Origin of the sequence: Streptomyces sp. NBC_00353, from assembly GCF_036108815.1 — a bacterium.
In the GTDB taxonomy this organism is placed as follows: domain Bacteria; phylum Actinomycetota; class Actinomycetes; order Streptomycetales; family Streptomycetaceae; genus Streptomyces.
In genome coordinates, this window is record NZ_CP107985.1 from 1 (window position 1) to 57671 (window position 57671).

Annotated in this window: 38 protein-coding genes and 4 pseudogenes (1 of these 42 running past the window's edge); 20 read left to right on the top strand and 22 right to left on the bottom strand. The window is 67.8% G+C overall.

What is annotated here, in order from left to right:
* Positions 1–532: 532 nt before the first annotated feature.
* Genes OHA88_RS00005 through OHA88_RS00015 form a run of 3 tightly spaced genes read left to right on the top strand, consistent with a single transcriptional unit; the run spans position 533 to position 7562 of the window.
* Entirely contained in the window at positions 533–1690 is a 1158-nt protein-coding gene (locus OHA88_RS00005; RefSeq protein ID WP_328623662.1) for a restriction endonuclease-related protein, read from the top strand.
* The gene (locus OHA88_RS00010; RefSeq protein WP_328623663.1) at positions 1687–4944 is read left to right on the top strand and encodes a hypothetical protein; all 3258 of its coding nucleotides are present in this window, start codon (positions 1687–1689) and stop codon (positions 4942–4944) included. Before OHA88_RS00005 ends, OHA88_RS00010 begins: the two co-directional genes overlap by 4 nt.
* On the top strand, positions 4938–7562 hold the full coding sequence (locus tag OHA88_RS00015; RefSeq protein WP_328623664.1) for an RNaseH domain-containing protein: 2625 nt from the start codon (positions 4938–4940) through the stop codon (positions 7560–7562). The genes OHA88_RS00010 and OHA88_RS00015 overlap by 7 nt, the downstream gene beginning before the upstream one ends.
* A 113-nt stretch (positions 7563–7675) precedes the next feature.
* Here the strand turns inward: OHA88_RS00015 and OHA88_RS00020 are convergent, their stop codons facing one another.
* The 8 genes from OHA88_RS00020 to OHA88_RS00055 form a co-directional block, all read right to left on the bottom strand.
* Positions 7676–8566: a hypothetical protein gene (locus OHA88_RS00020; RefSeq protein ID WP_328623665.1), complete on the bottom strand. Its 891-nt coding sequence runs from the start codon at positions 8564–8566 to the stop codon at positions 7676–7678.
* Positions 8567–8649: 83 nt separating this feature from the next.
* Positions 8650–9669, bottom strand: a complete 1020-nt coding sequence (locus OHA88_RS00025; protein WP_328623666.1) for a hypothetical protein — start codon at positions 9667–9669, stop codon at positions 8650–8652.
* Positions 9670–9932: 263 nt separating this feature from the next.
* Entirely contained in the window at positions 9933–10631 is a 699-nt protein-coding gene (locus tag OHA88_RS00030; RefSeq protein WP_328623667.1) for a restriction endonuclease, read from the bottom strand.
* Between the two features lie 167 nt (positions 10632–10798).
* Positions 10799–13057, bottom strand: coding sequence for a DEAD/DEAH box helicase (locus OHA88_RS00035; protein WP_328623668.1), 2259 nt, complete (start codon positions 13055–13057; stop codon positions 10799–10801).
* A 31-nt stretch (positions 13058–13088) separates the two neighbouring features.
* A complete protein-coding gene (locus tag OHA88_RS00040) occupies positions 13089–14420 on the bottom strand; it encodes an AAA domain-containing protein (RefSeq protein ID WP_328623669.1) in 1332 nt (443 codons plus the stop codon).
* Positions 14417–15931: a hypothetical protein gene (locus tag OHA88_RS00045; protein WP_328623670.1), complete on the bottom strand. Its 1515-nt coding sequence runs from the start codon at positions 15929–15931 to the stop codon at positions 14417–14419. Before OHA88_RS00045 ends, OHA88_RS00040 begins: the two co-directional genes overlap by 4 nt.
* Entirely contained in the window at positions 15928–17061 is a 1134-nt protein-coding gene (locus tag OHA88_RS00050) for a hypothetical protein (RefSeq protein WP_328623671.1), read from the bottom strand. The genes OHA88_RS00045 and OHA88_RS00050 overlap by 4 nt, the downstream gene beginning before the upstream one ends.
* 32 nt (positions 17062–17093) lie before the next feature.
* Positions 17094–17939 carry a hypothetical protein gene (locus OHA88_RS00055; RefSeq protein WP_328623672.1) on the bottom strand — a complete coding sequence of 282 codons (846 nt, stop codon included), beginning with the start codon at positions 17937–17939 and terminating at the stop codon, positions 17094–17096.
* A 134-nt stretch (positions 17940–18073) separates the two neighbouring features.
* Between OHA88_RS00055 and OHA88_RS00060 the strand changes: the two genes are divergently transcribed.
* Together OHA88_RS00060 and OHA88_RS00065 are read left to right on the top strand one after the other, a co-directional pair.
* Positions 18074–19366, top strand: a complete 1293-nt coding sequence (locus OHA88_RS00060; RefSeq protein WP_328623673.1) for an exonuclease SbcCD subunit D — start codon at positions 18074–18076, stop codon at positions 19364–19366.
* Positions 19363–22545 (top strand): SMC family ATPase, encoded by a 3183-nt coding sequence (locus OHA88_RS00065; protein WP_328623674.1) that lies wholly within the window; start codon positions 19363–19365, stop codon positions 22543–22545. The genes OHA88_RS00060 and OHA88_RS00065 overlap by 4 nt, the downstream gene beginning before the upstream one ends.
* Before the next feature lie 665 nt (positions 22546–23210).
* Here the strand turns inward: OHA88_RS00065 and OHA88_RS00070 are convergent.
* Positions 23211–23417 carry a hypothetical protein gene (locus OHA88_RS00070; protein ID WP_328623675.1) on the bottom strand — a complete coding sequence of 69 codons (207 nt, stop codon included), beginning with the start codon at positions 23415–23417 and terminating at the stop codon, positions 23211–23213.
* Positions 23418–23567: 150 nt separating this feature from the next.
* On the opposite strand from OHA88_RS00070, the gene OHA88_RS00075 reads away from it, so the two are divergent.
* Genes OHA88_RS00075 through OHA88_RS00085 form a run of 3 tightly spaced genes read left to right on the top strand, consistent with a single transcriptional unit; the run spans position 23568 to position 26474 of the window.
* Positions 23568–25793, top strand: a complete 2226-nt coding sequence (locus OHA88_RS00075) for a tetratricopeptide repeat protein (RefSeq protein ID WP_328623676.1) — start codon at positions 23568–23570, stop codon at positions 25791–25793.
* Positions 25790–26077 (top strand): tetratricopeptide repeat protein, encoded by a 288-nt coding sequence (locus OHA88_RS00080; RefSeq protein WP_328623677.1) that lies wholly within the window; start codon positions 25790–25792, stop codon positions 26075–26077. Before OHA88_RS00075 ends, OHA88_RS00080 begins: the two co-directional genes overlap by 4 nt.
* Positions 26078–26135: 58 nt before the next feature.
* Positions 26136–26474 carry a SpoIIE family protein phosphatase gene (locus OHA88_RS00085; protein WP_328623678.1) on the top strand — a complete coding sequence of 113 codons (339 nt, stop codon included), beginning with the start codon at positions 26136–26138 and terminating at the stop codon, positions 26472–26474.
* A gap of 170 nt (positions 26475–26644) precedes the next feature.
* Here OHA88_RS00085 and OHA88_RS00090 read toward each other — a convergent pair whose 3' ends face one another.
* Positions 26645–26983 (bottom strand): MerR family transcriptional regulator, encoded by a 339-nt coding sequence (locus OHA88_RS00090; RefSeq protein ID WP_328623679.1) that lies wholly within the window; start codon positions 26981–26983, stop codon positions 26645–26647.
* A gap of 886 nt (positions 26984–27869) precedes the next feature.
* Between OHA88_RS00090 and OHA88_RS00095 the strand changes: the two genes are divergently transcribed.
* The gene (locus OHA88_RS00095) at positions 27870–28259 is read left to right on the top strand and encodes an ATP-binding protein (RefSeq protein WP_328623680.1); all 390 of its coding nucleotides are present in this window, start codon (positions 27870–27872) and stop codon (positions 28257–28259) included.
* 379 nt (positions 28260–28638) lie between these two features.
* Here OHA88_RS00095 and OHA88_RS00100 read toward each other — a convergent pair whose 3' ends face one another.
* The 4 genes and pseudogenes from OHA88_RS00100 to OHA88_RS44340 all read right to left on the bottom strand — a co-directional run.
* Positions 28639–28902, bottom strand: a complete 264-nt coding sequence (locus OHA88_RS00100) for a hypothetical protein (RefSeq protein ID WP_328623681.1) — start codon at positions 28900–28902, stop codon at positions 28639–28641.
* Positions 28903–29042: 140 nt separating this feature from the next.
* Positions 29043–29327, bottom strand: a pseudogene (locus OHA88_RS44330) (hypothetical protein); the annotation flags it as partial.
* Positions 29328–29383: 56 nt separating this feature from the next.
* A pseudogene (locus OHA88_RS44335) lies at positions 29384–29506 on the bottom strand (IS3-like element ISCARN46 family transposase); the annotation flags it as partial.
* A 174-nt stretch (positions 29507–29680) separates the two neighbouring features.
* Positions 29681–29851, bottom strand: a pseudogene (locus OHA88_RS44340) (PAS domain-containing protein); the annotation flags it as partial.
* 663 nt (positions 29852–30514) lie between these two features.
* Here OHA88_RS44340 and OHA88_RS00110 point away from each other — a divergent pair.
* The 3 genes and pseudogenes from OHA88_RS00110 to OHA88_RS00120 all read left to right on the top strand — a co-directional run bounded on the left by OHA88_RS00110 (position 30515) and on the right by OHA88_RS00120 (position 34228).
* On the top strand, positions 30515–31684 hold the full coding sequence (locus OHA88_RS00110; RefSeq protein WP_328623683.1) for a PP2C family protein-serine/threonine phosphatase: 1170 nt from the start codon (positions 30515–30517) through the stop codon (positions 31682–31684).
* Positions 31685–31793: 109 nt separating this feature from the next.
* A pseudogene (locus OHA88_RS00115) lies at positions 31794–32707 on the top strand (transposase family protein).
* A 252-nt stretch (positions 32708–32959) separates the two neighbouring features.
* Positions 32960–34228 (top strand): IS256 family transposase, encoded by a 1269-nt coding sequence (locus OHA88_RS00120; RefSeq protein WP_267008273.1) that lies wholly within the window; start codon positions 32960–32962, stop codon positions 34226–34228.
* A gap of 219 nt (positions 34229–34447) precedes the next feature.
* On the opposite strand, the gene OHA88_RS00125 is transcribed toward OHA88_RS00120, so the two are convergent.
* Positions 34448–35851: an FtsW/RodA/SpoVE family cell cycle protein gene (locus tag OHA88_RS00125; RefSeq protein WP_328623684.1), complete on the bottom strand. Its 1404-nt coding sequence runs from the start codon at positions 35849–35851 to the stop codon at positions 34448–34450.
* A 2095-nt stretch (positions 35852–37946) separates the two neighbouring features.
* Here OHA88_RS00125 and OHA88_RS00130 point away from each other — a divergent pair.
* A complete protein-coding gene (locus tag OHA88_RS00130) occupies positions 37947–41681 on the top strand; it encodes a S8 family serine peptidase (protein ID WP_328623685.1) in 3735 nt (1244 codons plus the stop codon).
* A 526-nt stretch (positions 41682–42207) separates the two neighbouring features.
* Entirely contained in the window at positions 42208–42528 is a 321-nt protein-coding gene (locus OHA88_RS00135) for an Rrf2 family transcriptional regulator (RefSeq protein ID WP_328623686.1), read from the top strand.
* 92 nt (positions 42529–42620) lie between these two features.
* Here OHA88_RS00135 and OHA88_RS00140 read toward each other — a convergent pair whose 3' ends face one another.
* Complete coding sequence (locus OHA88_RS00140) at positions 42621–43247, bottom strand: TetR/AcrR family transcriptional regulator (RefSeq protein ID WP_328623687.1); 627 nt, start codon at positions 43245–43247, stop codon at positions 42621–42623.
* A gap of 73 nt (positions 43248–43320) precedes the next feature.
* Between OHA88_RS00140 and OHA88_RS00145 the strand changes: the two genes are divergently transcribed.
* The 5 genes from OHA88_RS00145 (at position 43321) to OHA88_RS44345 (ending at position 47984) form a co-directional block, all read left to right on the top strand.
* Positions 43321–43977 (top strand): hemerythrin domain-containing protein, encoded by a 657-nt coding sequence (locus OHA88_RS00145; RefSeq protein ID WP_313934974.1) that lies wholly within the window; start codon positions 43321–43323, stop codon positions 43975–43977.
* The gene (locus OHA88_RS00150) at positions 43974–44951 is read left to right on the top strand and encodes a hypothetical protein (RefSeq protein WP_313934975.1); all 978 of its coding nucleotides are present in this window, start codon (positions 43974–43976) and stop codon (positions 44949–44951) included. The genes OHA88_RS00145 and OHA88_RS00150 overlap by 4 nt, the downstream gene beginning before the upstream one ends.
* A gap of 1370 nt (positions 44952–46321) precedes the next feature.
* Positions 46322–46720, top strand: a complete 399-nt coding sequence (locus OHA88_RS00155) for a nuclear transport factor 2 family protein (RefSeq protein WP_313934976.1) — start codon at positions 46322–46324, stop codon at positions 46718–46720.
* A 269-nt stretch (positions 46721–46989) separates the two neighbouring features.
* Entirely contained in the window at positions 46990–47394 is a 405-nt protein-coding gene (locus OHA88_RS00160; protein WP_328623688.1) for a COG4315 family predicted lipoprotein, read from the top strand.
* Between the two features lie 92 nt (positions 47395–47486).
* Positions 47487–47984, top strand: a complete 498-nt coding sequence (locus tag OHA88_RS44345) for a helix-turn-helix domain-containing protein (protein ID WP_406340139.1) — start codon at positions 47487–47489, stop codon at positions 47982–47984.
* On the opposite strand, the gene OHA88_RS00165 is transcribed toward OHA88_RS44345, so the two are convergent.
* Positions 47938–49698 (bottom strand): MOSC and FAD-binding oxidoreductase domain-containing protein, encoded by a 1761-nt coding sequence (locus tag OHA88_RS00165; RefSeq protein WP_313934978.1) that lies wholly within the window; start codon positions 49696–49698, stop codon positions 47938–47940. The genes OHA88_RS44345 and OHA88_RS00165 overlap by 47 nt on opposite strands.
* 169 nt (positions 49699–49867) lie before the next feature.
* Complete coding sequence (locus OHA88_RS00170; RefSeq protein WP_328623689.1) at positions 49868–50734, bottom strand: alpha/beta fold hydrolase; 867 nt, start codon at positions 50732–50734, stop codon at positions 49868–49870.
* A gap of 530 nt (positions 50735–51264) precedes the next feature.
* On the opposite strand from OHA88_RS00170, the gene OHA88_RS00175 reads away from it, so the two are divergent.
* A complete protein-coding gene (locus OHA88_RS00175) occupies positions 51265–52167 on the top strand; it encodes a pyridoxamine 5'-phosphate oxidase family protein (RefSeq protein WP_313934980.1) in 903 nt (300 codons plus the stop codon).
* Between the two features lie 100 nt (positions 52168–52267).
* Here OHA88_RS00175 and OHA88_RS00180 read toward each other — a convergent pair whose 3' ends face one another.
* The 4 genes from OHA88_RS00180 to OHA88_RS00195 form a co-directional block, all read right to left on the bottom strand.
* Positions 52268–53764, bottom strand: coding sequence for a dihydrolipoyl dehydrogenase family protein (locus OHA88_RS00180; RefSeq protein ID WP_313934981.1), 1497 nt, complete (start codon positions 53762–53764; stop codon positions 52268–52270).
* Positions 53765–55211: 1447 nt separating this feature from the next.
* The gene (locus OHA88_RS00185) at positions 55212–55736 is read right to left on the bottom strand and encodes a hypothetical protein (RefSeq protein WP_328623690.1); all 525 of its coding nucleotides are present in this window, start codon (positions 55734–55736) and stop codon (positions 55212–55214) included.
* 280 nt (positions 55737–56016) lie between these two features.
* Positions 56017–56541 (bottom strand): RNA polymerase sigma factor, encoded by a 525-nt coding sequence (locus OHA88_RS00190; protein WP_313934983.1) that lies wholly within the window; start codon positions 56539–56541, stop codon positions 56017–56019.
* 918 nt (positions 56542–57459) lie between these two features.
* Positions 57460–57671 carry the 3' end of a S8 family peptidase gene (locus OHA88_RS00195; RefSeq protein WP_328623691.1) on the bottom strand. It continues 3481 nt past the right edge of the window, so the window shows 212 of its 3693 coding nt (coding positions 3482–3693); the start codon falls outside the window, past its right edge; the stop codon is at positions 57460–57462.

The window sequence follows — 57671 nt, forward strand, 5'->3', positions numbered from 1 at the left end:
TGTCGGCTCTTCAGTTGGGCCTGGCGGCCTAACCACGGGCCTGACGGCCCGAGGTGACGCGTCGTCATGCCTGGCGGCATGACTGTGAGTTGGCTGGGTTGGCCCTGACGGGCCAACAGAGGAAGAACCGGGCCTGGCGGCCCCGCTGTCGCATGCTCAGGTGTCATGCCTGACGGCATGACAGTGGGGTGTCGGGTGGGTTCGGGTTCCCTGCCCTGCCGGGCAGGGGTTCGGTGCATCTCGGCGCCTACGGCGCCGTGATGTCGTAAGGGTTTTTTAGACAGTTATCCGGTTCCTCTCCCCCTCTGGCGTACCTGGGCGGGTGCGCTTTGGCCCTGACGGGCCAACAGAACGGAGCACGCGGGGCACGTCTGCCGGCATGTCCGGTTCTTGTAGTGCCCCGCTGCCGCGGGGCACGTCTTCGCCGGTTTTGGAGTGCGTTGTCAGACCCGGCCTGTATGTTCCGGAAGTTGTTGGCCCGTCTGGAATGAGCCCCGAATACCACTGGTGGGGCGTGGAGGGGTGGTGAGCTGTGCCTGTCAGTCAGCATGTTGCCGCTCGGAGGATCATTAGCGCTGCTCTGCGGGCCGGTGCGGCGTGGATCAACCGGGTTGAGGAGCCTCGTGCGTGGCGGGAGCTGTCTCGTATGCATGGAGTGCTCTTGTCCAGTCTGCCCGTGAGGGCAGGCCCTTCGACGCCTGCCGAGATGATCGACTTGCTGCCGGTTCGCTTGCGGGAGTGGGTGCCGTTGGCGTGGGATGAACTGCCTTCGGAAATGGGGGATTTGGTTGTCCTGACGGACAACGGTGAGCTGACCGAGGAGGCCTTCGAGGCGGGGATGAACTATCTGGAGGCCCTGTACGGGGACGACGGATACTTCGATCTCGGCGGGACGTGGCTTCCGGCGTGGGTTCGGCAGACGGCTGAGCAGACGGAGCGGGCTGCCTTTCGGCACATCCGCTCCGGCGGGCAGGCCGGCTATGTGGCGGCGCGAACCATGCTGACCGAGGTGCCGTACGGCACGCAGCGGGCATTGGTCGAGGAGTACTCGCGGCGTGGCACGGCACGGATGGACGTGTACCGGCCTGTTCCCTCGGACCGGGTCTGGGTAGGGGCGTCGTCGTGGTTGTGGCCGTGTCCGCAGTGCCGGTATCCGATGGTGCTGCGGGGTGGGCAGTTGCGGTGTGAGTACCCGCCGCATCAGAGCCGGTTCGGTCTGGTCGCGGGCACTGGCAAACGGGGTGGGCCGCCTGCACTGACCGGTGGGCGGGACCGGTTGGCGACGGCTGCGGAGCCGGCGGAGGGCGTGTTGTGCCTGGACTGGGGGGTGTGGCGGTACATCACCTGTCCCGGGCTGAGTGAGGTGGGCCTGATGCAGTGGCTGGAGAAGCAGGAGGGGGTGCGGGTCGAGCGCTGGGAGAACCTGGATGAGTGGGATATCGGCGTCTACCTGGCGGACGGGCAGCGCTGGCGAGTGGACGTCAAAGACCACCAGGACGCGCAGACGATCATCGACCGGCCACCTGCCGGGGAGACGGTGGTCGTGCCCAACTACCGGCGCAGCCAAGTCAATCAGCTGCAGTCCGGGCTCGACGCGCTCGGGACTGCTGACGGGCAACGCTACAGCGTGTTCACGGTCAGCCGTTTCAAGGCGGCCGTGACCCGGCGGTTGAAGGGGATGGACGCATGACGTCGCTGAAGAACGCGAGGTACTCCGTCAGCGTGCCGCTGACGCTGCGGGCGGCGATCCTGCTGGCCGCACGGGTGTTCCCCAACCGGGCGCTGGAGGAGCAGGCAGCGTGGCGGCGTGTGGTGGATCTTGCTGATGCGCATTTCCTGGCCACGGGGCAGATGCATCTGTGGGACGGCTGGCCTGCTCTGGCTCTGCCCGATCAGGTACGGATCACGCGGATGCTGCGGCAGCGGCCGGCTGTCCTTGCCTCCCATTCGGTGTTTGTCACGGAGACGGCAGCGGTCCTGGGCAGCGGTGAGGCGGTCGAGTTCGCCCCGGCCGACGGGGAGGAGCAGGTGCTGATCCTCCCCGTGGGCGACGAGGAAGCCGTCATCGATGCCTTGCTGAACGAGCTCGAGGACAACGCGGCCAAGGGGCAGTTGGTGCCCAAGCCTGCGCCACCCGGCTCCTACGTCAGCGACCTGCGGATTAGGGATGCGCTCAGCCCCTCCGGCCGGGTGGTGGACGTCTTCTACGACCTCGACTACCAAGGGCCCCCTGCTCCCAGCGTGGTGCAGGAGCTGGGCGACGCCCCGGTCGCGGACGAGGTGGTGATCCCCTTCGCCGACCTGGACAAGATCGCGGGCCGGCTCGATGAACTGCGCGGGCAGGACTACCGGCGCAAGGCGGTCGCGGACATCAGGCGGCACGCCCGCGGCCGCGACGGCACGGACGTGGGCGACCTCCTGCGCGTCCAGGCCGGGCCGCTGCGGGTCTTCCACGCCCCCACCGGCATGGGCAAGAACGTCCTGAGTGAACTCGTCGCGGTGTGGTGCGCCCAGCAGGGCCGGGTGATCTCGCTGGTCGTTCCGCAGAGCGCGCAGGTCCTGGCCACTGTGTATCGGCTGCGGCAGGATCTGGCCGACCTGGAGGTCTCCGCGCAGGTCACGCCGGTCGTCTCTCCCGCATCCATGATGGATCTGGCCGAGCAGACGGCCGGCAACCCGCAGGACGATGAGGACTTCAGGACCTGGGTGTACCGGGAGATGTCTTACAGCTGCCCCCTGACCGGGCACGCCACCACCTCCTCCGAAGCAGTGGACGCCTGGACGCCAGGCCAGGAGCCGTGCGACCAGCTCAAGCCCAACGGGCCGAAAGCGGACAAGACCCTGGCCTGCCCGTGGCGCGGCGGCTGCGGGAAGTTCCGCCACCACCGGGCTGCGGCGTCGGCGGACATCCTCGTCACCAACCATGCGAACTTCCTCACCGGGCACATCCACGCGCCGGTGGCGGGCCGGCCTGCCCCGGGACAGCGCATGACCACCGAGCAGCTCCTGCTGCACCGCAGTCATCTGGTCATCATCGACGAGGCCGATGCACTGCAGGCGCAGGCTTTCGACCAAGCGGCCCGTCAGGTGCTGCTGGCCCAGGACGGTGCGGAGCGCACCCCGGTACGCGAGCTCGACAGCCAGTTCCGGCGGCACTGCCACCGGCTGCCGATGAGCCTTGAGCAGTACCTGCGGCCGCTGATCAACCACCTGGTGTGGCTGGCCGAGTCCTACGTGTCCCACCTCGTTGGCGGGGTCATCCATCCCGACCGGGAACGGCGCAGCATGGTGGTGCCGCGCCGCTGGGATGGGATGTTCGCCTCCCGGATCTTCAGGCTGGAGGCTGGGGAGCGGCCCACTGAGCAGCAAATGCAGGCGGTCAACCAGCTCTACAAGCGGGAGGGGCCGCTGGAGTTCGCCGATGAGATCGAGGGGCTGGCCGAGCTGAGGGAACTGCTGTCCTCGGTCACGGATCTGGCCGGCGGGTCGGATCGGCTCACTCACGCCACCTTGAAGCGCGTTGGAGAAGCGTTTTCGGCGATCACCGGTGAGACGGACGAGAAGCGGCTGTCCTCGCTGGCTCTGCTGGCGGCCCGGCGGGCGTATCTGGAAGAGATGCGCAGCATCCTGCACCGCATCGTCGGTGTCGCTGCACCGTTGCAGGGGGCGGGGATCTCTGCCGGCAACGGCCTGGTGGACGCGCTGGCCTCGCACGTGCCGTGGCGGGCTGCCCCCTACGGTCCTTTGGGCCGTGCGCTGTTCGCGTTCTCCGAGACGTTCGATCCTGGCGACCGGCACCAGACGGCGCTGCGGCTGAAGTCCTATGTCGGGGATCCGCACGCCCACCTGGCCTACTTGGGCGAGGTGACCGCGCTCGCCCATACCGGCACCCGCCGGGCGGTGATCGGGATGTCCGCCACAGCCTTCATGCCATACGCGCCGCGTCATCACCTCCTGCCGGAGCCGGCCTGGTACGTGCCGGACGACGTCAACGGAAGCCTCACCGTCGAGCTACAGGCTGGCCAGGACAACGGGGCGGGCATCGTGGTGTCCGGCACCGACGGAGTAAACCGGGAGCGCGCTTACACGGCCATGGGGCGCAGCGTCGGCCAGGACCTTCCCGCGCAGCTCGACGCGGTGGCCGCCGATGCGGCCACGGCGCACCGTGCGTATGCACTGCTTGCGCCGACCGCCTACGACGCCGGCCCTGCGCTCGCCCGCGGCATGATCGACGTGGGGGTCGCGGCATCGGAGATCTGCGTGGCAGTGCGGCCGCAGGAGATGGCCTCGCTGGAGCGGATGCCGCCGGGCTGGGTGCCCATCCCCAGCAACCGGCTCGAGCAGTTCCCCCACGCCGTGGGTCACGGCCGGTGCCGGTACCTGATCGCCCCCATGGCACAGGTCGAGCGTGGCCTGAACATCGTCGACCGTGACGGGCGCTCCCTGCTGCATGTGGCCTGCCTGGTCAACCGGCCCATTCCGGTGATGGAAGACCCCCCGGTCCTGCTGTCCCTGGTCAACTCTCTCGCCTACCGACAGCGGCGGCCCGGTCCGGAGCCCGCGGCAGAGCTGGAGCGGCTACGGATCGCGGCGGGCCAGATCTTCGATGACATCCGCAGCGGGCAGGGCTACTTCAAGTCACTGGGCAAGGACGTCAAACTCGCCGTGGTCGCGGAGATCCTGACCCGGCTGATCCAGCTGGGCGGGCGCACCCGCCGCGGCGGGGATCACGGGCGGCTGCGGCTGCTGGACGCCGCCTTCACCCATACCGCCGCCGATTCCACGCTGCCCGCCCTCCTTGAACAGTTGCGCAGGAAATGGCAGGACGAGGACCACATGCCGCTGATCGACGCCGTCTACCGCACCACCATGACCGACGCCCTGCTGGGGCTGACTGAACACTCCCCCACCGGATATGAGGAAGAGGAGATGGGCGAATGGTGAGTGACGACCGCGGCCACCTGTTCACCCTGTCCTTCACGCTGGATGACCGGCTGCTGGGCACGGTGCACGTCTATCCGCAGGACGAGGCGTTCGCGCCGGCCTGGCGGCGGCTGCCGAGGCCGCGGGGCAAGGACGCCGTTCAGCCGATCGCGTCCCTACAGACGGCGGCGCGCGCCGTGACCGGAGAACGGCTGGTGTTCACCAACCCCGACCGGCCCGCCCGGACGGGCCGGTGGGCCGGGCGGAGCGTGATCGTCACGCCCGGGCCACTGGACGGGACCGTGGTGCGCACTCTGATGCGGGAGTGGGAGACGCGGCTGGACGGGCATGACGGCCGTGACACCCTCGCCGCCCTGCTGCAGCTGTCCGACGACGGGCCCCAGCCGCTCAGTTCGCTGCTGCACCGCGACTCCATGGGGCGGATCACCGGTCCCCGCTGGGCGTTCCGGGTGGCCGGGTGGCGGCTGGCGAGCATGCTGGCCGCCCAGCCGCTCCCGCTCGACGAGTCGCTGCCTGCGCTGCGGTTCCACCTCGACAGTGAGGGCGACCTGCTGGCGTGGCAGGCCCCGCTGGTCCACGAGCGGACGTGGATCGACGAGGAGAGCGGCAAACGCCGGCGCATCGCTGGCTACGCCATGGAGCGCATCCACATCGAGGTCGAACCCGCCCCCGGCGGCAAGAGGCTCATCGCGCATCTGTCGGCGCGTATCTCGCGCGTCGCCACCCATTACAAGGGCATCCGCAACGTTCTGCTGTGCCATCCCGTCAATCCGGACATCATCCTCAAGGCCCCGATCACCACCCGGTGGGAGAAGGGTCCGGACGGATTCATGCAGCCCGCGGCCGTCCGCTACCGCGGGGCGACGGCACAGATCGTCGAGGCCTGCGGCGTCGGCCGCCTGCCCCAGCCGCCCCTGACGGGGCTGGACGAGCTGGCAGAGGTGCGCGGAGTGCACCGCACGGGCAAGCACCCGATCGACAAGGGCGCCGGGGCGATGTTCCACGCCCGGCTCGAGGAACACGCCGGCCACGTCCTCGGCCAGGAGCCCGTCGTCTACTCCGGGACATCTATCAAGATCAGTAAGCCGGGCGGGAGCCTGCCGCCCTACGTGCCCGCCGGCAAGATGGCCGACGCCATGGCAAGCGCCCGCCTCGATACGGTGCGCACCGTCGTGCTGTACGAGTCGGTCCAGTGGCACACGCGGGTGATGGGGCAGTTGGCCCGCGATTACGCGCGGCCCGAACTGGCCGATCTGCCCGACGAGCAGCCGGTGGTCCTGGCGCCCGGGTATGAGCTCGTGGCGGTGCGGCTGCCCGAACTGGTCCGCCACGGCGGCCACGACCGCAGCCTGATCCTGAACACGCTGCCCTGGTTCAAGCCGGGTGCCGGGCGGGCGCTGGTCGCGGCCTTGTGTGAGACGCGCTATCCCAGCGAGCAGGAGAAGGAAGCGGGGGTGGCGGACGCCAAGCACGCGCTCAAAGGGCTTTTCGCCGAGCGCGGCATCCCCTCGCAGTTCATCACCATGGACTCCGATCCCGGCGATCCCTACCGGCTGAACACGCCCGAGAAGGTCGCGCGGGCCAGGGCCCGCAACGAGGGTCTGCCGGAGCCGGACGTCGCCTACAAGGACGACCATGCGGTGCAGATCGCGCTCGGCAGCCTGCACTCCGACTCCGGCATCATCGACAACCGTCTGGCCGCCACCGCCTTCCACCGCAACGCCAAGGACACCGCCCTGGACCGGGAGGCCGTGGCGGTGGGGCTGTGGACCCGCTACCACCGCTTCGACGAACGTCCCGGCCGTCCCCGCAAACCGGCCGTGCTGGCCATCACGCTGGTCGCCATGCGGATCCCGCTGGGCGAGGACGCCTACTGGCCCACCCTCATGTACAGCGACCAGGGCTGGCTCCCCCTGGCCCAGGCCCGGGCCCTGCATCATGCCGGTCCCATCGGCAAGAGAGGGCACCATCTGCGGGAGGACCATGGGGGCCCGGAGAACGTGCGCACCTATGTGGACCGGGCGCTGACCGCGCTCAGCAACAGGCTTCCGATCATCCTCTTCGCCGAGGAGCGTGAGCGGATCTGGCCCGGGCTGTGCAACGACCGGCTCGGGGACGGCGCTGTTCCCGGGCAGAGCCTGATCGCCCAGGGGTGGGATGTGGCGATCGTCAGAGTGGGCAACGGGCAGGGCACACCCCAGCCGTCACGGCGCACCGGTGGCGGGGGCAAGCTGCCGGGCAACCCGTTGCAGCCGGTCATGCCGGAGAAGATCCTCTACCGTCACGATCACGGGGACGTGGTGTCCTGGCTGTTTTCCGGGCAGTCCCGTCAGCACGCCGGCGGTCAGCGCACCGGTACCCAGTACACGCGCCGCACTCTGCCCGGCGGTCAGCTGGCCCAGATGGGCGCTCCCTTCCACGCCATGACCCGCACCGAATACGTGGTCGCCCACTGTGGTGGCTGGCGAGAGGAGCAGCTGGTCGGTCTTGCCGCGCGGGTCTCGGAGCAGGCGGCGATGTGGGATGGGCGCACCAACCTTCCTGCGCCCCTGCATCTGGCCAAGAGCGCTGATGAGAAGCATCCCGGCTTCGTCGATCAGGAAGGGTTCGGCGGGTAGCGCGTATAGCGTGGGTGTCGCGGGCTGCTGTCCGGAGCACCTCGCGGCGGTGCGGGGCTGGCTCGCCGTCGCCAGGGGCCCGCGGACCGCGGACCGCGGCCTGACGCCATTCGCTACCGCTCGGCTTCCGCAAGCGCGAGCAGCCGCCCGACGGAGACTCGCGCCGCGTCAAACGTCTCCTTGTAGCCGCCGATCGGCATCTGTGCGTCGCTGAGGACTACCGGGTGCCCCTCAGCCCTGAGCAGCTTGATCACCCTCTGCTCCACGCGGTAGGCATCCGCGCCCGTGGCGAACTGGATCTGAGCGAACGGCACCCAGCCGTGGCTCTGGAACCGAACGACGCGGTCCTCGCGGGTCCGCAGTCCAGTGATCCCGATCTTCACGGCGCCGTACTCGGCGTGGGAGAGGACGTACAGGCGGGCCGGGGCGCCCGGGTCCAGCCCGTAACTCGCGCAGTGCTGGCAGCACTCGCCCCTGTTCCGGACGTTGTTCAGCCTGGGGGCTGAGATCTTCTGGCACCGCTCGCATAGCGAGAGCCAGGGCGAGGCGATGTTCTTGAACGGCTCCAGCGGACGGAAGCCGACGGCCCGCATGTCGGCAACCGCCTCGTGCGGGTCTCCGGGCCCGTACCGCTTGCAGAACCGGCAGCCGCCGTCGCGGCCGGTGACGTTGTCGTACCGGGGGGCCACGATGTGCCCGGCCGCGACGCACTGCGACAGCCACGGCTTACCGGTCCCGAGGAAGTCCACCAGCACGATGAAGCCGTGTTCCAGCATCGCCGCCGCAGCCTCTTCCGGGTTCTTCGGGGCGTTCGGCGCGCACCAGATGCAGGCCCCCTGCCCGTTCATCACGTTGTTGCGGTTCGGATAGATGACCTGCTTGCACGGGATGTGACGGCACATCCAGGGTTCGCGGGCCCGGCCTGGGTAGGGCTCCAGGGGCTCGGCGTTGCCCAGCCGGCGCATGTCAGCGACCGCGACGCTGGCGGGAATCGAAGGGGGCATGGCCATCTTCCTTCTGGGGGCTGACGTGGTCTTGATCGGCGGCGGGCGGGCGGGCCGTCGGCGGCAGCGCGCTCTGGCTTGGTCTACTGCTTTGGGTAGGTGGCGAGGTACTCCAGGAGGGCAGAGAACGCCGTGACCATGTCGTTCAGGTCGACCGCGTCCTGGAGTACTACAGAGCTTCCATGCCCGCCGCCCTCGTATCCGTAGTACCGCGGATGGCCCTTCGCCCCTGGCTTCTTCTTGAATCCGTCGTCCTCCGGATCCATCACCAGTGCCTGCACGCTGGGGCCTGCGTGCTGGACGAAGCTGTTGCGGGCGAGCCATTTCTGATGGCGGTCCGCGAGGAATCCGTTGGCGGCGGAAGTGGCCTCTGGCGTCTGCACCATGATGCGGATCTCGAAGGGGCTGTCCGTTCCGCGTCTCGGCTGCAGGCGCTGGATCTCGGCGACGACATAGCCGTCTTCCGTCTCCCGCCAAGCGCAGATGTTCGGAGCTCCCATCTGGGAGCGCTGCCGCAAGTTGAACACCGTGCCCTCTGGGGCTGCAGCCTGCGTGAGGCGCGCCAGTCGCCGCAGCCGCAGTGCGTCGCTGAGCGCAATCGAGGCCTGGTCCGCCGGGCCGGTCGCCTCGCCCTCCAGCACCACGAGCTGCTGATGCGCCCAGACGGCCAGCAGTCGGGCGAGGTCGTCCGATGAACTGTTCCAGCCGCCGAGGAGACCGCGGAAAGTGAGCCGACGGGACCAGGTACTCGGGCCGTCCGGGATCGGATCGGCATTCGGGCCCACCAGGTAGCGGTCAGCTGCCGGTATGCCCTTCGCCTCTGCCCAGGCGTCGTACGCCGCGAACTGTTGGCCGTGAGCACCGGCGCCGAGCTTCATCTCCATCAACACGCGCTCGACGCCGTCCAGCAGGACGACGAAGTCGGCCCGACCGGTAGGCGCACCTATGCGTGCCTTCACCCGGACCTCGCGCCGAACGGTGATCGTGCCCTGTGCTAAGCGCAAGGCCGATCTGAGCGGCTCGGGATCAAGCTCGGCAAGGAAGCACAGCAAGTCCGCCCAGTCGTCTTCGGTACGCAGCAGGCGCGTCAGTCCGTAAGTCACGGCCGGACGCTACACGCCGCCTCTGACAACCGGTCTCAGGACCGGGGCCCATTGTCAGAGTCGGCTCCCACGATGAGGTCGTGGACAGCACTATGGGCTCGCTGACGCCCGACCAGGAGCTTCGTGGCCTGCTGACCGATCTGCTCGACGGACGCGAACCGTGGGACCTGCTGGAGCGGGAACACGTGGGCCGCGGGCCTCGGGCGGCCGTCCGGCTCCTCGCTCAGACTTTCCGTCTCGCCGCTCACGGGCCCGGTATGAGGTCACTTGGAGTAGGTCTGTTTCCAGCGTGATCGGTGGCTGGCTCCTCCTTGTCCGCGTCCGTTGACTTCGGCCAGCGCTAACAGCGGTGTCCCGTTGTTCCACAGGCCGAAGAAGTCACGGTGCAGGGTGAGGATCTGGTGGCCGACGGCGAACGCTTCGGCCTGGCGGCTGAACCGTGTGGTGGCAACGAAGATGGCCACATCGGCAGCGAAATGCACCTTCGCTCCGAGCAGATCGCGTACTTCGCGGCTGGCGATCGTTCGGTGGGGTGCGTATCGCTTGCACTGGATCACCATGGTCCGGCCGTCTGGCAGTCGGCCGAGTACATCGGCTCCGTTGTCTCCGGTTCCGCCGACTGTGCGTACCTGTGTGCAGCCGTCACGGCGGCACAACTCTGCGACCACTTCCTCGAACTGAGTTCCAGACAGTGTGTCGATCACCGCCAACGTCCGCTGTCCTGCTGCGATCTGCTCCTGCCGTCTCCAAGCGGCGTCCTTGCTGCGCAGCAGCCTGTCGGTGTGCCATAGCCGCCACGCCATCCAGCCGGCTCCCACGACGACAAGGATTGAGCCGATATACAGCCAGATCACGGGGCGCAGCAGGGCCAGCAGGACCAGTGCGGCGATCGCGCCTGCTGCCGCCTTGTACCGGGCGTTGCGGAGTCTGCGGGCAGTTCTGCTGTTGCGTTTGGCCGCCATGTACGCTCCCTCGTGCGCCGGGCCGGTATCAGTTCCTCCCTTCTGTGCAGTGTGGGCATGCCGAGCAGCTCCGCCAGGGCGCTGTTCAGGCCATTGGCTTGAACCTCCCGTCCCATGCTGGCGCCGGACGTCATCCGGTCCCCGTTCGAGGAGGTGGGCTCGCCTGCTTACAGGCCGAGTTCAGCCAGTGCTGCCTGCTTGTGCTGGTTGAGGCCGGAGCGACGGCGGCGCAGGTTGCTCAGCCACTGGCCCAGGCGCACGGGGTCGCCTTCGATCTTCTCGATGTGGCGCTGGGGGACGTTGAGATGGCCTTCTCGCGCGCGGAATGCCTGTGCGGCGGCCAGCCCGCGCTGGAAGGCACGCTCCCGCGTCGGCACGTCCGCCTCCCCGGCCGGGGAGGCGGACGTGCCGGGCAGGTCGACGAGTCCCAACTCCGCCAGCATGTACCTCTGTTCAGGGTGAAGGCGGTCGGATCGGGCGCGCTGGGCCTCAAGCCACCTCTCTTCTTCCGCGGCCGTCCCGTTGCGTTCCAGGCTCTGGCGGGCGGCGTGGTAGGTCCGCTGCCAGGTGATCGGCCAGGGCGGGTTCCACCGCCGGTCCAGAGCAGTGAGGGCAGCAGCACGCAGGTCGGTGAGCGTCTCGGCGCGGGTGCGCTGCGTGGCCAGCCAGCGGCCTAGGGGGAAGCCGTCATGGACTTCCTCGACGGGTGCGGCGAGGTGGCCGTGGCGGGCGACGTAGGCAGCGGCGTGAGCCAGTGCCCGGTCGAAGGCCTGCTGGCGGGGGTCCCAGATGATGCCGAGGCGCTCGAGGGCGTGGACGCGTACGGCGTCGAGGGTGCCCTTGGCGTGGAGGTGACGTTGCCAGGTGAGCCAGCGGCCCAGGGGGTAACCGGTGGGGTCTTCGTAGGTCTGGGGGACGTCGAGGTGGTGGTGGGTGTGGTGGTAGCTGCGGGATGCGGCCAGGCCGCGGCGCCATTCGGCGCTCTTGGGGGCGAGGACGCGCAGGGAGAGGGCGAGGGCGACTTCTTCGCCCTGGGTGGGGCGGTCGAAGCGGAGCCAGGCTTCGGGGTCCTCGCCGGGCATGGTGGGGCGGTTGGTGCGGGGGTCTGACAGGCGGGCGTCGAGGCGGTCATCGTGGGCGCGCAGGGCCTGGATGGTGCGCCACAGCGGGGTGTAGGCGTCGGCACCCAGAAGGTCGTCGGGGTCTTCGTCGGGGGTGAGGTAGACGGGGACGACAAGGGTGGCCTTCTTCCCGGCGCCGGGTTTTTGGCGCAGGGCACGGCCGACGGCCTGGACGGTGTCGACGGGGCTGTTTTTGGGGTCGCCGAAGACGACGGCGTCGATGTCGGGGACGTCGATGCCTTCCCCCAGGACGCGGGCGTTCGACAGGACAGCCGGGGTGTCGGGGCTGGTGTGAGAGGTGAACTCGAGGAGGAGGCGGCGGCGGACTTGGGGGGCGTGGCTGCCGCTGATCCAGTCCGCCCACAACCCCTCGGGCCGCAGTTCGGTGGGGAGGGTGGCGGCGGTGTCGGTCAAGGTGGTGGCGAAGGCGCGGGCGTCGGCGACGCGGTGGTGGAAGGTGAGGATGCGGCGTAGCCGGTGGTCGTGGATGGCGCGCAGGGCGGCGACCTGGCGGCCGGCCAGGCGCAGTCCGTCGACGCCGGCTCCAGCTCCCGTGGCAAGCCAGTCGCGCAGGTCCGTGTCGGTGACGACGGGGACGAGGATCTGGTAGTCGGCGAGCAGCCCGAGGTCGATGGCGTCGGAGAGGTTGAGGTGGTAGGCGACGGGACCGAAGAGGTCTTCGTCGTCCATGGAGGCCACTGCCTCTGCTCCGTCGCCGTCCGAGGTGTCGTCGGGGTCCCAGATGCGGGGGGTGGCGGTCAGGTAGAGGCGGCGGGCGGCAGGGATCTGGTCGTCGTGGTGGACGGTGGCCCATGCCTTGCCGAGACGGCCGGCCGTGCGGTGCGCCTCGTCGATGACGATCAGGTCCCAGGGGGGCAGTTGGTGGTCGCGGTGCGCGGTGACCACTGCAGTCAGGGAGGCGTAGGTGGCGTAGACGGTTACCGAGCCTGGTCCCGTCTTGCGGATGTGGGCGGCCAGTTCACCGGGGTCGGTGGTCATGGGTACGTCGGCACCGACTGGTTCGTGGTCGAGTGCCTGGCGCGCGGAGCAGACCGCGATGGCGGTGCCTTTACGCCCGGCCAGCCGCCAGGAGCGGATGGTCTGGGACAGCAGGTCCAGTGTCGGCAGCAGCACGAGGACACGGCCGCGTGGTGCGGTGCGGGCGGCGGTGCGGGCGGCGATCAGGGTCTTGCCGGTGCCGCAGGCGGCGATCACGCTCGTGCGGGGGTGCTGGGTCAGGTTCCGGGTGGCTGCGGCGACCGCGTCCCTCTGGTGGGGGCGCAGCGTCAGCTCTGTGGGTGCCATGGGCAGTGGGCGGCTTCCAGAAGGGGGTTGGTCAGGCGGCGGGGATGCGGTGCTCGGAGAGGTGTTCGAGGACGTGCTGGTGGGCTTCCCAGCCGTCGGGGAACTTGGCGGGGACATCAAGCGGGACGGGGTCGTTGGAGGGGTGGCGGTCGAGGAGGTCGGTGATGCCAGCGCGGGCGACCATGATGCAGGCGTGGCGGTGGCGTGAGGCCAGCACGCACAGGCGACCGGCTTCCAGGTGGAAGGCGGAGGCGTCACGGCGGCCGGAGAGCGGGTGCAGGACGATGGTGACGGCGAATTCGCGGCCCTGCAGGCGGTTGGCGGTGTCGGCGCGTACTCCTCGGGTGTGGGGGGTGTGGTTGAGGAACTGCTGGATGTGGCGGGCCTGTTCGCGGTGCGCGGTGCCGATGGCGATGTCGGCGGGCTGGAGGCGGCGTCCGTCGGGGTGTTTCTCGCAGACGGCATCGGCTCCGCGGGTCAGGAGGCGGGAGGCCAGGGCGACGGCGGCGTGGGCGGCCTCGGCGTCGATGCGTGCGGTGTGCCGGGGCGGGAGTTCGTGCAGGGCCCAGCCGGTGCGGGCGGCTTCCTCGACGGTGGCGTCGCAGGGGTCGTGCAGGCCTTGGGTGGTGAGGGTGAGGGTGCGGGTGGCGGGCGCTGTGCCAGGGTGGAAGGGGGTGAAGGGGTAGAAGGCGCGGGAGACGAGGCTGGCTGCTGAGGGGGGAAGGCGCCAGGAGACGGGCAGGGTGTGGATGGTGGTGTCGTTGTGGTTCGTCAGGACGGTGACGGCGTTGTTCATGGGGTCGTGGGGCAGCCCGGTCCACCGGGGAGTGCTGACGATGGAGAACGGGTCGAGCTGTCCGGGGTCGCCCACGAGGAGGGCACGGTCGAAGAGTTTGGCGATCAGCAGGAGGGCGTCGGAGCGCATCTGGTAGGCCTCGTCGATGATGGCCCACTGCCATCGGGGTCCGTCGACGTAGGCCCATTTCATGGCGGTTGCGATGATCACGTCGCAGGAGAGGACGTCTTTGATGTCCTTGCTGATGATGGTGTCGGTCAGGGCCAGGATTTCTTCGGGTGCCTCGTAGGTGCCTCCGGTGAGGCGTCCCACGCGCAGCCGGGGGGCTGCGGGGTCGGCGAGGCTGATCAGGAGGTCATCGACCTGGTGGTTGGTCTGGGCGACGATGATGCATCGTTCACCGGCGGCGGCGAGGGTGCGGGCGGCGCGTACGACGAGGGTTGACTTCCCGGCGCCCGGGGGCGAGTCGACGACCAGAGGCTGGTCGGTGCCGGCGGTGAGTGCGGTGAGGATGCTGGCGACGGCGGCGTTGGCCAGTTCCGCGGGCGGGATCGAGGGCTGGGTCATGACGGGGGTTCCTCGGTCTTCTCCAGGCCGGCGGCAGGGTGGTTGTGCTGGGGGCCACCGTGGGTCCAGGGGGTGTTCTCGCGGCTGGGGAACGGGGGCCGGCTGAAGAATTCGGGGGCGAAGGTGAGCTCGAGCGTGTCTCCGACGTCGGGGACGGAGTCGGTTCTGGGTTTGTTCACGGTGCCGGTGAGGGTGGTGACCTCCAGCAGGAGATCCGTTCCCCGGCTGTGGGGCGTGATGGCGCGCACGGCCAGGTGTACGCGGGGGTTGCGGGGCCCGGCGAGCAGGTGTCCGACGTCCAGGCGTACCGGGTCGGTGGTGTGCAGGGTCAGGCGCGGGCGCAGTTTGGGGCTTCTGGCGCCGGGGACGGTGTGGTGGGCGTCGACGTCGGTGACGGTGCCGGTGAGGGCTTCTCCGGTGGTGCGCCGTTCGGCCATGAAGAAGGGGTCTTCCAGGGCGCGGTGGGCGTCGAAGGCGCCTTGGGCCAGTTCCATGCGGGCGAGTCGGCGGGCGGCGGAGACGGGGTCGTCCTTGCGGGGCTGAGGGCGTCCGTCTTCGGCGAGGTAGGTGCTGTAGGCAGTGAAGCGGTCGCGGTCGGCGGCCCAGCGGCGCTGGGCGTCCTGGGTGAGGGGTGAGGTGCGCAGCAGGCCGAGGGCGTGCCAGGCGTCGTCCCAGGTGGGCTTGAGGTAATCGTGGAGGAGGGTGTGCAGCCGGTCGGTGAGCCGGAGTATCGCGGCGGTGTTGCCCTCTTTGACGGCGGTGTCGTAGGCCGTCAGCAGGGGGTCGAGTTCGAAGCTGTCGAAGGAGGGGTCGGCGGCTGGGCCGGCGGGTCGGTGCAGTCGGCCGTCGGGGCCGGGCGCTTGGGGGTTTTCGGCCTCTAGGGCGGCGCGCAGGCCCGTGGTTCCGGGGGGTGGGTCGATCCAGGCGAGGAGGGCGGCCAGGTGCTCGTCCTCCAGGCGGCTCTGGCCGGTGATCCAGCGGGTGGCGAGCAGGTCGGTCAGGGCCAGCAGGAAGGCGGAGCCGGGATGTTCGGCGTGGTCGGCGAAGAAGGTGAGCCACTGGCCGAGGCGGCTGACGCTGCGGGCCGGATCGGTTCCCTCGGGCGTGTCCGTGAAGCGCAGGGCGCGGCCGAGCCGCTGGACGTAGGGGATCGACTTGCGGTTGGCGACCAGGAGTTGAGGGGCATGGGTGTGACGTTCGCGAGAGGGCTTCTTGCCTTTCGCGGGCAGGTGTTCGGTGTTCTGGAAGCTGTTGATGTAGGTGAGGACGTGGTCGGCCAGTTCTTCCCGGAACGCGGTGGGCCGCCCGCCTGGCGGGGCGACGAGGAGGCGGGGATGGCCCGGATCGCTGCCGAGCATGACGGCCAGCGGGGTCGCTTCGGTGCCGGAGCGGTTGAGCGGCAGGAAGATCAGCGGCTGGTCGGTGAGGTGGAAGTGGCCGATCATACTGGCGTCCTGCACCGTTTCGGTCTCGGCCGCCTCGAGGCGCAGCAGGGTGGAAAGCCGGCTCATGCGGACTCCCGCAGTTGGGTGCGGACGGTGTGCGCGTGCTGGAGGGCGGCGGCCAGGTCGGCTTGGTCCGGGGCGGGCTCACGGGTTCCCTCGGCGAGGCGCAGGGCGGTGCCGATGTGGTCGACGCCGCCGAGGTCGTCGCGGATGTCGCTGCCCAGGACGTCGATCAGGCCGTCGTCGCGGGCTTCGCCGCGGCAGACGTAGGCCAGGTCGCAGAAGTGGCGGCAGGCGGGGGTGTAGCGGGTGGTGGTGGCTTGCAGGGCTGCGATGAGTTCTTTGGGGTCGCGGGTGGGCCGTTCGTCCTGGTCGAGGGCGAGGTCGAAGGTGGTGCGGTCGGGCAGCGCGTCGAGGAGCGGCTCGATGCGGGTGAGCCGGTCGAACTGGCGGGTGAGGGCGGCGATCTTCTTGCGGGCGTCGACGACCTTGGCGGTGGGCTGGCGGGTGAAGTTGCGGGGCGTGACGAGGATGACGTCGCGGGAGACCTGGTTGGGGTCGATTCCCTCCTTTTCGAGGAGTTCGCGCAGGGCGAGGATGTAGACGGCGCCCTGGGTGACGGCGGCGGCTACTTTCACCGGGCTGGCCTGGTCGTCGACGATGGCGAAGGACTTGATCTCGATGATGTGGAAGACGCCGTCGATCTGGAAGGCGACGACGTCGGGTTCGAGGAAGACGGGGTTGCCGGCGACGGTCAGCTGCAGGATGGGGTGGTCCAGCAGCGTGCGGGCGGGGCTGGTGGAACGGGCTGCTTCCAGGACGGCGTTGCGGGTGTGGGTGTAGCGGATCTGGTGGGAGGCGTCCTGGGTGCCGACGACTGCGAGGTCGGTGTGGGCGGCTTCGGGCAACGGCAGCTTCAGGACGTCGCGCAGCAGGCGCAGCAGTTCGGCGCAGCCGTCGGCCTTGACCTGCTGTTCGAAGGTGGCTCCGTTTCGGAGGGCGATGGAGGATTTGGCGAGCGGGCGGGGTTTACCGAGGTGGACAGCGATGGCGTCCTTGTCGACCCCGGCGGCGTCCAGCAAGGCCCGGCGGTTGCAGCCGGGGTTGGTGGTCAGGGCCGCAAGGGTGCGGGCGTCGTGTCCTTTGGCGGAGACGGGGCCACGCAGTGCGTCGAGCCGGTCGTCGAGCAGACTCACGATGTTTCCTTGCAGGGACGGGGCGCAGGCGGTCAGGGCACGGAGCGCAGGCGGCGGGCGGACTGGAAGGACCCTCCGAACATCAGTGCCGCGTCGTCGAGCTGGCTGCGCGCCCGGGCGGCGGCCTGGGTGCGGCTGATGGTGTCGCTTTCGGTGTGCAGGGTGAGTTCGTCCTCGGCGGCGCGGCGTAGCAGGCCCAGGTCAAGAGGTGTGCCGGCCGGGTTGGACTGCGGTATGGGGGGCTGGGCGCCGGGGATGTTCTGGGCGTAGCGCGCGAGGAGTTGGCGGGCGGGCAGCGGCAGGGTGTCGGCGTCGAGGCGTTCGGCGGCGTCCGCGATGTTCAGGGCGCTGGTGAGGAAGTGGACGCGGGCGCTGAGGGGGCCGACGATGCGCTGTTCCAGGGGCCAGGTGCTGACGGTGAGCAGGCCGCGGGCGGGCGAGAGGAGGTCGGAGGTGAGTGCCGGGCACAGGTAGTAGGGGCGGGCGCCGGGGGCGCCGCGGTATGAGCGCTCCTCGTCGCGGCGCAGGCTGGTCAATCGCGAGGGGGCCAATCCGCCGGTGAAGAAGGCTTCGTGGACGGTGCTGATGAGTTTGGGGGCGGCAGGCACGGCGAGCAGGGTCAGGACCTGGTGGACCTGTTCGCGTGCGGGCAGCAGGGTCTGCGGCTCCGTGGGAGCGCTGCTTGCGGCCTGGTCGGGGGTGTCGTTCCCGTCGCCGTCTTCGGCCTGCGCGAACAGGGCGTCCCAGGCGCGCTGGGTGCGTCGCAGGTCGTCGCGGAGCTGTTTGATCTGATCGTTGTCACGGGCCAGTTGGGCGCGCCGCATGGCCTGCTGCAGCTGTTGCATGCGCTCTTCGAGTGCGTCCAGATGCTCGTGCATGGTAGCCACCCTACCGTATTCCAGTGTTTTCCAGTTTTCTCCTGTGATTGCTGTTGTAGAGTCGCTGACACTCGTCAACTGCCCTTGCGGCATGAGGCGTCGGGCAGTCCTGCCTGCACTGAGGAGAGCCGCTCATGAAAGCCCTGCACACATCCGACTGGCATCTGGGCCGTACGCTGCTGCAGCGCCGCTCCCGGGACGGGGAGTTCGACGCCGTCCTGGCCGAGATCACCGCCATAGCGGACACCGCCCAGCCGGACCTGATCGTGCACAGCGGCGACCTGTTCGACTCCTACCGGCCCGCGCACAAGGACGTACTTCGCGCGATGCGCTGCCTCAACGACCTTGCACGCATCGCGCCTACCGTGGTCCTGGGCGGAAACCACGACTCCCCCGAGCTGTTCAACCTGCTCAACTACGTGTCCACCACCCTGCGGCCGGACGCCGACCAGGACCGTCTGCAGTTCGTGCACAGCCGCGGCGACACAGACCCGGGCACCGTCCTCGACTTCGACAGCCGCGACGGACGCGAGCGCATCCGCCTGGCCGCCCTGCCGTATGTGCACCCCAACCGCTACCTGCACCTGTTCCCCGGCTTCGGAACCACCGAGGGCGCCTACGCGGCCGGTCTGCGTGAACTGCAGGACGGGCTGCTCGCCCTGCTGCTCAACGGCTATGACCCCGCCCGTGACGTGCTGCTGTTCACCGCCCACCAGTACGTCGCCAGCTCCGTGCCCTCCTACAGCGAGCGGATGTGGGAGGCACGCGAGCCCTACGCCACCGCTGCGGACGCCCTTCCCCAGGTCGCCTATTGCGCCCTGGGGCACATCCACAAACCCCAGCCCATCGGCAGCGGTCGGCTGCCTGCCCGCTACGCCGGCAGCCCCCTTCAGATGGACTTCGGCGAGAGCGAGGAAACCAAGAGCGTCACCGTCGTCGACGCGGCACCTGGCAGGCGCACGCTCATCACCCCACACACGCTTCACTCCGGACGGCGCCTGGCACGCTTCGACGGCACCCTCGAGGAACTCGCCGACTCAGCCGCCCAGTACACCGATGTCTACCTCAAGGCGGTCATCCGCAGCGACGAGCCCATCCCGCGGCTCGGCGCACGGGTCGCCGAACTGGTGCCGGACGCCATCGTGGTGGAGGTCGAGGAGGAATGCGCGGCCACCCGGGCCACCGTCCTGACGGGCGCCGACGCTGCCGACGACGGCCAGCTCGACGTCACCGCGGCGTTCAGCGCCTACCTCGCCGGTACCCGAACCCCCGGCCAGAGTGCCGACGAGGTCGTGTCCGCCTTCGCCAGCCTGCTGAACACGCCGGACACCGTGCTGTCCCCCTCCCCCGCCGAATCCCTGCTCGCCGAAGCCATCACCTCCCCCTGGACCAGCGCCGCATCCGGCGGAACGGAGACCGCCTCATGAAGATCCTCCGCCTGACCTTCTCTGGGGTCCGCAGCTACCCAGGCACCTGCGAGGTCGACTTCACCGGCAAGAGTCTCGTCGGCATCCTCGGCGACACCGGCGCAGGCAAGACCAGCATCCTGGAAGCCATCACCGTCGCCCTGTACGGCAGGTGCTCCTTCACCGACCAGGCGTCCCAGCTGCGCTCCGACGACTGCCCGGCCATGACCATCGACCTCGTGTTCAGCGTGGACGGCCGGGAATGGCGGGTGCACCGTGTCTTCCACACCACGCGCGGTACCCAGGCACGGCTGACGGATCCGGACAACAAGCACATCGACGGCGCACGCGCCGTCGATGCGGCCGTCCGCGCGCTCCTCGGAATCGACTACATCACCTTCAAATCGTCCGTCCTCGTACCGCAAGGGCGTTTCGGCGACCTCCTCAACGCGCGCGATGCCGAGCGCGCCCGCATCCTGAAGTCCCTCTTCGGCGTCGACGAACTGCAGCGGGTACGCCAGCTCGCCGACGAGGCCATCGGCCGTATCAAGGACCTCATCCACCAGGCACGGGAAGTAGATGCCCGGCTGCTCACCGACCCCCGAGCACAGGCCCAGGAGGCCCGGGAACGGCACGAGCGAGCCACCCTCGGTGCCACGGACCTCACCAACCGGCTGGCCGAACTGCGCTCGCGGCAGGTCGCGACTGCACAGGCATCGCAGCATGCCCGCCTCAGTGCGAACGCCGCGGCCGAACTGACCCAGCGGCGCGTGAGCGACTACGGCCGCACCATCGCCGTCATGCGGCAGGCACAGAACGAACTGCAGCAGCTGCAGGACAACAACGCCGCGGCCGAGACCGCCGCCCAGGACGGTCTTCGGGTCTTCACCGCCGAGAAGGAGGCATCTGACACGGCGGGCCTGACCTCCGACGCGCTGGCAGCAGCCGCCCAGGTCCTCAGGGACACGCCCGGCAGGCTCAGCGCCCTCACCGAGGGGCAAGCAGCACACAGGCAGTCCCTGGCCGAGCTCGCGAGCGAGGAAGAAGCCCTGGCTGTGCGCGCCGGCGGACTGCAGGACGCGGAGGAGCACATCGCCGAGCTGCATGGGAAGGCACAGGACGCCGACGAGGAAGCGGCCGCTGCCGCCGAGATCCTGCAGAAACTGACGGCCGTTGTCCGGCACGCCGGGGAAGCGGCCGGCGTGCTGGCGCAGCAGCGTGCCGACCACGCGGCCACCAGCAACAAGCTCAGCGTCCTGGTTCAGGCGCCTCCTGGCAGCGACCCGGAAAAGGCGCGGATCGCCGTGGCCACCGCGCAGAGGGCACTGGACGGCATCCGGCGGCGGGAGGCAGCCCACTCAGCGGGCGACGGTCTGGGCGCAGGAGAGGGCTGTCCCGTCTGCGACCGGCCGCTGCCCGAGGACTACCAGCCGCCGCAGCCGCAGGACGCCGACGCCCTCGCTAAGGCCCGGGCTGCGGTGGAGAAGGCCTCCACCGTGCTGAGCCGCGCAGAGCAGGAACACACCCACCACGCGCACGAGATTGAAGTGCTTCAGCGGGCCCTGGCGAAGCATGAGCAGCAGGTCGAAGAGGCGGTCGCCCGGCTGGAAGCATCCTTGCCCGCGGTGCGTGAGCAGGCGCTGGAACTCGCCTCGCTTACCGCCCACCGCCAGCCTGCGGTGTACGCCAAGGAGCTGGAGAGCACGGTCGCGTCTGCCCTCGCACGCCTGGCCGACGCTGCGCCGCCGACGGCCGATGCTCGGGAGAGCCTGACAGCCGACCTGCTGGAGGGCGCCCGCGGTCGCGTCGTTCATCTGCAGGAGGCAGCCACCGCCAGCAAGGACGAACTGGCGCGCGCAGGGGCAGAGCTGGGCGCAGAGCGTGCCTCGCTGGAAACGGCCACCCAGTCCTCGCGCAAAGCGCACGAGCAGGCGGCTAAGAGGGGCGAGAGCCTGGAGGCGGAGCAGCGCAGCCTGCTGTCGAGCTTGTCGGTGGTCCCCGAGCCCATGCGGGCCGCGCTCCCACCGTCTCCGCAACTCCCCACAGCCGGTGATCTGGAAGCCGCGGCCGAGGCCGTGCGGACGGAGCAAGGACGCCAACAAGAACTGGCCGAACGACAGGAGAAGCTGCGTCAGCGTGTGCAGTCGCTCCAGACCGAGCGGGGTGAACTGGCCGAGCGCCGGCAACGCAAGGTCACCGATCCTCTGCACGGTCTCGAGACACGGCTGCAGCGCTGGACGGACAGTGCCTGCAGCGCAGCAGCGCTGGTCGAGGAGCTCGAACGCCCTGTGCTGCCCTCGCTGGCCGCGTTGGACGATCCTGTTGCTGCGGAGGAGTGCGCCGCAGCCCTGGAGGCCGCCACCGTCCTGCTGCTGACGGCTCTGGAGGAGCACGAGACCACGGCGCGCGCGGCCAGGGCGGAGCTGACCGCGCAGCTTTCCGTGCATGCCCGCGAGGTGTCTGCCGCCTACCTCGGCACCGCGATGTTGCGGGTGACCGATGAGACGGATCCGCTGGAATCCACTCTCCTGGACAGTCTGAGCAGTCAGGCCGGCACGCTGCGCAGCGAAGCGGCGCGCGCCTTGGAGGACGCGGAGCAGGCCCTGTCCCAGATTCCCTACAAGGAGCAGCTGGCGGCCGCGCTCACCGCAGGTGATCGCCAGTTGGCCGCGTGGCGGGCGGTGAGCACCCATATGACGGACGGGAAATTCCTCGGTCATCTCACCGACCTGCGCACCCGCGCCCTCCTCGCGCACGGCAGCGAACTAGTGCAGCAGCTCTCCGGAGGGCGACTGGGATTCGCTGAGGACTTCGACATCGTCAGCCTTGCCAGCCACACCCGGCGCAGCTCTCGCACCCTCTCCGGCGGGGAAACCTTCCAGGCTTCTCTCGCTCTCTCCCTCGCCCTGGTGGAGATGCACGGGCGCAGCGGCACCCGTATGGAGAGCCTCTTCCTCGATGAGGGCTTCGGCACCCTGGACTCCGCTTCCCTCGACAGCGCCCTGCAGGTCCTGCGCACACATGTCGGCACCGACACGCTGCTGGCCGTCATCAGCCATCTGCGGCCGGTCGCCGAGACGGTGCACGACGTGCTGTGGGTAGAAAAGGACCACCGCGGCTCGCAGGCCCGCTGGCTCACCGCAGCCGAACGCGACAGTCTCGTCCGCGACGACCTGCACAATCTCACGGACCCGACGTGAGCGTGCGTCCCAGGCCGACGGGTGGCGTACCGTGTCTGACCGTGCACGATGGGGCTGTGGAGAAGGAAACGGCGTTAACCGGCGGCCGCCTTACCCCAGTGGTACGTGAGGGGAGCGCGGTGCGGACATCCATGCAGCTCTGCTCGCCGGACCCTTCCCGTACGAAGAGACGGCAGCCGGGAGGGGAGGCAGACGCTCCACCAACTCCACCAGGACGGTAACGGCGTTCCCGCTCCACACGCATCCTGCTGCGTCCACGCGCCATCTCCCCCAGCAGATGCCACAACCTCGCCCGGCCGCCGCGGTGGGCCATTTATCCCGCGGCGGCGGCAACCGCCGCAAGGACCGGAGCCGTTTCGTGTAATTGCCCCACACCCGCCTTCACTGCCTACATCGGGTCTATACGGATAGAACCTCACCACAGAAAAGCGCTGACAGGCCCAAAACGCTGCGGCTCAAAGCGAATTGCGCCGAACCCTCCCACCGACCGCCTGGGCCGTCCGTTCCACTGCAGCCCGGGCAAGACCTGAGCGGCACGTGCGATCCCAGCGGGTGCCGGCGTATCGGCTTCGATCCGCCCAGACTCATGAAGACCGACACGGGGGCATCCGACCCGATCAGTGACCGAATCCGCACCCACCGGCTCCCTGTCAGCGCCGAACGGGTCAGCCGGTGAGAGTAGCGCCAGCTGTGACGAGCGCAGCCGCCACCGTCAGTGTGGTGGCAAAAGTGACCGCAGCACGGGCGAGGGCGGCCGGGTAGCTGGCGCCGTCACGGCGGGAGAGGTATCCGGCTGCGGCCGCGGCCGTGATGGCGAGCACAAGGGCGCTCAGGGCGGTGAACAGGATCAGGGTCAAACGACGGTCCGACACGGTACGGCTTCTCCTCGATGGCAGTGGACGGCGCGCAGGTGATGCGCTGACTGCAAATCTGGCGAGCGAGGCGTTCACCGGGGTTCGGATGAACAATGATGCACACGGCCGAACACACCGTGCTGGTGGGGGAAGTGAGGGGTTTGCGGGTTGAGCACAAGGACCGAGAAAAGTGAGGGGCAGCCGCCGCTTGTCGAACTGCAGGCGCTCCTCGATCAGGGGTGTGCAAAGGCCCAGCTTGATCAGACACGACTTGCGCGGCGTGCGGGACTCGGGCGTACGACGGTGAGCCAGGCATTGCGGGGATCCGGTCAAGTGCCGTCGGCGGCCACGGTGGCGGCGCTGGCGAAGGCGTTGGGGCTGGATGCTGACAGGCTGCTTCGACTGCGTCAGCGGGCTGTTGCCGAAGCGGGGGGCGCGGGCGGGTCAGCGCCGGGCAGGGAAGCTGACGGTGTGGGCCAGGCGATTGGCGAGTGGGACCCGTACGACCTGGAAGTCCACCCTGCTGGCGCGGTAGACGGCCGGAGCGGGCCGGCGGGATCGTCGCTGTTCCAGACGCTGCCGGGGTATGTCCGACGCTCTCACGATGACGTGCTCGCGGAAGTCGTCCAGGCTGCGGCCCAGGGGCGCAGCGGCATGCTGGTTCTGGTCGGGTCGTCCTCCACTGGAAAGACCAGGGCCTGCTGGGAGGCCATCCAGCCGCTTGCCGCGCAGGGGTGGCGGCTGTGGCACCCCTTCGATCCCACCCGGGCAGAGGCCGCTCTCACCAACATCCGGCGCGTGGGACCGCGCACCGTGGTGTGGCTCAACGAGGCTCAGCACTACCTGGGCGACACTGAGTACGGCACCGACATCGCCGCTGCCGTCCGCTCGCTGCTCACCGATCCGGAAATCCGGCCGGTCTTGGTCCTGGGAACCTTGTGGCCCGAATACGACCGTGCCTACCGGACGCTGCCCCTGTGCGGGGAGCTGGACCGCTACGCCCAGGTGCGTGCGCTGCTGGCGGGACGGACTGTGCCGGTCCCCGATGCCTTCGACGAGAACGCGCAGGAGGCCGCCCGCGAACTCGCCGCAACCGGGGACCAGATGCTCGCCGCGGCGTTGGAGCGGGCCGAGGCGGAGCGTGTGACCCAGGATCTGGCCGGGGCGCCTGAGCTTCTGCACCGCTACCGCACGGCAAGCGCGCCGGCCCGCGCCGTTCTCCAAGCCTCGATGGATGCCCGCCGGCTCGGCGTCGGCCTCCACATCCCGCTGGCTTTCCTGACCGACGCTGGCACCGACTACCTCAGCGATCGTGAATACGACGAACTGCCTCCGGACTGGGCCGAGAAGGCATTGGCCGAACTCGCCGAACCCGTTCACGGCAGGCTCGCTCCCCTGCGTCGCGCCCGCCCGCGGCCCGCCCGCCGCGATCCTGGCGCTCCCCTCGGCAAGGACACCGGGCATGGCGTCGTCTACCGGCTTGCGGACTATCTCGAGCACCACGGCGGAGCGGAACGCCGCCGCCTATGCCCGCCCGCCTCCTTCTGGCAGGCTGCGCACCACCACCTCACGGGATCCCAGGACCTCGGCAGGCTCGCGCATGCAGCCGAAAGGCGGCACCGCCTCCAGTGGGCCTACCACCTCTACCAGCGTGCAGATCCCGGGTATGCGCTCATGCAGCTGGTCAGGTTCCGAAAGCGTGCGGGCCATGCGGAAGACGCGGTGAAACTGCTCAGCAATGCCGCCGCAGACGGGAACCGTGATGCCTTCTTCGAACTCGTCGGGCTTCGGCTTGGCTATAACGACCTGCACGGCGCCGAACAGCTCCTCACCGAGCCCGCGGACAGGGGCGACACACGTGCACTCATTGAACTCGCGGAGCTCCGGCTGAGGACGGACGATCAGGAGGGCGCCGAACGGCTTCTGACCAGTGCCGCCGGTGCCGGCGCCACGAGCGCCCTCGTCAGGCTCTCGGACCTACGCCGTGAAGCTGGAGACAGCGAAGGCGCCAAACGGCTCCTGACCCAGGCCGCCGACGCCGGCGATGACCTGGCCATCGAACTCATCCGCATGCAGCGCATGCACGAGGTCCGCGGAAAGGTCGACCGCCGACGTACTGCGGACGCCTCTGAGACCGCATCTGCGCTGGCCGTCCGTCAAGACAGCGCCTCTACTGACGGGCATCTCACCGAAAGCGCCGACGCAGGCCACTTCTGGGCCATCGCCGAACTCGCCCGCGCCGACTCGCAGCCGGAAACACCGAAGGCGCCGCGCAACTCTTCGCCGAAGGCGCCGCCGCCGGCGAGTCCTGGGCCGTCCTGGGACTCGCCCGCGTCCGACTCGCGGGCGGAGACATCGAAGGCGCCGCGCAACTGCTCACACAGAGAGCCATGAGCGGTGAGCCGGCCGTCTTGTTTGAAATGGCCCACATCCTGCACCAGGCCGGTAATCGGAAGGGCGCTGAACAAGCTCTTCTCCAGGCCGGCGAGGCAGGGCACCCCCAGGCACTCATCAAGCTCTTCCTCCTCTGCAAGAAGGCTGGGGACCATACACGCGCCGAAGGCATCGTCAAGCAGGCGCTTGATGCAGCGACGGCGTGGGGCGGTACCGGGAAGGACGTCTTCCAGATGTGGCCCTACGGGCTGGATCCCGACGGCACCCCCACCCCACCCTGGTGACCTCAAAGGGCATGACCGGCAGCTCAGCTGTGAGCGAGCGCCTGTCCGCGACGGCCGCGTGCGGCAGCTGGAGAGCGCGACGACGCTGCCCGTCGGCTTCGACGGTGAGATGCCCCGGGTCAGAGAGCACACGCTTCAGCAAGGCGACCGGGTGCTGTGCTACACCGACGGCATCATCCAGGAACACGTCAACAACGGGGAGCAGTTCGGCGAGGAACGCCTCATCCGCTGCGTGAACCGCCTGGGGCAGGAGCCGTCGCACGGGCTGCGGGCGGATCTGCGCCGGCTCTCCCACACACTGAAGTGGGAACGGCGCGGGCGCACCAGCGACGACGCCACCCTCTTCATGATCGAGTGGCACGGAGGCGCCGCCGACCCCCTCGCGGTCCTTGACTGAAGGCCCGCGCGTCAGGCCCGATCACGTCGTCGACGACAAGGACTCGCGGGGATCGAGGCCCGGTTCTCACTCTCGGCCCCAGGCGGCAGGGGAGGAAGTTGCCCGGAACGCTTTGCGTCCCGGGCAGCACGTGTGGGTGGCAGCCGCGAAGCTCCCAGGTCTCAGCCGTCTCAGGCCGCGGTTGTGGGGTTCGCTGATTCGGCGGTGCGGCGGTATTCGGCGTTGATGCGCTGGGCTTCTTCGAGCTGGTCTTCGAGGATGACGATGCGGCAGGCAGCCTCGATGGGGGTGCCCTGGTCGACGAGTTCCCGGGCGCGGGCGGCGATGCGCAGCTGGTAGCGGGAGTAGCGGCGGTGGCCGCCCGCGGAGCGGAGCGGGGTGATCAACCGGGCTTCTCCGATGGCCCGGAGGAAGCTCTGGGTGGTGCCGAGCATTTCGGCGGCCCGGCCCATGGTGTAGGCGGGGTAGTCGTCGTCGTCGAGACGGCCGAACGAGTCGTCTGCTGTCATTGCACCTCACTGTGTGGAACGCGTGGAGGGGCCCTGGTGCCGTACTGGCACCAGGGCCCCGAAGGAACTGCTACACCATCTGCCGGCCCTGATACTGCACCGGCCCTCTGTTTCCGCGGACCCGACCAGAATGCTGTCGGGGGTGCGGGGATCGCGGTTGCTTGACCGGAGACCACCTCACTATCGATGTCCTGCGGTACCCGGGCTCAAGACGTCCGCCCGGGCGATCCTGATGGCGCCTGGCTCCTCCGTTCTTCCCTCTGGGATCAATCACTTACCTACTGCTGGTACTGCTCTCTTGTACTGCCCAGTGGCCTGCGACAGCCGACAGTGCCACTCTTCGGCAGCCAGCCCCGTCGCCTGTCCTGCGTCTGCTCTGGCTTAGAACCCCACTGCCGAACCTCCCGGTGCGCGCGTCCGCAGCCGACGCCTTCACCGAGGTGCTGCTCACTTACTTCCCTGCTGGGTACTGGACCTGCACTTACGGGTACTGCCACTGCGTACTGCTCACGGCGGCCCCTGATCACTGCGGGCCACCCGGTCCGGTCGTCAACCCCGTCGCCGTCCTGCAACAACCCTGGCTCCGAAACTCCACCACCGCACCGTCCTACGAACTGCAACTGCGTGTACTGCTGCCCGGCAGTTCATCTCTGCCAGGCCCCGCGGTCTCTCTGGGCTACGAGAGAAACCATAACCACACCACCACCCAATGTCTACTCCAGCCGACATAGATTTTCGTGTGTTCGGCGGTGAGGTAATCCACCTCGAAACAGCGCTGGAGGGCGGGAGTAAGGCGGTCATCATCGGGTTAACGGGCCGCAAGCCGGGGCACAAGCACCGGGCAGGCAGGACCGGGCGTTGACGATCCAGAGACCAGGGTGGCCCGATGGACACGATGAGCGTCAACGTCGCAACCGCGCACTCCATGGCATCCACCGCCGGCGCACGCGAGCGCGCCCGGGATTTCCTCGAAGGTCTCGTACATCCGCTCGCAACCGAGGCTGCTGACACCGTGGTCCTGGTCGTCTCTGAACTCGTCACCAACGCCCTGCGCCCCGGCGGTGGCACCTGCGCCCTGGACCTGACCGCGCACCCGGACAGCACCGAGGTGGCCGTGCACGACCGCAGCCCGCAAGCACCGCGCATGCGCACCCCCGACCTGAACGGCGGCACCGGAGGCTTCGGCTGGCCCATGGTCAACCGCCTCGCCCGCGACACCGCCGTGACCCGCCAGGCAGCCGGCGGCAAGACCGTAAGCGCCCTCCTCGCCCGATAGCGCCGAGGCGGTACCGACCGTGCGAGTAGTAATCCGAACGCTGCTTTGGTGCTGGTCATGCTGGGGTGACGCGCGTCGGATTGTTGACGACGGCGTCGGGGTGGGGATGGGGCTCGTCCGGGCAGAGGTGAGGGCTCAGGGTGTCCCGGCGGTGCACTCTGACATACGCGTGCTCGCCCTGCGCAGGTGACCATTTTCGCACTCGCTCGATGGGAGGGTGCCGGTGTCTTACTACTCGGCGAGATTCCCGCCGTGGGCGGGTCTCATAGGAACGACGACATCATTCCGGCACCCCGCCACCAAGCCCGTTCTCCGTCTGGGGAGCGGAGTTACTTGCCTTTGGCCTCCTGAGGGCCGATGGTGTCGGATGCCGGGCAGGTCACGTCGTCGCTGGCGGGCCCCGGCGGGGTGTCGCCATGACGGGCCTGCCCGTCGCCCCGACGTCGCCTGACGGGCGCCGTTCGTCGCCCTCGGCGACAGAACGGACCCAGCGGATCGGGTCGTAGGGGGTGCCTGACTTCATCAGAGAGAAGGCGAGGCGGTGGGCTCGGTGGCCCACTGCGATGGTCGCGACCAGCGGCGGCTTGCCTTCGGAGAGCAGGCGGCGGCGGTAGGCGACGAAGTCGGCGTGGTGGAAGCCCATGCCACGGCCGAGGTCGACGATCGCGCGTCGCAGCTCGACCGATCCTTCACGGCTGATCCGGTTGCCCCGGCGGCTCTTGCCTGCGGATTCGTAGGCGATGGGGACGAGGCCGGGGCACGGTAGGCGCCGGCAGCATTCTTGAAGCGGGCCGGATCGCCGATCGCGGCTCCGTAAGCGCTGGCGGTCACGATGCCGACGCCGGGCAACGAAGTGAGGACGCACGCCGGATTGTCGGGCAGGACAGTCGACAACTCCGCGGTGGCCTTGGCGATCTCCTCCTCCAGCGCGACGAAGAATGTCACGTCGGCACCGAGTACAGCGCTGGCGGCGTTCCAGTCTGCCTCCGGCAACTTCAGGACTTCGCGCGGGGTCTCGACGACCTGCGCGGCCTTCGCCCGTGTGATCCGGGCACCCCGGCGGCGCACGAAGCGGACCAGGCCGTCGACTCCGAGGCGTCGGACGCGGTTCGGGCCGGGGAGCCCTCGATGAAATCGAAGATCGCGGTGTGGGAGGCTGCCCGGCTTGGCCAGGCAGCGGTGCCGAGCAATTCGCGCTTGATGGTCGAGAAGAACGACTCGGCGAGGGCGTTGTCCCAGCACTGGCCGGTGCGGCCGACTGAGAGGAGAACGCCGAACTCGCCTGCCAGGGCGGCGAATTGCTGGAGGCAGCAGGAGACCAGCTGCCCGTCACGATGACGCAAGGTGACCTCGCCGTGTCTGTCCACGCATGCCTGCCCTGCAGGGGATCCATCCCCGGCAGTGGAAGCCTCGCCATCCGCGAGCAGCACAGTGACCGATCGGCCAAGGGTCTGTCGCCGACTGTAGCCAAGTAGCTCTTGGGCCGCGTGATTCCACGCCTGGATCACGCCCCGATTGTCCACGGCGATACGTGGCATTTCTATGGGAGAAGCGCTATCTGGCTGGTGGGCGATGGCATGTACTGCGCCCATGGGATCACCCTTTCATTGTTCACCTGCAGATTCACGCCCCCGTCCGGGAGCAGTGACCTCTATGTACGTCGTTGACCAGCCGCGACCCGATAGGACGGACGAGCCATTCCGACGGCTGCCGGATCGGGACTGGGCGAAGGTGATGGCCGAGCGTCTCGCATCAGCGACTTTTGTCCGCGGCCTTTAAGCGCCGCCGAAACGTGCACCTGCATTCGGTCACGGACAGCGACACACCAACCGCGGTGGCAACGACAACCCGCGTCATCAGCGCTCCCGGGGCCGGCAAAAATCGTTCTCCTCCAGCAGTACACGACGCCCTCACCCCACCGCAGCCGGGGGAAGAGTGCCGGTCTCCCTAGGGTCGACAGCCCCAGCCTCGTGGGATGGCGGGATCGGACACACCTGATTGCCACGCAAAGGGGGCGCCGACCTGCGCACGCACGCTCGGTATCCACGCCAGGAAGACGTGCGGGTCCGCTGGTTAGCGCACGGTGCCGGAGTCGAACGACCACCACCACGGGCGGACGAAACGGACTATTCGGGTAGGGTCGGAGTCTGGCGTCCAAGGGTGAATGGAGGGCCCGACCTGATCGGTCGTACCGGCGATGCGGTACGCACGCAGTGTGCCGGGCGACGGCGTGGCACCCAGCAGCAGGGAATCCGATGATAGATGGGTTGTCTCTCACGTCGGCGAGGGTTCCATGGCTGCTCGCGGGGCTTTCCCTGGTAGCCGGAATAGTCCTGAACCTCGTTGCGCCCTGGCCGTATCTGGGCCTCCCTCTGCTGGCAGCCGCACCTCTGGTCGCCGGCGCCATGCTGTCTTTCCGCGCTGCCACCTCGGTCGCCTGCGTGACGTGTGCAGTGACGGTGGGCATGGACATCTATCACGGACGCGAGGCTGTGGCACTGTACGTCGATCTGGCCGTGGTGGGCGTGATCGGAGCGCTGGCCCTGGCGGTCAATCGGCTCATTGCGCGACAGGGGCAAAATCTTGCCATGGCCAGGAATGTCGCGGAGGCCGTGCAGCGGGCCGTGCTGCCGGATCCGCCGACGGGCGTCGGCCCGCTCGCCGTGGCCGCGGGCTATACGGCGGCCCAGGCGGAGGCGCGGATCGGGGGCGACCTGTTTGCGGTCCAGGACACCCCGTACGGAGTACGCATGATCATAGGCGACGTGCGGGGCAAGGGGGTCCAGGCCGTTGCGGCAGTGTCGGTCGCAATCGGAGCATTTCGCAAGGAGGCCGAGTACACGCCGACCCTGGACGAGCTGGCGCAGCGCCTCGATGATGCTCTGGCCAGCGAGGCCGACCGGACGGCCGAGGAAATGCCGGGCGAGGACTTCACCACCGCTCTGCTGGCCGAGGTCTCCCCCGACGGCGAGGTGCTGACCCTGCTCAACCGTGGGCACCCGGCGCCGTACCTGGTCCACAGGGGGGAGCTGGTACGACTCGACGCCACGGTCCGGCAGCTGCCCTTGGGGATGGACCTTGGCGCAGTGGCCGCAGATGGTGATAGCGCCCCGGTCGACTCGGTGCCTCTGCCCCCCGGCGCTTCGCTGCTGCTGATCACCGACGGCATCACCGAGGCCCGGGACCAGTGCGGCACGTTCTACGACCCGGCCCGATCGCGACTGAGGGGCAGGCAGTACGCGGACCCGGGATCTCTTGTCGATGCGCTGACCGAGGACGTCAACCGGTGGACAGGGGGTGGCCATCAGGACGACATGGCCATCCTGGCCGTGACCCGGCGGCAGCCGGATCCCCCGATGCCTGATCACGCACCTCCGCACTCCCGGCCGGGGGGCCACGCGGTTCAAGAGCAACGGCTGATGTAGGCATGCGCGAGCTGAATGCCCGGCACCGTCTGCTGCTCCTTACGAGCTGGTGCGTGATTGCGGGTGAGGTGTTCTTGCTGGTGGGTGGCATGATCCGGATGTGGCGATCATGCTCAGTGGGACGGTTCTTGCGCATCAGGTGTTCACGGGGGTCTCTCGTGGGCATCTCGCCTCTCTGGTTGAGGAGTTGGCTGGTCCGTGGCAGGCCGTGGTCGAGGGGCGTTGTCACGAAGCTCGTGGCGGGGCCAGGAAGCGCGAGGCCGGAGCCGGTGTCCGGCATCGGCTGGTGTTCGTCGACCGGCTCGTGGCCACGTTGATTCACTTGCGGCACGATTTGCCGCATGCGGCGTTGGGGCTGTTGTTCCGCGTCGACCGCTCCACCATCACCCGTGCGATCGGCGAGATACGAGGGCTGCTGGCCGAGCGGGGATGCGCGGTCCCCGACCGGCCCGGCCTGCGGCTGCGGACCCTGGCGGATGTGTTCGCATACGCCCAGGCCGAAGGTGTTGAGCTGCGGTTGGACGCCACGAAGTCCAGGTCCGCCGGCCCCCGGCCGGCCGGGGTGGGCGCCGTGCGTTCGTGTCAGGCAAGAAGAAACAGAACACGATGAAAGCCACCGTCGTCGCCGACCATCAGGGCCGCATGCTCTGGACCGACGCCCTGCAACCAGGGCGGATGCATGACGCGACCGCCGCACGCAACGAAGGCATCAGTACCTGTTTCCAGCACTTTCGCGACGTGGAGGTCCTCCTGGACGACGGCTACCTCGGGCTCCGTCGCGATCATCCCGGCCAAGCGGTGACTCCGCCCAGGAAGGGAAACAAGATCAGCCCGCCCGAGGTCCTCGAAGCCCGCCTACGAGCCAGACACCGGCACTCCTCAAAGCGCATTACCGTCGAACACACCCTCGCCGATCACAAACGCTGGAAGCAACTGGTCCGCTGGACCCACCGCCGGGAGAACCTGCCCTCCACCTACCGGGCCATCGCCGGCCTCGTCTCCGACCGCAACACCACCGGCTGACACAAACCCCCAGCTCAGGCCCCCACGTCTCCAACGCAATCACGCACCAGCTCGTAAGCCGATGCCGCGCTCAGACCGACACGCTTGAAGTGCGCACTCTGTGCTCCTGTGGGGGGAGTGTCATGAATCAGGTGTGTGCTTCCCCGAAGGAGTCACCTGATGAGTACGACGACGGATCACCTGATCGAGGCCGCTGACGGTGTGTCGCTTGCCGTGGCTGGTGAGAGCATCGAGGGTGCCGACGTGAAGTCGATGCCGGTATCCGAGAATGGTCTGTCCAGCGAGCTGCTGGAGGAGCTGGCCGCGCTGGCGGCCGAGAAGGTGCGCCTAGGAGGGCTGCGGTTGATGGGCGAGGGCGGGCTGCTGCCCGAGCTGGCCCAGCATCTGATGCAGGCCGCCCTGGAGGCCGAGATGGATGTGCATCTCGCGGCGGAGGCCGGGCGGGCCGGCGGCCGCGGTTCACGCTCGGGCGGCAACATGCGTAACGGCTACCGGGCCAAGAAAGTCATGACGGAGGTCGGCACGGTGACCGTGCAGGTCCCCCGGGACCGCCTGGGCACCTTCACCCCACGGTTGTTGCCCAAGTACGCCCGCCGGACGGGTGCGCTGGACGAGATGGTCCTGTCGCTGACCGCGAAGGGCCTGACCTCCGGCGAGATCGTCGCCCATCTCTCCGAGGTGTACGGGATGACGACCACAAAAGAGACCGTCTCCACCATCACCGACAAAGCTCTGGAGTCGATGGCGGAATGGCGCACCCGCCCGCTCGACGCGGTCTATCCGGTGGTCTTCATCGACGCGATCCACGTCCGTATCCGCGACGGGCACGTCGCGAACCGACCCGTCTATGTGGCCATCGCGGTCACCGCCGACGGCTACCGGGAGATCCTGGGACTGTGGGCCGGCGACGGCGGCGAGGGCGCCAAGTACTGGCAGACCGTCCTGACCGAGATCAAGAACAGGGGCGTCCGCGATGTGTTGATGCTGGTCTGCGACGGCCTCTCCGCCCTGCCCGACGCGGTGAACACCGTCTGGCCGCAGACCGTGGTGCAAACCTGCATCGTCCACCTCATCCGCGGCAGCCTGCGCTACGCGTCCCGCCGCGACTGGGCCGACGTCGCCCGCGACCTCAAGCCCGTCTACACGGCCGTCAACGAGGAGCAGGCCCGGCAGCGACTGGCCGACTTCGACGGCACATGGGGCAAGAAGTACCCGTCGATCACCGGGATCTGGGAACGGTCCTGGAGCGAATTCGTTCCCTTCCTCGGCCTCCCGGACGCCATCCGCCAGGTCGTCTACACCACCAACGCCATCGAGTCGCTGAACGCCCGATACCGACGCGCGGCCCAAGCTTGCGGACACTTCCCCAACGAGACCGCCGCCCTCAAGCGCCTCTACCTGGCCACCCTCGCCCTCGACCCCACCGGACGCGGCCGCCAGCGCTGGAACAACCGCTGGAAGAGCGCGCTGAACGAGTTCGACCTCCTCTTCGACGGCCGCCTCACCGCCGGACGGGTGTAGACCAATCAGCCCACCGAAGAACCTGTAGGCCAATCAGACGAATCACACCTCATTCCTGATAGACCCCCTGTGGGACCTATAGGACCTCACGAGGAGCAGCAGGTCACAGGTGCAAGGGCCTGCGGGATTTGCCTGCCATGGCTGCCGAGACTCGCGCCGGTAGCGTTGTTCGTGCGCCTGAGCAGGATGAGGATGCCGCGATCCTGCGGAGCGGCTTGTTCACGGTCGGACCACCTGGGTCATTTCGGTGTCCGGGGACGGTGCGGGTGCAGGCGCGGGCCGGCGGGCGGTGTCACTGATTCTGATCAGGATGCCGATGAGGGCCCAGTTGGCGATGACGGACGAACCGCCTGCTGCGAGGAACGGCATCGTCATACCGGTCAGCGGGATGAGACCCATGACACCGCCGGCGACGACGAACACCTGGATGGCGAAGGAACCGGACAGGCCGATCGCCAGCAGCTTGCCGAAGGGGTCGCGGGCGGCGAGCGCCGTCCGGACCCCGCGCTCGACGACCAGGCCGTAGACGAGCAGGACCGCCATCATTCCGGCGAGACCGAGCTCCTCTCCGACGGTGGCGAGGATGAAGTCGGAGTTGGCGGCGAAACCGATCAGGTCCGAATTGCCCTGACCGAGACCAGCGCCGAGGGTCCCGCCGGATCCGAAGGCCATCAGCGACTGGGCCATCTGCTCGCTGGCCGCGAGCTTGCCCCAGCCTGCGAACGGGTCTAGCCAGGCGGTGACACGGTCCTGCACGTGAGGTTCGAAGGTGGCCACGCCTACGGCGCCCGCCCCCGACATCAGCAGACCGAAAACGATCCAGCTGGTCCGTTCGGTGGCGACGTACAGCATGACGACGAACATGCCGAAGAAGAGCAGTGATGATCCGAGGTCGGTCTCGAAGACCAGGATGAGGATCGAGAAGGCCCAGACCATGAGGATCGGGCCGAGGTCACGGCCGCGGGGGAGGTAGAGCCCCATGAAGCGGCGGCTGGCCAGAGCCAGGGCATCGCGCTTGACCATGAGGTAGCCGGCGAAGAAGACCGCGATGATGATCTTGGCGAACTCACCCGGCTGGATCGTGCCGACGCCGGGGATCTTGATCCAGATCTTGGCACCGTTCACTGGGGTGAAGAACATCGGAAGGATCAGCAGGAGCAGTGCGACCAGCATCGAGATGTAGGTGTAGCGCTGCAGGATGCGGTGGTCCTTGAGGGCCAGCAGGACGACCACCAGCAGTGCCACGCCCGCGGCCGAGAACAGCAACTGCTTGGAGGCGGCAGCGACGAAGTTGGCGGTCTGCTGGAAGCGTTCCGACTGGTCCAGCCGCCAGATGATGGCCAGACCGAGACCGTTCAGCAAGGTCGCCAGCGGCAGCAACAGCGGGTCCGCGTACGGCGCGAACCTGCGTACGGCGATGTGCGCGACGCCACCGAGCAGGGCGAGGCCGAGCCCGTAGCCGAGCATGCCGGCGGGGAGTTCGCCGTTGAGGGCGAGGCCCACGTTGGCGTACGCGAACACCGAGATCAGGACGGCGAACGTGACCAGCGCCAGCTCGGTGTTGCGGCGGCTCGGCGCGTCGATCGTGCCGACAGTGGTGGTGGTGTTCGGGGCAACGCTCATTGTGCTGAGAGCTTTCTACGGCTTGCCGCTCACCGCACTGCGGGACCTTCCTCTGAGAGGCTAGGGCCGGGAGTGGGAGTCGCAGTCGTCTTGGTCCCCTTGGCGGGGGACTTGGCGGAAGTGCTGTCGGTGGTCTCGTTCGCCGCGCCCTGGTCCTTGGCGGCGTTGGTGTCCGCCTCGGCCGCACGGCGCTGCGGCTCCGTCTTGCAGGCGGAGGGCTGTGCTTCGAGCCCGACGACTTTCTTGCAGGCATCAGTGAGACTGTCCTCGACGACTCTAGCCTCGACCTGGTTGTGCCAGTAAAGCGAGAGGTTCCTGCAGTTTGATCTTGGGAATTCTCCTCGATCTTCGACACGGACTCAGACCAGGCCGATTTCGCCGTAAAGATGACTTTGTCGTCCTTGGTGTCCACGTAGAACTACGTCCGGCGCTACGCACAGTTCACTCGTCCCCACCGAACGGCTTGACCGAAGTTTGACCAACGACGCCGCGAGGGGCCATCCGTCCAACTTCAGCGGCAAACCCCAGGTTGTTGCGCAAGTGTCGGTTAGCGGGAGCGTGTTACACGCCGACTCGCATCTCCGCATGCACATGCAATGACACTTCGCGAAGCGGGAGCCACGGTCGGGAACGTCGCACTGGGGTAGCGGCCGCCGCACTCTTGCTGGTCCTCCCCGGTAGTCGTTGCGGACTATGCCCGAGGCCTCACTGGCCTGACCCGATCTACCAAGAGCCAGCAGCTCCAGCATCAGTCGGCCGCACACGGCCCGTTCTCCCACGCCAGATGTCTATCGGCGAGAGGGTCAGCCCCAAATCCTGGACCATCCGAGCCGAGTAAGGCGACCGATCATCTGTTTGGCCCCACCGCCCGTCAGGCAGGATCCCGTCATATGCGCACACACTCCGATGCTCGCGGGTCCTGGAGCGCTTGCGTGCCCAGACCACGTCCACGTTCATCAAGCCCTCGGAGCTGGGCGGAGGACACATGCCGCCCGGGTCGAGCAAGGCCCACCTTGCAACGGTGTTTGCTCTGACTGGTGGGCAGGTGTTACGGCCTGAGTCCTCGTCGTTTGTGGTGGCTGACGCGGGCTTGGTGTTGTCATCTGCATCGCCATGTCGACCAGTGCAGGATGTGGTCGACAGGCGGGGGGCTGCCGGTGGGTGAGGCGAATATGATCACGCGTCTGATCTCGGCGAGGCTGTGGTGGATGAGCTGGGAGTATCCGTTTCTGCTTTCTCCGCATCGAGTTCGCGGGCCCGCAGGAACCGCAGACCGGCAGCGCAATTAGCCGGCGACCTGGCCAGGTGTCGTGAACTGGGCAAGTGGACTGGTAAGCAGCGATCGGCCGGGCGGGGCGTTGACGGCGGAGCAGATGACCCGCATGCCGTCCGCATCCGTGATCCTCAACTGGGCCCGGGATGAGGCTGCCTGATGGATGGCAGCCACCTGTGGCCAGCCGACAAGCACGTTATCAACCAGTTCGGCGCCCCAGGGGCACCGTTCCAGACCTCACCACCAGTCTCGACGACCAGCGTTCAGGCCGATGCGGGGATCTTCAGGACGTTCTGATGGATCGTGTCAGTGACGGTCATGCTGGCGGAGTAGGACAGCGAAGTCACGGGTGCCGCCCGGGAGTCCGCTCGGATCAGCGTCTGCCGCCCCCACCGATAGCGCGGAGGGGTCTCTGAGCCAGGGCGAGATGGGCAGCCTCGATTGATCGGCGCGGTGTTCGGGCCGGCGTTCCCCACGCTGAGCTGCGACCGGCTCCCCGGTGCCACTCGGGCCGTAATCGACGGCTCCCATCAACGAGTGTTGCGCGTAGGTCTTCTTCCCAGTCAGGCTCTGCGACCCGTTTGTCCGGAAGGTCGCGTGCTGGCCAACTCTCGGACATTTTAATTTTGCACTATCCGTACCACCGCGAGCGGTAGCACCGTCGACGACACGGTGATCATGGGGGCAGCCGATCGTGCCACCTCGGTCGACAACACACAACAGCGCCTGGTTTAGCGCGAATTGACGAACTCGAGTGTTCTGTTCCCCACTTATTAAAAGGAGTTCCCTTTGCCAACCCCAACCCCCCGAAGATCGAAGCTGATGGCTCTCGGGTCTGCCCTCGCGATCCTGACGGTCGTCCCGCCGTCATTGGCCACCGCGTCGGCCACCGATCCCGGGACGACGACACACATGTCGGATGCCGCTGGAGCCCGTCCCGACGCGCTACGCACCGTCACTCTGATCACCGGGGACACCGTCACCGTCACCGCCGACGGTACCGAGACCAGACAGGTCAAGGGACCAGAAGGTGAAGGCATCGACTTCGAGATCAACAAGGTCGGAGAAGACACCTATGTCTATCCCGACTCCACCCTGCCGTACGTCTCCGCCGGGCTCCTCGACAAGAGTCTGTTCAATGTCACGCGGCTTCTCGCCGACGGCTACGACGACGCGCACACCAATCATCTCCCTCTGCTCGTCAGCTATACCGACAGCAGCGCCGCCCGCGCCCAGGCACTCCCCGCCGGAGTCACAAAAGTCCGCACCCTCAGCAGCATCCGGGGCGCCGCGCTGACCGAAAAGCGCGACCAAGCGGGCAACTTCTGGTCCGGGCTCACCGGCAGGACCGGTGCGCGAGGCACCGAACGCGCCATCGGCGACCCCCGGCCTTCCTTCACTCATGGCATCGCCAAGGTCTGGCTGGACGGGAAGGTCGAGGCCGCGCTGGCCGACACCACCGCGCAGATCGGCGCCCCGGAGATATGGGAAGCAGGCAACACGGGTAAGGGCATCGACGTCGCGGTGCTGGACACCGGCGTGGACTCCGGTCACCCGGACCTGGCGGACCGCATCGCCGACGCGGCCAGTTTCGTGCCCGACGAGGGCGTTTTCGACGACTACACAGGCCATGGCACGCACGTCGCCTCCACCATCGCCGGCACCGGCGCCGCCTCCGACGGCAAGGAGAAGGGCGTCGCCCCCGGCGCCACCCTCCACATCGGCAAGGTGCTCGGCACAACGTGCGATGTTCTCGGCTGCGGCGCCCACGGCAGGGAGTCGTGGATCCTGGCGGGCATGGAGTGGGCCGCCCGCGACCAGCACGCCAAGATCATCAATATGAGTCTCGGCGGCGCCCCCTCCAGCGGCGACGACCCGATGAGCCAAGCCGTCAACAGGCTCAGCGCGGAGACCGGCGCGCTCTTCGTGATCGCGGCAGGCAACAGCGGTGCCCCATACACCGTCGGCTCGCCGGGCGCCGCGGACGCCGCGCTCACCGTCGGCGCCGTGGACACCTCGGACCAGCTCGCCGACTTCTCCAGCCAGGGTCCGCGCGCAGGCGACTACGGGCTCAAGCCGGAACTCACCGCGCCGGGAGTCGATGTCCTCGCGGCACGTTCGCACCTCTCCGAGGGTGATGGCCACTACCGGACAATGAGCGGCACCTCGATGGCCGCCCCGCACGTCGCGGGAGCCGCCGCACTGCTCGCCGCAGCGCACCCGGACTGGACCGGCCAGCAACTCAAGGACGCCCTGATCAGCTCCGCCAAGGCCACCCCTCACTACACCCCTTATGAGGCTGGCGCCGGCCGCCTGGACGTCGCGGCCGCTGTGCGGGACACGGTGTTCGCGACCGGCAGCGCCTACTCCGGCTACCACCTCTGGCCGCACCAGCCCGGCGAGAAGGGCGACAAGGCGGTGACCTACACCAACATCGCCGACGCCCCGGTCACACTCAATCTGGTCATCAACGCCCCTGATGCACCCCAGAATCTGTTCACCCTGTCCGCCACGCAGGTCACCGTGCCCGCGCACGGCACCAGCGAGGTCACGCTCACGGCCGACCTGGACCATGCCCCCCTGGACAGCCACTTCAGCGGCGTGATCAATGCCTTCGGCGCCGACGGGAAGGTTGTCGCCCACACCCTCATCGGGGTCGGCAAGGAGGCCGAGCGCTACAACCTCTCGGTCACCGCCAAGGACCGCGCCGGCAAGCCGCTCTCCGGGCAGCTCACCGTGGCGGGAAGCAATATTTTCCACCAGTACGAGCTCGATGAGTCAGGCACGGTTGCCGTGCGGATGCCGGTCGGCACGTACGCCGTGTGGCTCAAGGCCGACGTGCAGGGCACGCACGGTCCGCGCTCCCTGGGCAAAGCCATGCTGAGCGCTCCTGAGATCATCTTGGACCGGGATCGCCAGGTGATGCTGGATGCCTCGGCGGCCCGTCAGGTCAAGGCCATCGTCCCGAAGGAGACAACCGACTCCGAGGTTCGCATGGACATCTACCGAGCCTTCGATTCCGACCACTTCACATCGGGCACCCTTGACCCCTCCACGCCCGGGTACGACAGCATGTGGGTGCTGCCTACCGGCAAGAAGGTCACCAAGGGGGACTTCGCCTTCGGCGTGCGCTGGCGCAAGGAGGAGCCCGCACTGACGGTGGTCTCCGGCAACCGGAGCTTCGACGACCTCAGGGTCCAGCGGGGCGAGGTGCCGCTTCCCGATGGACGGATGACCCTCGACACGATCTTTGCCGGGCAGGGCGCCGCGGCTGACTACGCCGGGCTCCAAGCTCAGGGCAAGATCGTCGTGGTTCGCCGCAACGACACGGTGACGCTGGGGGAACAGGCGGCCGCTGCCGCCCAGGCAGGTGCCCGGCTGCTGCTGGTCGTCAACGACGGAGTGGGCCGACTGCAACCCTGGCCCACCGCCGTGCAGTCCTTCGCCTCCCCGCCGCCAGTCACAGTGGCCACCCTCACCCAGGACGAGGGCGAGGAGCTGATCGCCCGGATCCGTCACGGTAGGACCCCGCTGGCCTTGGGCTCCAGCCGCATCACGGACTACCTCTACGACCTTGTCCGTCACTACGAAGGCGCGGTGCCCGCCGACCCGACCTACCGGCCGGAGAAGGACGACCTGGCCCGCGTTGACGTCTCCTTCCGCAATCACCGGCCAGACCGGGCGTCCGACTACCGCTCGGACATCTGGCAGGGAATCGCGATAGGCGCATCTTTCCTTCACGAGGCTCCCGCCCAGGGTGATCGCACGGACTGGGTCTCTGCCGACTCGGACGTCCAGTGGGTGGAGCGGGCCCAGATCCCCGGTGAGGTCCAGGAGTCCTCCGCGACGCTCCGCTACAAGGCCGGCAGCACCAGCAGCCTCCATTGGTTCGGCCCGATCCAGCGCCCGCGCCTCGACAATCAGACAGGGGTGCAGCGGCGGACCGACGATGAGATCTACGCCAATGTCCCGGGCTGGGGCGACTCCGGTGGCGGTCACGTGGGCACCACTCTTGGCAACCCGGGAGTCAACAATCTGGTGACGCTGTACCAGGGAGACACAACCCTGGGCCAGTACTACTCCGACTGGATCGCGGTCGCGGGACTCGACCCGAAGCGTCTTCCCTACCGGCTGGTCTCGGAGAACTCCCGGGGCTTTTGGGCGAACCCGTACTCCACCAGCACGCGAACCGAGTGGGGTTTCACTTCGGCGGCCGGTGAGCCCGGCACGACGGCGGTCTTGCCGTTGATCCAGCTCGACTACAAGGTCGACACCGACACCTCGGGCAAGGCACGCCGGAACGCCGAACTCGTGGTCACCCCCTCCCATCTCCCCGGAGGGCCGAGCTCCAAGGCCATCGGCGCCCTCACACTCGACATCTCCTACGACGACGGCGCCACCTGGCAGAAGGCATCCCTCACCCACCGTGGCGACGGCTGGGAGACCACGCTCCACGCTCCTGCCAGAACCGCGTACGCCACCCTGCGCACCTCTGCACATGACCGCCAGGGCAACAGCGTGACCCAGAGCATCACCCGGGCCTTCGGGCTGAAGTAGCCACTCTCAAGCTCGTCACCTGGGCGGGACTGCACACCGCGGCCCGCCCGGGTGTCGAGCCTGGATCCGGGCGGGGCCCAAGCGTTAACCCGAATTCCGCCGGGGCGCGCCCGCCGTCACACCGCGGCACCCACGTGAGTGCGGCAGCGCGCCACTCCCCCGCCCGGTGAAGGGCACTCAGGCCGAACAACAAGGTCTCCAAGGGGACATGACGGGATCGTCACATGCGCGGTGCCCAGAACTCGACTGGTCGCCGTACACCCTGACTTCGACGACCACCAAGACGCCCGGCGCGCCATCCGCCGCGCGTACGGCCCCAGTTCCTCGGCGCACACGACGAATGAACCCTCGCCGCCGCCCGGATCGAGGAACCATGACGGGTCACCGAGCCGACCGCCGCACCAGCACAACGCATGGCCGCGCGCCCTCGCGAAAAAGAGCGCCGCGCGGACATGGCACATCCAACCGGGCAACTGGGCGGCGCATTGCAACCTCGGGTACGACGAGCTGGACACCCCAGCGCAACATGACCGGATCTGGCTGCGCGAACAGCCTGGGCGACCTCCGCAAGGCGGGATTGGTTCAGGCCAAGAGGGGCATAGGAGCTGGCTTGATCTTGACTCGGGAGCCCGAAGAGACTTCCCTGCTAGGGGTCTACCTCGCCGTGGAGGGCGGGGGCCCGTTCGGGATGCACCACACTCCGCCAAACCCCGACTGCCCGATCGGTTTCGGAATCCGGCCGGCCCTGCAGCAGGTGTACAGCGGACTGGAGGAGCAGATGCAGCAAGAGCTGGCTCGTACCACGATCGCCGACATGCTGCGGGATGTCCTCGCTCAGCAGAGATAGAAGCCCTACTCTGGCCAAACTCCCAACTTCCGTGACGCCCGTCGGTTCGGCTAATTCTCGGATCGGCGCACCGGACCTGATCACCTTCGGGCTCAGAAGTCCTTCAGGAGTGCCTGGCAGGCCGAATGAGCAATCCAGGTCTGGGCGCGATCAAACGGCCAGGCGCGTTCCCCAACGAGCGTGATCCACGCATGCGGACCGAGGTAGAACAAGAGTAGGTCGATGGCCTTCGCGCGACTGACCTCGGCACGGAGTGCGTCGAGCGCAACGAGCCGATCGGCCACGCGCGTCAGGGCTTGGACGTAGTCGTCCGCCCCCCGGTCAAGAACCGCCTTGACGGCGGGTTCCCCGGGCGGGTTTCGATAGAAGAGCCCATACACGAGCTCCCAGTGGCGTTCGTGCGTAAGCCGGGTGCCCTCGGCGGTCAACTCGATCACGGTACGTGGGTTGTCGCTGGCCTCAACTGCGGCAAGGGTGCTGGCAATAGCCGGGTCCGTGAGAGCCGGTTTTAGCAGGGCCGTCAGGATGCCCGGCTTGTTGCCCACGCTGCTGTACACGGTTGGCACGGCGACCTTTCCTGCCTCCGCGATCTCCCCGATGGTGACCCCGGCGTACCCGCGGGCCAGAAAGAGTGCGTGTGCGCTGCTCAGGATGGCTTCACGCGTGGCGGCTGCCGAGTTGGCGCGGCGGGGTGAGTTGTACTTCCGGGTGGTGGTCACCGGCGCATTCTACCTCTTCTACAGTAGGTGACCATATTGACAAGGCACCTATCTAATGAATATTGTCCCCTACATGACGATAGATTCCCTCAACGAGTCCACGGCGGTCATCGAGACCCGGCTTGCCCACGGGGTCCACCGCGTGGCTACCACCCTGCTGGCCGAGGCGGCCGTTCGCCCCTCGGTACCGCTCAGCGCACTGGCACAGTTGCGCGACTTCCTCGTCGTGAACCTGCGCCATCACCACGAGACCGAGGACGACGACCTGTGGCCGCGGATCGTCGCGGCAGCGCCGGCCACGGCACACGAGCTCGACGCACTGACCGAGGAGCACGAACGACTGGACGCCGCTCTCGACCGGCTGGCCGCCACAGACCTCGGCCATGGTGAGGGCGCCACGAGTGAGGGAATCCGGGCCGCGCTGCACGACGCGGCCGTCGCAGTACGTGACACGGTGCATGACCACCTGACCCATGAAGAGCCGATCCTCTTCCCCGCACTCCGCGACCACGTCAGCCCTGCGGAATGGAAGGACTTCGCGCAGCGGGTGATCTCGACCACGCCGCCCGTGGCCGGACACCTGATGGTCGGATTCCTCGATGAGGTCGGCACACCCGCGGAGGTTGAACTGGTGCTCGCGGGCCTGCCGGAGCCGGTGCGCCCGCTGCTCCCCGCCATGCGCACCCAGGCAACAGACGATCTGAAGATCCTCCGCGGGACTGGCTCATGACCTCTGCCACGGTCAGGTGGCCGGATGCGGCAGACGCGGTGATCAGGGGTGACCTCACCGTTGCGGTCGCCTATGTCACCCCGGCCGGCGGTGCCGTGGTCACCAGTGTTTCGCCAGTAGGCCTCGGAGATCGGGGGGTGGGCCGTGTCGGCTTCACCACCTCGCTCGGTTTCCCGAAGAAACTCGAGCGCATCCTGCGGGATCCGCACGTGTCGCTCGCCTACCACACGCGCGAGCACGGCTTTGCCTCAAGTAACGCCTACGTACTCGCACAGGGCGCAGCATCGGTCGACCTGCGCCCGTCACCTGAGCGCCTGGCGGAGTTGATGCGGGCCTCCGAGCCGTTCCTCGGGGAGACCAAGCGCGGGCCGGTATGGGATTGGCTGCTGCGCGAGTATCACCAGGAGCGCGTTTTCGTCGACGTCGAAATCGAGCGTGTCACCGTCTGGCCCGATCTGGCGGCCCGGGATGCGATGACCGTCACTGGCGCCACCTGGCCAGAGGCGCCAATCGAGCAGAAGCCGCCGAAGAACGGCACGGGCCCGCGTGTCGAGGTCCCCGCAGTCGCGCGCCAGATCAGCGGACTGCCGCACCGGGTGCTGGCCTACCGAGGCGCGGACGGCTTCCCTGTGATTCTCCCCGTGAGGGTCACCGGGCACGACGATGCGGGGCTGCACCTTGACGTGCCCTCCGGACTGTTGCCGCCGGGCGGGCGGCGAGCCGGGTTCCTCGCTCATGCCTTCCAGCCTCAGTGCGTCGGGCTGGGCATGCGAACGCTCACCGGCTGGCTGACCGTCACCGATGAAGGCGCCATCTACTCCCCCCATACCTCCAAGGGCCTGGCCGCGCCACCGTACAAGACCCTCCTGACGGTCTCGAATGGCCTGCTAGCCAAGTACGGGCTATGGCGTGCCCGTCGCGATGGCACGGCCGCCCGCCTACAGCGTCTCGCCGCCCCCGGCCCAGTGGACTAACTCAAGCGAGCCGGGGCTGCTTACTGAGCGGCATGGTCAGGTGGGTGCGGTTGGGCGCTGAGTGTGCCGGCGCCAAGGATGCTCGCCCGGATAAGCGTCGCCAAGAACTTCGCCGTGGCATGGCCGCGCCCTATGTTGGAGGCGCGCATTGGGTGACCGCACTTTTCCTCAGCCCAGTTGCGATCGACGATCGAAGAAGACCGTGCGAAATTTTTGACCAATCGGTCCACATTTGCTCTGCTTGGCTCGGCACAAGAAATTTGCTCCGGGTTCCTCGATGGGGCCCTTTCACCTCCCGCCCTACCAACGGCCGTGCGATCCCGGCGATTTGTGCACCGACCCCTGATCCTGGAATGCCACTCCAGGACTCCCGTTTTTGGAAAGGTCTTTGATCATGACAACACGTGAAGTTGCGGTGGAGAACATCGTCCCCGAGAAAAACATCGACGAAGTCGAGGCTCTCTGATCGACGGCGAACACGCAGTCATGCTGGGCCGGTTCACGCGCGTCGCAAAGAGCACGGGCCGAACCTACGAGATGCCCATCGCCATGTACTTCCAGGTGGCAGGCGACAAGATCGTCAAGATGCACCTCTACGAGGACACTCTCAAGGCGTCTGAGGCCTACTCCGACTGACGGCCTGTTTCATCGCCGGAGCCCCCGCTTGCCAGACACGGTGGCTCTCCTGCCGTTCATCTCACTTTCACCCCCTGCCGCATCGCTCGCCAGCGCCTGGAGCGCAGCCTTTGACCCCGTGCCGCTTGAGCACCCAGACCTGAGCGCCCAGGCGTTCGCTGCTCTCGATCCGTTCTCACAGGCGGCGCTGGACGTCGGGTTCTCGGCAACGCATGCCGCCCCCTACGTCAGCCTCACCCTTGGCGCCCGACCACCTTGAGCACATTCGCCCTGGCGGCGCGGGCGCCACGCCGCCAGTCCCCAGGCCCTGACGCCCATCACCCCGCCTTCAGGGCGATGAACTGCGGCGGCCATGGCTCACACCGCAGCGGCCGCCGCTGCTTTCCCTCTGCCTCCGACGGCTGCGTACCTCGACGCCCCCGCACCCGGAAGGCGGTCATGCGACAGGTGCCCTCATGCGACCACTCGCCGGCCTCCTCGAGCGCCAGCCACGCGCCCTGCGCTCTATCCGCGCGATTGCCGAGCAGTCGACGGTGCCTGTGGGAGGCATCACCTCTTGCGTTTCTTGACCTTGCAGTCCATATCCCCTTTAATTGACCGCGCGGTCCATAACTTCTCCAGAGAGCCGCCGCCACCCTCTTCACATGTCTACTGGCGGCGCCGCAATGGCAACGGTGCGGTTTGGTGCTCCCTGGGATACGTGTCGGGGGGCCCAGACTCGGAAGGAATTTGACATGACCACGCGTGACGTCGTTGAGCAGTTCTTCGGCCTGTTGGCCGGAGGGGACCCGGACAAGGTTGCAGAGGCCTTCGCAGAAGAAATCGACTGGTATGTCCCTGGATCGAAGTCGCTCCCTTGGACAGGGCGGCGCTCCAAGGGGGACGAAGTGGCCGACTACTTGCGGACGCTGGGGTCGAACATCCTGCCTGAGAGGAACGTCGATGAGGTCGAAGGGCTGCTCATCGATGGTGACCACGCAGTCATGCTTGGGCGGTTCACGCGTGTCGCCAGGAGTACCGGCAGGACGTACCACATGCCCATAGCAATGCACTTTCAGGTCGCAGGCGACAAAATCGTCAAGTTCTACCTCTACGAAGACACGCTGAAGGTGGCCGAGGCGTACGCCGACTGATCGGATACCCCCAAGTGGCCCCGCGCTGAGACAACCGGGCGCCTCGGAGCCTGCCGTGTGCGCGACGCACCGCGCTCCAGGCCTCAATATCTTGCGCCGCGTCAGGACTGTCTGCCTGTGGCAAGAGCATCGCGATCAGTGACAACCCGAGCCCGGCCGCATCGGCTTCCGTCTCGGGAGCGCCGTCCAGCCAAGCAGCGGGCAACACCGCGCTGCAGGTTGTCGACACCACGGCCGCCCAGGACGGCAGGACCGGTACCGGCGGCACCGTGGTCGGCGCCGCCACACAAAAGCTCCCCCCGCAGTGGGTCCAGTTGTCCGCGGTGTCCTCGCCCCCGCTCGGCTCGCCCCATCTGATCAACATCAACCAGGCGGCGCTTTATCGCTTCGACAACGACACCGCGAGCCCGTCGCAGTCCGCCTGCAACGACGACTGTGCCGCGCAGTGGCCTCCTGTGACGATCAAGCAGGGCGGCAACGTCTATCTGGCAGGAGTGAGCCCCCAGCGGATAGGGGCAATCCAACGCCAGGACGGTCGGATCCGAATTGCGGTAGGTGGTTGGCCTGTCTATCGCTACTACGCCGGTGACACCAAGCCGGGCGATCTCAACGGCCAAGGCATCGGCGGAACATGGTTCGCCGTTGGGCCCAGCGGCAAGAAAGTCACACGCTGACGTGGTCGGCACGCACAAGCCTGCCCTCGCGCCCAGGTTCTTCTCGCTTGTTGTGTATCGTCCGGCCTCGAACACACGTGGCCGTCGCCCAGATGAATACCTCGCGCGCCAGGTGTTACCAGTGGGTGCGCAGGTTCACAGCCCAGGGCGACGCGGGGCTGCCCGACCGTTCCGGCGGGCCCCGGGCACCCCCGCTCCGCGCTCCGGCCACGATCGAGGCCGGGGTGTGTGTGAGCTGCGTCAGCGCCAGGATCGGACCGGTCAGGACCGGCCGAACCTGGGGCTGCCCGAACCGACGGTCCCCCGCGTCCTCGCCAGTCACGGCCTACCCCGGCTGGCCTGCGGCCGGTCCGCAGCTACGAGCGGATGAGGCCGGGCGGCTGGTCCACGTGACATTGCTACCGCCGCAATCGTCGGCTGCCGACGGCACCCGCCCTGATCTGCTGCTCGCGGACCGCTGTGCCGGACGGCAGGCCTCCTCCCGCCCGCAGGTTTCGCCCGGGGCCCCTGGAAGCTTGGCAGCAAACCGACATCCCGGTTGCCTTACAGATCCAAAACGACGCCTTCGGTGGGTTTGGAGCAGCAGATGAGGATGTTGCCTTCGGCTGGTGGTTCGACCGGATCCGGGGAGTACTCGACGGTGCCGGCCATCAGGGCGAGTTCGCAGGTGTGGCAGACGCCGGTGCGACACGACCACTGGACGGGGACGTCGCACGCTTCGGCGAGTTCCAGCAGGGAGTCCTGATTGTTGTTCCAGGGGACAGTGAGGCCACTGCGGGCGAAGGACACGGGAGGGCCGGTGCCGGCGGAGCCTGCGGGCTGGTGGGGCTCGGGTACGGTCGAGGAATCTTTCATTCCGGGGGTGAGGGAGGGCCCGGCGCCGAAGATCTCGGTGTGCACTCGGGACGGTTCCAGCCCAGCGTCGACGAGCGCGGTGGTGAAGCCGTTCATGAAGCCCACGGGCCCGCAAAGGTAGGCGTCGGCGTCGGTCGGCAGGCCGAGACCGAAGATGCGGTCGACCGAGGGCCGGCCAGCCTCTGTGTAGTCCACGCCCTGGCGGTCGGTGTCGTTCGGTTTGCTGTAGTAGATGGTCGATCGTGCGTTCGCGAGTTCTTCGATCAGGTCGTGGCTCTCCTGAGCGAAGGGATGCTCGGTACTGTCCCGGGCTGCGTGCAGCCACCACACCTGGCGCGGGGAGTGGTCGCGCGCAAGCGCGTGAAGCATGGCCAGCACGGGTGTCACCCCCACCCCGGCCGACAGCAGCACCACAGGGTTGTCGCCCTTGGACAGGCAGAACGTTCCGCGGGGCGCAGCGGCATCAAGGCTGGCGCCGACTCGGACGTGGGTGCGCAGCCGGTTGCTGGCCGCGCCGTGCGGTTCCACTTTCACGCTGATCCGGTACGTGCCCGCGCTGGGCTCGCCGGACAACGAGTAGCTGCGGATCAGAGGCGGCACGTTCCCCTCGAGCGGGACCTTCACAGTGAGGAACTGACCGGGCAAAGCAGCGGGCAGTGGTGAACCGTCGGCTGAGGCCAGGGACAGCGAGAACACACTCCGGCTCTCGGGCTGGATGTGTGTGACGGTCAGAGGGCGGAAGCCCGGCCAGCCGGGCGGCGGGGCGCCGGCCGCCGACGTGAGCCCGGCGCTGCCCGAGGAGCAGGCCGTGTCACCGTCGGCCTGGTCCAGGAGCGTGTGCATGGAGCCCTGCCATCCTGGGCTGAGTGCCGGAATGCGCAACGCCCGCTCGACCTGAGCGCGGGTGTGTCCCGGCAGGTAGAGCACCCCGTCGATCTCCTCGACGGTCATCTCCTCCGGGCCCGTGGAGACTTTGACGATCTCCTGCCCGGCTTCTACCTCGCCCTCCTTGATCACCCGCATGTAGAAGCCCGGGCGGCGATGGGACACCATCAGCGCTGCCATCTGTGGCTCCCCCATGCGTAGACCTACCCGGTAGCACGTCACGCGCGGCTGTGTGACCTCGAAGAGCGCGTCGCCGATGCGGTACCGGTCCCCAATGCAGACCTCGTTGTCCGCAAGGCCGTCCACGGTGAAATTCTCGCCGAACTCGCCTGGTTGCAGATTCTCGCGTCCCAACTCCTTCGCCCAGTATTGGTAGGAGTCGGTCTGGTACACCAGCACGGCTCGCTGCTCGCCGCCGTGTCCGCCCAGATCTCCCTGGCCGTCCCCGTCGATGTTGAGGCGCCGCACCATCCGCGCCCCGGTGACGGTCTGCTTGTACACGCCGGTGTGCACCGTCTTCCCGTGCCAGGGCACGTCGTGGGGCATTCCGACGTTCACTGCCATCAACGTAGCCACCACGTCACCTCTCATGCGGGGCCCTCCCCCGCCAGAGAGCTCGCGCCGTCACAGAATGGAAATCTCCGCGGGTGAAGGCGTCGGCGACACGGTCGGCGTCACCTTCACCGACTAGCCGGAAGACCTCCTTCCGGCATCCGTAGGTGCCGTCGGCACCTCAAGCGAGGACACGGCCGAGAAATCCGTGGATGTACCCGCTAATGGCATCCAGGTGTGTCTCCAGGGCAAAATGCCCGGCCGGCAGCAGATGGACTTCCGCGTCCGGCAGGTCGCGCGCGAACGCCCGCGCGCCGTCTGGCCCGAAAATCTCGTCCCTCTCGCCCCAAACCGCGAGCGTCGGCACCTGGCTGGTGCGGAAGTAATCCTGCAGCTGCGGATAGCCGTCGATGTTGGTCGGGTAGTTACGGAACAGCGCCAACTGCACCTCGTCGTTGCCGGGTCGATCCAGCAAGGCCTGGTCGTGAAGCCAGTTGTCCGGACTGACCAGGCTCCTGTCGGTGGCGCCGTTCTGGTACTGCCAACGGGTGGTTTCTGCGGAGAACTTGGCCCGTGCGCCCGGCTCGGTGTCGGGCCCGGGAGCGGAGGCATAGGCGAAAAGGTCGTCCCAGAAGGGCTTGGCGAAGCCCTCCATGTAGGCGTTGCCGCTCTGCGAGACGATTGCGGTGACCTCGTAGGAGGGGTTGAGAGCCAGCCGCCACCCGATGGGCGCACCGTAGTCGTGGACGTAGACCGCGAAGCGCTTGATGTCCAGGTGGTCGAGGAGTGCGGCGGTGATACGGGCGAGATTGTCAAAGGTGTAGTCGAATTCTTCGGCCCTGGGCATGGATGACTGGCCGTAGCCAATGTGATCAGTGGCGATCACGTGGTAGCGGTCGGCCAGTGCAGGGATGAGATGGCGGAACATGTGTGAACTGGTGGGAAATCCGTGCAGGAGCAGGATGACCGGTGCGTCGTTGGGGCCGGCCTCGCGGTAGAAGACCTCTTGGCCGTCAATAGTCGCTGTGTTGTGGTGCGTAGGGAGCACGTCGACCTCCGGGAGCGCCAGAGCGCGGAATCTGCGTCAAAAATCCGTCCGCAGGTGGCCCATTCGATACGGGTGGATGGGGCGGTCGTCACCGGAGGCGGGGACTCTTTCCCCTCAGCGTCCTGCCATTTTTCGGCAGGCCGGTGCACGACGCCACCATTTCAACGCTAGCCCCGACCCCCAGTACGAGCAACGCCGCAACGACCGGATAGCAGAGTGTGATCACCGAACTGCACAGATGTATTCTCGAATGTTTCTTCATCTGCGATCCGGCGTCGTTGGCACATCCGGGCGTCCGGGGCGCCTCATCGAAAAGCTTGCGGGTCTAAGGTGGCGTGCAGGGCTACGGCCGCACTCGAACAGGGCGGTTGGCGCGAGCGAGGGAAGACAGGGCAGATGGGAATATTTCCAGTCGTCGGTGCGTCGTCTCTAGCAAACCGGTCATCGCTAACAAACCGTTGAAACGACGGCAGGGGAAGATGAGTATGAGAGGGAGCCGATCTCACCTGGCCTCTTATCACGAAGGCGAGTTGGCAGCACAGGATCTTGCAGGTTTTCGTGAGAGTGCCGACCGCTTGCGGCCGATCATCGGCGAGTCCCTTCCGCAGGGCGCGGCAGGTTTCTTGGCCGAGCTCAGATTTCTCGTAGTCGGTGCTGCCTCTCCGGATGGGCAGGTATGGGCATCCGTTCTTTACGGAGAACCGGGTTTTCTGCACGTGCTCGGTTCCCGTGATGTGTACATCGGTGCCCGGCCTACACAGGTGGACCCACTGGCGGCGGTCCTGCAGCAGCCCACGCTTGTGGGCACTCTTGCTATCGACCTTCCGAACCGTCGACGGCTCCGGATCAACGGCAGGGTGACGCCCTCACAAGACGGGCTCCGACTGTCCGTGGACCAGGCGTACGGGAATTGCCCTAAGTACATCCAGCGCAGATCACCTCAGAAAACCGGTCCGGCTCGTTCGACGCGAATGGTGTCGGAAGGCAGCGAATTGACTGCGGAACAACGCCGGGTGATCGATACCGCAGACACCTTCTTCGTCGCCTCAACCTCCACTGCAGGAGACGCCGACGCTTCCCATCGGGGCGGTAACCCCGGCTTCGTCCGCAGTCTTTCCGCGGACCGGATCCAGTGGCCGGACTACGAGGGGAACACGATGCTGATGACCTTGGGAAACCTCACCGTCAATCCGGCAGCAGGTCTGGTGTTCATCGATTGGCAGCGCGGTGCGACCGTGCAGCTGACCGGTACGGCGACAGTCAACTGGAGTGCGCACGCCGCTGCCAGATTTCCCGGCGCGGAAAGAACGGTGGAATTCAGGGTGACCAAGGTCATCCAGATCGACCACTCTGAAGACGCCTTGAGCTGGTCGGCACCGCAGTACTCACGGTTCAACCCCCCGGTGGCCCCGGCTGCTTCGGACGGCTCTTAGCGCGTTTATGCTGCTCCGTCTCCCGAGTTTCTGTGCTGTGCGGGGCGACGCACGGCACCCGTGCCGGCGAAATCGCCTCTCCGGCGTTGCCCCTTCGCGATCAGGCATAGCGCTGAGTTCGGTACGTCTCCAACAGGCGAAGCCAAACTTCGCTGGCGGTGGGGTAGCTGGGCACGACGTGCCACAGCACGGAAAGCGGCACCCGGGCGACAATGGCCGTCGTGGCGGAGTGGACGAGATCCGCGACGCCCGATCCGACGAACGTCGCGCCCACCACCGTGTCGCTCACCCGATCGATGACGAGTTTGGCGCGCCCGAGGTAGTCCTCACGCATCACGTACGTACCGGCGAGGGCAGCCATGTCGTACTCGACCGTTGCCACGTCGAGTCCTGCCGTGCGGGCCTGCCGCTCGGTCATACCTGCTGATCCGACTTCCGGGTCGGTGAACGTCACCTGCGGGTTGCCGCGATGTCCGTCGGCAGCGCCCCACGCACCGCTCTGTGCATCGGCCGTCGGCCGCCCCGTGGCACGGGAGGCAATCACCTCACCAGCGACCCGCGCTTGGTACTTGCCCATGTGAGTCAACAGCGCACGTCCGCAGACATCACCCACCGCGTACAACCAATGCCCGCTCACCGCCTGCACAGCCTGCTCGTCGTCCACCTCCAGGAAGCCGTCGTCGGAGCATCCGACCGACGACAGGCCGATGTCCTGAGTGTTCGGCGTACGGCCGGTGGCAAGCACCAACTCGTCACCAACGAGCGTGCTGCCGTCGTCCAGCCAGGCGGTTACCTCTCCGCCATGTGGCAGCCCGACTCCCGTGTCGCGCGGGTCGTCGCGTCCCACCTTGGTGATCGACCTTCCGGGAAGCAGCCGCACCCCTGCATCCCTAAGCCGGTCACCGACCATACGTCCGGCAAACGGTTCCTCTCGCGGGAGTAGCTCAGACCGCCGGTACACGACGCTCAACTCGGCCACGCCCAGCGCCCGCAACCAGGTCGCCGCCTCGCACGCGACCACTCCACCGCCCAAGACGACGACACGGCGCGGCACCTCATGCAGGTTGGTGACATCGCGGGAGGTCCACGGGCGGGCCTTGCTCATGCCTGGGATCGGGGGCACGGCGGTGCAGGAGCCTGTGTCGATCACCACCGCGTGCCTGGCGGTGAGCACACGGGTACCGCCCGCTGTCATCTCCACCGCCACCGAGCGCTCCCCATCGAGCCGCCCGTACCCGCGTACAACGTCGATGCCGACGCCGAGTGCCCAGCCGATCTGCGAGGAGTCGTCGAGGCCGTTTACGACAGTGTCCCGGCGAGCCAGTACCGCCGGCACGTCCAACTGCTGTCCGGTCAACAGCGAGGACACACCGGGCACATGCTCTGCGTTTCCCAGTACGTCGGCGGGGCGCAGCAGAGCCTTGCTGGGCATACAGGCCCAGTACGAGCACTCGCCACCCAGCAGTTCCGCTTCCACCAGCACCGCGTCCAGACCTGAGAACTGCGTGGCGTATTGAGCCGCGTTCTCGCCCGCCGCGGCGCCGCCCAACACGATGACGTCCCACTCGGAGCGATCAGGATCCACACTTGCTGCCATAGTCGCGCCTTCCTATATGGATTGCGGAGAATCGGGACGCGTGGGCTCCTGTGAGGCCCGTCTGTGGCGGGAATACGTTGGCCATTGCGTGCATGGCTCCTAAGGTCTGTCCCGTAATCCCTGGCGATCAGCGCGCGGCACCGGATGCGGTGCGCCGCAAGGCGGAGGAGCGTCCCGTGCTAGGCGTATGCGGGCGTTCAACGCGGCGAGGTACCACACTTGTCGACGTGCGCCCACCAGGGGTTACTGGACAGCCCTCAGGAATGCCGAGGGGGACGGGAAACCCACCTCGTTTTGGTACTCGGTCGACAACTCCGGACGCTGTGGTGCACAGAAGATTTCCTTCCGCGGGACGCCATTTGGGGGCAACACTTACGGCTCGTTCGGGTGTCAAGCTCGATTGTGTCAACGCCCCATATGAGAAAGCGTACGCCTTCGGCCTGGTCCTAACCGCTTGAAGCCCGCGAGAGGGCCACTGCAGCTACCCACCCGTGGCATGCCATGCGAGGCCTGCCGGATCATGAAACCATCGTTGGCCGGCCCCGCACAGACAAGGAGCGAGCGAGAGCCCGGTCGGCACGCCGAGACGGCTGCGCAGAGCAACACGAGGGCCGGATACCGGCAGTCCCGCGCATCGCGGGGATCGGCGACCGGCATCAGGAAACGCCGCAGGTCAGCGACATCGCTTGCGGTGAGGGGATCGGTCGGGGAGCCCACTTGCTCCACCGCGCAAAGGATGGGCGATGGGCAGGCACGGTCTCGCTCGGTTCTCATGGCTCTCGACAACCACACGAGGCCGGCGAACCGGACCAATCTCAATCGCGCAATGTCCCTGGCGAAAGCGCGGCCATGCCGCCGATCACCACGCGGATCACCATGGACGACCAGCCCCGCAACCGCAGAACGTCCCCTGGCCGTAGAGGTGTTCGACGCCCCCTCGCCGCATCGCCCGGAGGCTGACCCCGGACGATCGAGGACGATCCGGGCCAGGCGGCTCCTCCTGGAGCGGGTCGCACCGGGTGCCTGGCCACGACGCCGGACGGCCAGTGAAGCGGGCCGTCCAGCGTTCTCGGGCCGCGCCACCGAGATGGTGGGCCGTAACCATGGGTGAGCCAGGGCTCGGTGAGGGACTCGTCGACGGCGCATAGGTGAGGACGCGTTCTTCCTGCAGCAGGGTGACTGACCTTAGGGAACAGCTCCTCTAGGTGATCGGTGACCGTCACGGTGGCCAGGTGTGGGGCGAATCGCCGGCACCTGGTTTGGCGTCCGCAGGAACGGTGCAGGTCAGAGGGGGCAGCGATGCCCGGCGGACGCTGCTGTTTTCCCTCAACTCTTTAGGACGGCTATGGCTCTTCAGGAGGGGGAGGATCACGGAACGGCAGCCTGCCCCTGAAGAGCCGGTCGGCCGCTCCATGAGGTTGGAGCGGCCGCCTACCACACTGGCTCCTTACCCCTTCGGGAAGATGGAGTCACCGGAGACGGTCCGGGTGGAGCCGCTCTTGAGGGTGAGGACGACCTTGCCGCTGGCGCTGCCCGTCGGCTCAGCGGACGGCCACCAGGCGGTGAACCGGTCGTTCTGGATGTTGGCCTCAATAGTGCGGCCGCCGTCATGCAGGGTCACGGCCTTGACATCGGATCCTACCGAGCCCACGAGGTAGTTGAAGCCGGTGCTCCCTTCGCCGTGGCCACCTGCCGAGTCCACCTCGATCGCATTGCTGGGGACCTTCTTGACCGGATCGATCACCGCGGTCATACCCTGTCCAGTCTTGTCGGTGAGGCAGTAGGAGATGGTCGTCCCGCCGGTAACGACCACAGAGGTGATCGAGCCGCGCACGTCCAGGTTGCTGTACGAGACCGGCTTGCCGGAGTAGTCGCTCCCCAGGGCCTTGACGCACCACTTCTCCGCGACGGTGGCCTCGGGCGAGGTAGCCGCCAGCTGACTCGGCGTGCCGGTCCAGCTCGCGAGTTCCACCGAGGACAGCGGGCCACTCGAGCCTGGCACACTCTGCGATGCCTGACTCACTACGACTACGGCCGCGGTGGCAGCGACAGCGCCAGCCGCCACCCAGATCAACGGGCGACGACGAGCCGGGGAAGCCGACTGCGTCGTGGAAGCGGCGCCATGCATCACGGTACGCAACAGATGTTCCTTACGGTTGTTTTCGGTTTCGGTCAGTTCACAGACGGGAGCAGCGTCCAGGGTGGCCAGCAACCGAGGGAGATTCTTCTCGCGATCGTTCACGTCTCTTCCTTCAGCGCGTCAAAGCCGGGGCGGCGGATGTGGTCTGGCTGGTCGGCCCGAACAGCTTGGCCAGGCGACGTTTGGAGCGGGAGAGCCGCATCGTGTAGGCCGCGCGTGAGCAGCCGAGCACAGTGGCCGCGGCCCGGTCCGTGAGGCCCTCCCACACATGGAGCGCCAGTACTTCCTGGTCGGCAGCCGACAGCCGCCGCCAGGCGGCTACGAGGTCTATCCGGTCCTCGGCCTCGATCATCCCGTCGTAGCTGTCGTCGCCGCCGTTCTCCATGACACGCACCGCGACAGCCGTCTGGCGACGCTGCCCGCGGTGGGCGTTAAGCATCGCTTTACGTGCGGTGCCGAAGAGCCACGGACGTGGGTCTTCGGGCAACTCGCTCCGACGACGCCACGCGGCGAGGAACGTTTCACCGACGATGTCATCCACGTTCATCGGGTGAGCACGCCGACGGACGAAGCGCAGTACGTCCTCATAGTGAGCGCGGTAGACATCGGTGAACTCGTCCTCGGTGTCGATGGTCATGGCTTCCTCTCGCTGCTTCCATCCCTACGTGTCCACCACCCGCGAAGGTGCAACGCGAGAATTCGAAGGAATTTGCGCCGGTCCTTAGCAGCTCGGAAGACGGAACTCGGTGCTGGACAAAAGAGTCGAAGCCCCCACCGCGGGTGTTCCCGCGGCGCGCCAGCGCATCAGTTCCTAGCGCTAGAGGCTCTTTAAGGAGCGCATGTGAGGGGCAAGGACCCCCCGTGCTGTCGACACACGGAGTGCGCGGGTGATGCGGAACGCGGCCGGTCGTCTCGCCGGGCCAAGTGTCAGCCCTCGCGATCCCTTGCACTTCGCGAACGCTGACCAGACTGCCCATCCAAAAGTACACTTTATGGACCATACGGTCAAGAACCTGCGTGCGACGCAGCGCACCGGGCCGCGTTGCCGGTTTTGGCCGCTGCTTGGACGCCGCCATCGAGCCCGGCGGCGACGTCCTCGACCGTCGGCGAGGGCATCAGCGGGGCCAAGACATCACCACGCCGGCTGAGGCTGCCCGTCCCAGCAGGAGGTACACGGTGGTGACCGCCGATGCCCTGTACACCCGGCGCGCACTACGTGGCCGTCGTGAAGATGAACCATCCGGGCCTGTACGCCCAGGTCAGGGCGCTTTCCTGGCGGGACATCCCGCTCGGGAACCGCACTCGCGGGCCAGCTCCAGTAGCGAAGGCCCCTTTCCTCGGTATAGCTCCGTGCCTCGCCGTCGGCCCTGGCGGGGCACGCTCCTGTGCCGTCAAGAAAGCCTCCCGCATATGGGCCGCGGTCTGCCCTACACCGGTGCTTAGCGGTAAGGGCAAGGACACATACGGAGACGGGGCCGCAGAAGTCGCGCCCCCGTCTCCATGGGGATGTGTTGTCGTAAGGTGCGTGGGCTACCTCACCCGGGGAAACCGGCGACTACTTCAGACCAAAGGCCCGGACCACGGTCTGACTGACGCTGTTGCCCTGGGTGTCCCCGGCGGTCACACGCAGCGTCGCGAAGCGGGCCTTGGACGGCGCCGCCAAGTGCGCCTTCCAGTCGCCGCCAAGGTGGCGCAGCGCCAGCTTGTGCCAGGTGGCGCCGTCGTCGTACGAGATCTGGAGCGCGACACTGCGGATCGTATGCGAGC

What these genes read in the sequence shown, in the direction of transcription:
- OHA88_RS00015 (WP_328623664.1), top strand. Translation starts at nt 4,938, where the DNA reads ATGGTGAGTGACGACCGCGGCCACCTGTTCACCCTGTCCTTCACGCTG.
- OHA88_RS00155 (WP_313934976.1), top strand. Translation starts at nt 46,322, where the DNA reads ATGACCACGCGTGACGTCGTTGAGCAGTTCTTCGGCCTGTTGGCCGGA.
- OHA88_RS00020 (WP_328623665.1), bottom strand. Translation starts at nt 8,566, where the DNA reads ATGCCCCCTTCGATTCCCGCCAGCGTCGCGGTCGCTGACATGCGCCGG.
- OHA88_RS00145 (WP_313934974.1), top strand. Translation starts at nt 43,321, where the DNA reads ATGACGATAGATTCCCTCAACGAGTCCACGGCGGTCATCGAGACCCGG.
- OHA88_RS44345 (WP_406340139.1), top strand. Translation starts at nt 47,487, where the DNA reads ATGAATACCTCGCGCGCCAGGTGTTACCAGTGGGTGCGCAGGTTCACA.
- OHA88_RS00045 (WP_328623670.1), bottom strand. Translation starts at nt 15,931, where the DNA reads ATGAGCCGGCTTTCCACCCTGCTGCGCCTCGAGGCGGCCGAGACCGAA.
- OHA88_RS00095 (WP_328623680.1), top strand. Translation starts at nt 27,870, where the DNA reads ATGGACACGATGAGCGTCAACGTCGCAACCGCGCACTCCATGGCATCC.
- OHA88_RS00040 (WP_328623669.1), bottom strand. Translation starts at nt 14,420, where the DNA reads ATGACCCAGCCCTCGATCCCGCCCGCGGAACTGGCCAACGCCGCCGTC.
- OHA88_RS00010 (WP_328623663.1), top strand. Translation starts at nt 1,687, where the DNA reads ATGACGTCGCTGAAGAACGCGAGGTACTCCGTCAGCGTGCCGCTGACG.
- OHA88_RS00125 (WP_328623684.1), bottom strand. Translation starts at nt 35,851, where the DNA reads ATGAGCGTTGCCCCGAACACCACCACCACTGTCGGCACGATCGACGCG.
- OHA88_RS00110 (WP_328623683.1), top strand. Translation starts at nt 30,515, where the DNA reads ATGATAGATGGGTTGTCTCTCACGTCGGCGAGGGTTCCATGGCTGCTC.
- OHA88_RS00030 (WP_328623667.1), bottom strand. Translation starts at nt 10,631, where the DNA reads ATGGCGGCCAAACGCAACAGCAGAACTGCCCGCAGACTCCGCAACGCC.
- OHA88_RS00065 (WP_328623674.1), top strand. Translation starts at nt 19,363, where the DNA reads ATGAAGATCCTCCGCCTGACCTTCTCTGGGGTCCGCAGCTACCCAGGC.
- OHA88_RS00080 (WP_328623677.1), top strand. Translation starts at nt 25,790, where the DNA reads ATGAGCGGTGAGCCGGCCGTCTTGTTTGAAATGGCCCACATCCTGCAC.
- OHA88_RS00180 (WP_313934981.1), bottom strand. Translation starts at nt 53,764, where the DNA reads ATGGCAGCAAGTGTGGATCCTGATCGCTCCGAGTGGGACGTCATCGTG.
- OHA88_RS00120 (WP_267008273.1), top strand. Translation starts at nt 32,960, where the DNA reads ATGCCGGTATCCGAGAATGGTCTGTCCAGCGAGCTGCTGGAGGAGCTG.
- OHA88_RS00090 (WP_328623679.1), bottom strand. Translation starts at nt 26,983, where the DNA reads ATGACAGCAGACGACTCGTTCGGCCGTCTCGACGACGACGACTACCCC.
- OHA88_RS00100 (WP_328623681.1), bottom strand. Translation starts at nt 28,902, where the DNA reads ATGGGCTTCCACCACGCCGACTTCGTCGCCTACCGCCGCCGCCTGCTC.
- OHA88_RS00165 (WP_313934978.1), bottom strand. Translation starts at nt 49,698, where the DNA reads ATGGCAGTGAACGTCGGAATGCCCCACGACGTGCCCTGGCACGGGAAG.
- OHA88_RS00035 (WP_328623668.1), bottom strand. Translation starts at nt 13,057, where the DNA reads ATGGCACCCACAGAGCTGACGCTGCGCCCCCACCAGAGGGACGCGGTC.
- OHA88_RS00190 (WP_313934983.1), bottom strand. Translation starts at nt 56,541, where the DNA reads ATGACCATCGACACCGAGGACGAGTTCACCGATGTCTACCGCGCTCAC.
- OHA88_RS00135 (WP_328623686.1), top strand. Translation starts at nt 42,208, where the DNA reads ATGACCGGATCTGGCTGCGCGAACAGCCTGGGCGACCTCCGCAAGGCG.
- OHA88_RS00130 (WP_328623685.1), top strand. Translation starts at nt 37,947, where the DNA reads ATGGCTCTCGGGTCTGCCCTCGCGATCCTGACGGTCGTCCCGCCGTCA.
- OHA88_RS00060 (WP_328623673.1), top strand. Translation starts at nt 18,074, where the DNA reads ATGAAAGCCCTGCACACATCCGACTGGCATCTGGGCCGTACGCTGCTG.
- OHA88_RS00055 (WP_328623672.1), bottom strand. Translation starts at nt 17,939, where the DNA reads ATGCACGAGCATCTGGACGCACTCGAAGAGCGCATGCAACAGCTGCAG.
- OHA88_RS00150 (WP_313934975.1), top strand. Translation starts at nt 43,974, where the DNA reads ATGACCTCTGCCACGGTCAGGTGGCCGGATGCGGCAGACGCGGTGATC.